General features: G+C 65.3%; 43 protein-coding genes and 3 tRNA genes (2 of these 46 running past the window's edge). 19 read left to right on the plus strand and 27 right to left on the minus strand.

The genetic code is table 11. From position 1 onward, the window contains the following. Positions 1–724, minus strand: the 5' portion of a protein-coding gene (locus tag FRC96_RS08770; RefSeq protein ID WP_146974122.1) for a metallophosphoesterase family protein. The gene continues 434 nt to the left of window position 1, outside the view; the window shows 724 of its 1158 coding nt (coding positions 1–724); the start codon lies at positions 722–724; the stop codon falls past the left edge of the window. Positions 725–832: 108 nt separating this feature from the next. Here FRC96_RS08770 and FRC96_RS08775 point away from each other — a divergent pair, with 108 nt between their 5' ends. Together FRC96_RS08775 and FRC96_RS08780 are read left to right on the plus strand one after the other, a co-directional pair. Continuing rightward, positions 833–1618, plus strand: coding sequence for an alpha/beta fold hydrolase (locus FRC96_RS08775; RefSeq protein ID WP_230470068.1), 786 nt, complete (start codon positions 833–835; stop codon positions 1616–1618). 100 nt (positions 1619–1718) lie between these two features. After that, a complete protein-coding gene (locus tag FRC96_RS08780; RefSeq protein ID WP_230470041.1) occupies positions 1719–3158 on the plus strand; it encodes a redoxin domain-containing protein in 1440 nt (479 codons plus the stop codon). Between the two features lie 9 nt (positions 3159–3167). On the opposite strand, the gene FRC96_RS08785 is transcribed toward FRC96_RS08780, so the two are convergent. From FRC96_RS08785 to FRC96_RS08825, 9 genes are all read right to left on the minus strand, one after another. Next, positions 3168–6140, minus strand: coding sequence for an FAD-binding and (Fe-S)-binding domain-containing protein (locus FRC96_RS08785; protein ID WP_146974125.1), 2973 nt, complete (start codon positions 6138–6140; stop codon positions 3168–3170). Between the two features lie 118 nt (positions 6141–6258). After that, positions 6259–6702 (minus strand): 50S ribosomal protein L9, encoded by a 444-nt coding sequence (rplI, locus tag FRC96_RS08790; protein WP_146974126.1) that lies wholly within the window; start codon positions 6700–6702, stop codon positions 6259–6261. A 9-nt stretch (positions 6703–6711) separates the two neighbouring features. Beyond that, a complete protein-coding gene (rpsF, locus tag FRC96_RS08795) occupies positions 6712–7113 on the minus strand; it encodes a 30S ribosomal protein S6 (RefSeq protein ID WP_115603231.1) in 402 nt (133 codons plus the stop codon). A gap of 101 nt (positions 7114–7214) precedes the next feature. Next, positions 7215–7424 carry a hypothetical protein gene (locus FRC96_RS08800; protein ID WP_146974127.1) on the minus strand — a complete coding sequence of 70 codons (210 nt, stop codon included), beginning with the start codon at positions 7422–7424 and terminating at the stop codon, positions 7215–7217. A gap of 114 nt (positions 7425–7538) precedes the next feature. Continuing rightward, entirely contained in the window at positions 7539–8105 is a 567-nt protein-coding gene (gene pth, locus FRC96_RS08805; RefSeq protein WP_146974222.1) for an aminoacyl-tRNA hydrolase, read from the minus strand. 132 nt (positions 8106–8237) lie between these two features. Further along, positions 8238–8861 (minus strand): 50S ribosomal protein L25, encoded by a 624-nt coding sequence (locus FRC96_RS08810; RefSeq protein ID WP_146974128.1) that lies wholly within the window; start codon positions 8859–8861, stop codon positions 8238–8240. Between the two features lie 216 nt (positions 8862–9077). Further along, positions 9078–9149: transfer RNA gene (locus tag FRC96_RS08815), tRNA-Gln, on the minus strand. Between the two features lie 487 nt (positions 9150–9636). Next, positions 9637–12432, minus strand: coding sequence for a DUF4397 domain-containing protein (locus FRC96_RS08820; protein WP_146974129.1), 2796 nt, complete (start codon positions 12430–12432; stop codon positions 9637–9639). 288 nt (positions 12433–12720) lie between these two features. Further along, positions 12721–13800 (minus strand): glutathione S-transferase family protein, encoded by a 1080-nt coding sequence (locus FRC96_RS08825; protein WP_230470043.1) that lies wholly within the window; start codon positions 13798–13800, stop codon positions 12721–12723. Between the two features lie 93 nt (positions 13801–13893). On the opposite strand from FRC96_RS08825, the gene FRC96_RS08830 reads away from it, so the two are divergent. Beyond that, complete coding sequence (locus FRC96_RS08830; RefSeq protein ID WP_146974131.1) at positions 13894–15303, plus strand: HD domain-containing protein; 1410 nt, start codon at positions 13894–13896, stop codon at positions 15301–15303. A gap of 299 nt (positions 15304–15602) precedes the next feature. On the opposite strand, the gene FRC96_RS21970 is transcribed toward FRC96_RS08830, so the two are convergent. Then, positions 15603–15758, minus strand: coding sequence for a hypothetical protein (locus FRC96_RS21970; RefSeq protein WP_230470044.1), 156 nt, complete (start codon positions 15756–15758; stop codon positions 15603–15605). 184 nt (positions 15759–15942) lie between these two features. Next, on the minus strand, positions 15943–16512 hold the full coding sequence (locus tag FRC96_RS08835; protein ID WP_146974132.1) for a hypothetical protein: 570 nt from the start codon (positions 16510–16512) through the stop codon (positions 15943–15945). Between the two features lie 213 nt (positions 16513–16725). On the opposite strand from FRC96_RS08835, the gene FRC96_RS08840 reads away from it, so the two are divergent. After that, a tRNA-Leu gene (locus FRC96_RS08840) sits at positions 16726–16809 on the plus strand. A 190-nt stretch (positions 16810–16999) separates the two neighbouring features. Here FRC96_RS08840 and FRC96_RS08845 read toward each other — a convergent pair. Beyond that, positions 17000–18118, minus strand: a complete 1119-nt coding sequence (locus FRC96_RS08845; RefSeq protein ID WP_146974133.1) for a hypothetical protein — start codon at positions 18116–18118, stop codon at positions 17000–17002. A 328-nt stretch (positions 18119–18446) separates the two neighbouring features. On the opposite strand from FRC96_RS08845, the gene FRC96_RS08850 reads away from it, so the two are divergent. Further along, positions 18447–19010 (plus strand): hypothetical protein, encoded by a 564-nt coding sequence (locus FRC96_RS08850; RefSeq protein WP_146974134.1) that lies wholly within the window; start codon positions 18447–18449, stop codon positions 19008–19010. A gap of 55 nt (positions 19011–19065) precedes the next feature. Continuing rightward, entirely contained in the window at positions 19066–19926 is an 861-nt protein-coding gene (locus FRC96_RS08855; RefSeq protein ID WP_146974135.1) for an SIR2 family NAD-dependent protein deacylase, read from the plus strand. Here the strand turns inward: FRC96_RS08855 and FRC96_RS08860 are convergent. Next, a complete protein-coding gene (locus tag FRC96_RS08860) occupies positions 19913–21703 on the minus strand; it encodes a hypothetical protein (RefSeq protein WP_146974136.1) in 1791 nt (596 codons plus the stop codon). The two genes, FRC96_RS08855 and FRC96_RS08860, sit on opposite strands and share 14 nt — an antisense overlap. A gap of 161 nt (positions 21704–21864) precedes the next feature. Between FRC96_RS08860 and FRC96_RS08865 the strand changes: the two genes are divergently transcribed. After that, positions 21865–23487, plus strand: coding sequence for a hypothetical protein (locus FRC96_RS08865; protein ID WP_146974137.1), 1623 nt, complete (start codon positions 21865–21867; stop codon positions 23485–23487). On the opposite strand, the gene FRC96_RS21975 is transcribed toward FRC96_RS08865, so the two are convergent. Next, positions 23484–23930 carry a hypothetical protein gene (locus FRC96_RS21975; protein WP_230470045.1) on the minus strand — a complete coding sequence of 149 codons (447 nt, stop codon included), beginning with the start codon at positions 23928–23930 and terminating at the stop codon, positions 23484–23486. The two genes, FRC96_RS08865 and FRC96_RS21975, sit on opposite strands and share 4 nt — an antisense overlap. A gap of 98 nt (positions 23931–24028) precedes the next feature. Here FRC96_RS21975 and FRC96_RS08875 point away from each other — a divergent pair, with 98 nt between their 5' ends. Together FRC96_RS08875 and FRC96_RS08880 are read left to right on the plus strand one after the other, a co-directional pair. Continuing rightward, entirely contained in the window at positions 24029–24835 is an 807-nt protein-coding gene (locus FRC96_RS08875) for a tetratricopeptide repeat protein (RefSeq protein ID WP_230470046.1), read from the plus strand. Positions 24836–25410: 575 nt separating this feature from the next. Beyond that, positions 25411–25632 carry a cold-shock protein gene (locus FRC96_RS08880; protein ID WP_115603245.1) on the plus strand — a complete coding sequence of 74 codons (222 nt, stop codon included), beginning with the start codon at positions 25411–25413 and terminating at the stop codon, positions 25630–25632. 215 nt (positions 25633–25847) lie between these two features. Here the strand turns inward: FRC96_RS08880 and FRC96_RS08885 are convergent, their stop codons facing one another. The 3 genes from FRC96_RS08885 to FRC96_RS08895 form a co-directional block, all read right to left on the minus strand. Further along, entirely contained in the window at positions 25848–26630 is a 783-nt protein-coding gene (locus FRC96_RS08885) for an FHA domain-containing protein (RefSeq protein ID WP_146974140.1), read from the minus strand. A 102-nt stretch (positions 26631–26732) separates the two neighbouring features. Then, the gene (locus FRC96_RS08890) at positions 26733–30704 is read right to left on the minus strand and encodes a tetratricopeptide repeat protein (RefSeq protein ID WP_230470047.1); all 3972 of its coding nucleotides are present in this window, start codon (positions 30702–30704) and stop codon (positions 26733–26735) included. 80 nt (positions 30705–30784) lie between these two features. Beyond that, positions 30785–31345 carry a hypothetical protein gene (locus tag FRC96_RS08895; protein WP_146974142.1) on the minus strand — a complete coding sequence of 187 codons (561 nt, stop codon included), beginning with the start codon at positions 31343–31345 and terminating at the stop codon, positions 30785–30787. A 203-nt stretch (positions 31346–31548) separates the two neighbouring features. Here FRC96_RS08895 and FRC96_RS08900 point away from each other — a divergent pair, with 203 nt between their 5' ends. Both FRC96_RS08900 and FRC96_RS08905 read left to right on the plus strand, forming a co-directional pair. Continuing rightward, positions 31549–33471 carry a hypothetical protein gene (locus tag FRC96_RS08900; protein WP_146974143.1) on the plus strand — a complete coding sequence of 641 codons (1923 nt, stop codon included), beginning with the start codon at positions 31549–31551 and terminating at the stop codon, positions 33469–33471. A 7-nt stretch (positions 33472–33478) separates the two neighbouring features. Beyond that, positions 33479–35449 carry a hypothetical protein gene (locus tag FRC96_RS08905; protein ID WP_146974144.1) on the plus strand — a complete coding sequence of 657 codons (1971 nt, stop codon included), beginning with the start codon at positions 33479–33481 and terminating at the stop codon, positions 35447–35449. 31 nt (positions 35450–35480) lie between these two features. Here FRC96_RS08905 and FRC96_RS08910 read toward each other — a convergent pair whose 3' ends face one another. After that, positions 35481–36347 (minus strand): hypothetical protein, encoded by an 867-nt coding sequence (locus FRC96_RS08910; protein ID WP_146974145.1) that lies wholly within the window; start codon positions 36345–36347, stop codon positions 35481–35483. Positions 36348–36452: 105 nt separating this feature from the next. Between FRC96_RS08910 and FRC96_RS08915 the strand changes: the two genes are divergently transcribed. Continuing rightward, positions 36453–36526 (plus strand) — tRNA-Leu (locus FRC96_RS08915). Positions 36527–36782: 256 nt separating this feature from the next. Beyond that, positions 36783–39017: a hypothetical protein gene (locus tag FRC96_RS08920; protein ID WP_146974146.1), complete on the plus strand. Its 2235-nt coding sequence runs from the start codon at positions 36783–36785 to the stop codon at positions 39015–39017. A 4-nt stretch (positions 39018–39021) separates the two neighbouring features. Here FRC96_RS08920 and FRC96_RS08925 read toward each other — a convergent pair whose 3' ends face one another. Next, the gene (locus FRC96_RS08925; protein ID WP_146974147.1) at positions 39022–39570 is read right to left on the minus strand and encodes a hypothetical protein; all 549 of its coding nucleotides are present in this window, start codon (positions 39568–39570) and stop codon (positions 39022–39024) included. Positions 39571–39746: 176 nt separating this feature from the next. Here FRC96_RS08925 and FRC96_RS08930 point away from each other — a divergent pair, with 176 nt between their 5' ends. Together FRC96_RS08930 and FRC96_RS08935 are read left to right on the plus strand one after the other, a co-directional pair. Beyond that, positions 39747–40586, plus strand: a complete 840-nt coding sequence (locus tag FRC96_RS08930) for a tryptophan-rich sensory protein (protein ID WP_230470048.1) — start codon at positions 39747–39749, stop codon at positions 40584–40586. Between the two features lie 7 nt (positions 40587–40593). Continuing rightward, positions 40594–41493 (plus strand): histone deacetylase family protein, encoded by a 900-nt coding sequence (locus FRC96_RS08935; RefSeq protein ID WP_146974149.1) that lies wholly within the window; start codon positions 40594–40596, stop codon positions 41491–41493. A 3-nt stretch (positions 41494–41496) separates the two neighbouring features. Here the strand turns inward: FRC96_RS08935 and FRC96_RS08940 are convergent, their stop codons facing one another. The 3 genes from FRC96_RS08940 to FRC96_RS08950 all read right to left on the minus strand — a co-directional run bounded on the left by FRC96_RS08940 (position 41497) and on the right by FRC96_RS08950 (position 46082). Beyond that, positions 41497–42165, minus strand: a complete 669-nt coding sequence (locus tag FRC96_RS08940) for an HD domain-containing protein (protein ID WP_230470049.1) — start codon at positions 42163–42165, stop codon at positions 41497–41499. A 175-nt stretch (positions 42166–42340) separates the two neighbouring features. Continuing rightward, on the minus strand, positions 42341–43591 hold the full coding sequence (locus FRC96_RS08945; RefSeq protein ID WP_146974151.1) for a DUF1501 domain-containing protein: 1251 nt from the start codon (positions 43589–43591) through the stop codon (positions 42341–42343). A 10-nt stretch (positions 43592–43601) separates the two neighbouring features. After that, the gene (locus FRC96_RS08950; RefSeq protein WP_230470050.1) at positions 43602–46082 is read right to left on the minus strand and encodes a hypothetical protein; all 2481 of its coding nucleotides are present in this window, start codon (positions 46080–46082) and stop codon (positions 43602–43604) included. Between the two features lie 190 nt (positions 46083–46272). Between FRC96_RS08950 and FRC96_RS08960 the strand changes: the two genes are divergently transcribed. After that, the gene (locus FRC96_RS08960) at positions 46273–48129 is read left to right on the plus strand and encodes an ABC transporter ATP-binding protein (protein WP_146974153.1); all 1857 of its coding nucleotides are present in this window, start codon (positions 46273–46275) and stop codon (positions 48127–48129) included. Between the two features lie 83 nt (positions 48130–48212). On the opposite strand, the gene FRC96_RS08965 is transcribed toward FRC96_RS08960, so the two are convergent. The 4 genes from FRC96_RS08965 to FRC96_RS08980 all read right to left on the minus strand — a co-directional run bounded on the left by FRC96_RS08965 (position 48213) and on the right by FRC96_RS08980 (position 52279). Next, a complete protein-coding gene (locus FRC96_RS08965) occupies positions 48213–49007 on the minus strand; it encodes a CAP domain-containing protein (RefSeq protein ID WP_146974154.1) in 795 nt (264 codons plus the stop codon). Between the two features lie 83 nt (positions 49008–49090). Next, complete coding sequence (locus FRC96_RS08970) at positions 49091–49759, minus strand: L-threonylcarbamoyladenylate synthase (RefSeq protein ID WP_146974155.1); 669 nt, start codon at positions 49757–49759, stop codon at positions 49091–49093. A 148-nt stretch (positions 49760–49907) separates the two neighbouring features. Next, positions 49908–51374 carry a M20 family peptidase gene (locus tag FRC96_RS08975; RefSeq protein WP_230470051.1) on the minus strand — a complete coding sequence of 489 codons (1467 nt, stop codon included), beginning with the start codon at positions 51372–51374 and terminating at the stop codon, positions 49908–49910. A 113-nt stretch (positions 51375–51487) separates the two neighbouring features. Further along, positions 51488–52279 carry an exodeoxyribonuclease III gene (locus FRC96_RS08980; protein WP_146974157.1) on the minus strand — a complete coding sequence of 264 codons (792 nt, stop codon included), beginning with the start codon at positions 52277–52279 and terminating at the stop codon, positions 51488–51490. A 327-nt stretch (positions 52280–52606) separates the two neighbouring features. Here FRC96_RS08980 and FRC96_RS08985 point away from each other — a divergent pair, with 327 nt between their 5' ends. From FRC96_RS08985 to FRC96_RS08995, 3 genes are all read left to right on the plus strand, one after another. Further along, positions 52607–56779, plus strand: a complete 4173-nt coding sequence (locus FRC96_RS08985; protein WP_146974158.1) for a serine/threonine-protein kinase — start codon at positions 52607–52609, stop codon at positions 56777–56779. Positions 56780–56813: 34 nt separating this feature from the next. After that, the gene (locus FRC96_RS08990) at positions 56814–57101 is read left to right on the plus strand and encodes a 4a-hydroxytetrahydrobiopterin dehydratase (protein WP_146974159.1); all 288 of its coding nucleotides are present in this window, start codon (positions 56814–56816) and stop codon (positions 57099–57101) included. Positions 57102–57466: 365 nt separating this feature from the next. Further along, positions 57467–57671, plus strand: the 5' end (the start) of a protein-coding gene (locus FRC96_RS08995; protein ID WP_146974160.1) for a tetratricopeptide repeat protein. It continues 797 nt past the right edge of the window; only the first 205 of its 1002 coding nucleotides appear in the window; the start codon lies at positions 57467–57469; its stop codon lies off the right edge, out of view.

Here is a 57671-nt window from a genome sequence, read left to right on the forward strand (position 1 = left end):
ACACGATCTTCGTGGGCAGCTCCGAGTGCGCCTTAAGTACCGCCTCCAACCACAGGCGCTGCGCCTCATCGATCGGTCCGACCGTCGTCGCATCCAGCGCCACAAAAAGCGCCGGCCCCACCTTAAACGCGTAATAGAAAGGAAAGCCGCTCGTCTCGACCATCTCCACCGCCGGGGCGCGATCCTGCCACTCGCGGGCAAAATGCACGCGCTCCTCCCAGAACGCCGGCGAACCGGAGGCGTCGTGGTTGCCTGGCGAGATGGCAAAGGGGATGCCCGCGCGGGCAAGCGGGCGCGTCACGACCTCGTGAAAGGACGCCCACATCGCCCGGTGGTCGAGCCCTCCTCGCTGCCCGGCGACCATATCCCCCGGGCTGATCACCACATCGGGGCGTACGTCTTCGCTGAGCCAGGCCACCGCCCGATGCACCTCATCGCCGTACTCCGTCGAGCCGTAGGCGCCGTTAAAGTCCGAGAGCACCGCCACCGTCCACGCCCGGTCCTCACCGGGTGATGCGTCTTCAGGCGATGCCTCAACCTCTCGGGTATCCTGCACACCCTGCCCACCGGAGACCCCGTGCTTAGCCTCATCGGCCGCCGTGTCTGGCGCGGCGTCGGCACCTGCGGCCTCGTCGGCGGGACGCACCGGCGTGCCGCCCATCGCGGGCATCGCCAGCAAGATCCCTCCCAGGGTGGCCGCGGCTAGAATGAGCTCTCTGCGCATGATATCGCTTGGTCAAAAGGACGTCCCGACTTCCGGCGCGATTGTTGAGGCCCTCCTCCCCCCTGTCAAAATTTCTCCCCCTTGAGCACGAGGTCCCCCTTGAGCACGATGACGCTCTCCGACGGCACGACACTTCATTACGAAACCCACGACACGCACAGCCAGGGGCCCTGGCTTGTGCTGCTCAACGGGATGACGCAGTCCACCCAGCACTGGGGCAGCCAGGCCCGCGCGCTGCGCGAGCACTTCCGCGTGCTCCTCTACGACGCCCGCGGCCAGGGAGGGAGCGACCTCCCCGACGCTCCCCCCACGCTCGCCCAACACGCCGCCGACCTCGCCGAACTCTTCGATCACCTGGGCATCGAGCGCGCTCATCTGGCCGGTTTCAGCCACGGGGCCCGCGTCGCGCTTGGCTTCGCCAACGACTTCCCCGAGCGCCTCGACCGCCTGGTCCTCTGCAGCGCCACCGCCCGCCCCACCGCTCTGGCCGAGACGATCGTGCGCGCCTGGCACCAGGTGCTCGTCACCGGCGGCCTTGAGGCGATGGCCTGGGCCTCTCTGCCCACGATCCTCGGCGACGACTTCCTGGCCTCCCACCAGACGTTTCTCGACAACGTCATCAAGGCCTCCGTGCAGCGCAACTCACAGGAGGGCGTGCGCCTCTTACTCGAAGGGCTGATGGCCTTCCCCCCGGTCGCCGATCTGGCCGGCAACCTTAACGTGGAGACCCTGGTGATCTCCGCCGATCAGGACCTTTTGGTGAGCACCGAGGGCGCAAAAGCGCTGGCCGACCTGCTGGGTGGGACGCACATTGTAGTGGAGCGCTGCGGCCACACCGTGCCCATCGAGCGCCCGGACGCCTTCCGCGATGCCCTGCTTGAGTTCCTCAACTAATTCAAGCACATGCAACCTCCCACCAGGGGAGCATTGAGGCACATCTGGAGCGGTGTTCATGCCCGGGCGCGATCCCTTTTCGCCCGTCAGGAGCCCCGCGATGCGTCTGACCCCCTGCACCCACGGCATTCGCCCGCCGGAGTTCCCCGAGCTGCCCTGGATCAACGTGGATCAGCCCCTGCGTCTCGACGATCTTCTGGGACAGGTGGTGATGCTGGGGTTCTGGAGCTCCACCTGCATCCGCTGCCAGGAGGGCCTGCCGGCGATGCATCGCGCCCTGCAACGCTTTGAGGGGCGCCCCCTGCAGATCATCGCCGTGCACAGCCCGCGCTTTGCGGGCGAACACGACCTGGACTACCTGCAAAGCGCGGTGGAGCGCATCGGCGTCCCCTTCGCGGTGGCCGTCGACAACGACCACCGTCTGGCGCGAACCTTCAGCGTGCGCGAGCTCCCCACCTTCGCGCTCATCGATCCCCGGGGCTATGTCTGCCGGGTGGTGCGAGGGGTCCCCGACCCCCTACACCTCATCGACGCGCTGGAGGGCCTACTCGGGCTGACCGACGCGCCGGATCACCCTCACCCAACCCTCCCCTCGTCCACTCGACCTCCAGATCGCCTGAGCTACCCGGCGGGACTCAGCGCGACACAAGACCGCCTGGCCATCGCCGACACCGGCCACCACCGCATCGTGCTCACACGTCACGACGGCGAGCTGCTAGAGACGTTTGGGGGCCCGGAGCCTGGCTTCGAAGACGGCCCGGCCGAGAAGGCCCGCTTCTTCCGGCCGCGCGGGCTGGCGTTTGTCGATGACCACCTGCTGGTAGCCGATACCGCCAACCACGCCATCCGTAGCATCGATATGGCCCGCGGACAGGTCGACACCCTGGCGCTCTTACCTCCCGACGATCAGGGCCAGGTTCACGCGCCCCGGGCGCTGGCCCGACACGGCTCCTGGCTTTATATCGCCTGCGCCGGCACCCACACGATCCTGCGCATGAATCTCGACGACCACACCATCGAGGCATTCGCCGGCACGGGTCACGAGGACAGCATCGACGGCCACCGCCGCTCGGCCGCCTTCGCCCAGCCCACGGGTCTGGTGATGCATGACGATCAGCTGCTCATCATCGACAGCACCTCCTCGACGCTTCGCTGCCTCAACCTGCGCTCCAACCGCGTCGCAACCCTGGTGGGCAAGAGCCTCTTTGAGCACGGCATGGTCGATGGCCCACCGCGCAACGCCCTGATGCAACACCCCCGGGGCGTCACCGTACACCGGGGGCGCATCTACATCGCCGACGCCCTGAACTGCGCGCTGCGCTGCTTCGATCTCGAGCACGAGCGTCTGCAAACCCTCGACACCCCGGAACTACGCTTTCCCACCGCTCTCACAAGCTCGGGCGACTCGCTCTTTGTCTGCGACACCCACGCCCACACCATCTGGGAGCACAACACCGAGGCCGGCACCTGGGAGCGCGTAACGCTCACCAGGCCCTCCGAGGGCGACGAAGCCACACACACCCCAACGCCCCCTGCGTGATCGCCCTGCTTAGCCCTGGCGAGCCTTAAGGCGCATTTTCAAGGCCAGCGCCGGATGCATCGCCTCGCGCGAGGCCCCATCTTTGATCTGGTGGCGGCACGAGGTGCCCGGCGCGATCAGCACCTGCCCCTCCTCCATCGCGCGGGCTCGCGGCAAAAGCACGAGCTCGCCGACCTTCATCGACACCTCATAATGCTCGGCCTCATAGCCAAAGGATCCGGCCATCCCGCAGCAGCCCGTCTTGAGCGTCTCTACCTCAAAGCCGGCCAGCCCCAGGGCCACCTCGGTGGCGGTGGTGCCGCAGATGGCCTTCTGGTGGCAATGCCCGTGCAACAGCGCCGGCTGCGCCCTCTCGGTCTCAAAAAGCCCCTCGGGCCAGCGCCCCGCCTCCACCTCCTGCACGATAAACTCTTCCAGCAGCAGGGAGCGCCCGGCCAGATCCTCGGCCACCGGGCGCAGCGCCTCATCGACCAGCTCGCCAAGCTCATCGCGGAAGGTCAACAGGGCGCTGGGCTCAAGGCCCACCACCCTCCGGTCCGGGTGAGCTTCGAGGTCGTCCTGCACCTGACGAAGTCCGCGCTCCATCAGCTCCCGCGCCGCGCGCACCATGCCTTTGGAGAGGTAGGTGCGCCCGTCATCACGCATGCCAAAGCGCTGCACGCGGTAGCCGGCTGCCTCCAACACCTCCACGGCTGCAAGCCCCAGCTCGGGCTCGGTGTAGTCGGTGAAGGGATCGACGTAGAGCCAGACCTCTCTGGATGTGGCGCCCTCCCCGGCAGGCGGCGCAGCCAGCGCGCCGGAGCGGCGGGCGTTTTTAAGGGCACGGTCGAAGCTCCTGGGCGCCATCAAAGGCAGCTGGCGCTCGGGGGCGAGCTTGAAGAAGGTGTTAAAGAACCAGCGCGTCAGCGCAAAGGTCAGCGTGAAGTTCGCCAACCAGGGGAACCACGAACCCAGGCGGCTGAGCTTGCCATAATGCCCGAAGAGCAGCGCGCGCGCCGGGGTCCCCTGACGATCGTAGCGCTGCTGTAAGAACTCCGCCTTCATACGCGCCATATCGACGTTGGCCGGGCATTCGCTCTTGCACCCTTTGCAGGAGAGGCAGAGATCGAGCGCCTCGGAGAGCGCTTCACTCTCAAAGGCCGCCTCGGGCTCCGCACCGGTCAAAAGCGTGCGAAAAACGTTGGCGCGCCCCCGCGTTGTGTCTTTCTCATCGCCGGTGGCCATATAACTCGGGCACATCGTGCCACCGGCGGCTGCGCTCTTGCGGCAGACGCCGGCGCCGTTGCAGAGCTCGGTGGCCCGCACGAGCCCCCGCTCCGCCTCCCACTTAAAGTAGGTGCGCAGCTCGGGGGTGGGCTTGCCGGGCACAAAGCGAAAATCAGCATCGATCGGTCGGGGATCGACGATATTTCGGGGATTAAAGATCCCCCGGGGATCAAACGCGTCTTTAACCTGGCGATGCAGGGCCATGATCTCCGGCCCGTAAAAACGCTCCAGAAGTGGCGAGCGCACCCGCCCATCGCCATGCTCACCACTGATGGCGCCGCGGTAGCGGCGCACCAGGTCGGCCACATCGGTGGCGATGCCCTTAAAACGCTCCACATCTTCCGGGTCTTTGAGGTTGAGCTCCGGCCGCAGGTGCAGCTCCCCCACCGAGGCGTGCGCGTAATACACACAGGCGGTGTTGTAGGCGTCCATGATCGCCGCGAAGTCGCGCACGTAATCCGGCAGCACATCGACGGCCACCGCGGTATCTTCCACCACCGTCACCGGTTTGACGTCGCCCTCTATGCCCATGAGCAGGCCGAGCCCGGCCTTTCGAAGTTCCCAGACCGCCTTATCCTGCGGCGCCCTCAAGATCGGGTAGGCGTAGCCCATGCCCAGCTCTTTGAGCTCGGCAATGAGCGTCTGACAGGCCTCCTCGAGCGCGTCGTGGCTCTCGCGGAAGAACTCCACCACCAGCACCGCGTCCGGATCGCCCTCGACCCAGAAACGATTGCGGGCCTGCTCGATGTTCTGGCGGGTCTGCTCCAGCACGCGCCGGTCAATCAGCTCGACGGCCGCCGGGTTATGCCGCACCGCCGCGACCGTCGCGCGCAGCGAAGCCTCCAGCGAGTCGAAGTGCACGCAGACCACGCATTTCTCGCGCGGCTTCTCCACCAGGTTGAGTTTGGCCTCGGTCATCAGCCCCAGCGTCCCCTCGGTCCCGCACAGGAAACGCGCCAGCGAGAAGGGCTCACCGCCCTCCTCATAAGGCGCTCGCCAGAGGATATCATCGAGCGGAAAGCCCGTGTTGCGCCGCACCACATCGCGGCGCGGGTAGCGCTCCTCAATGAGCTCGCCATGCTCGCGCATGATGCGATCGAGGGTGCGCAACGACTCTCCGAGCCGGTCCGGGCGCTGCATCCGGTCCTTTAACTCAGCCTCACTCCAGAGCCCCACCCGCTCAAAGCTCGCGTCGGAGAGGACCACCCCCAACTCCAGCACATGCGCCATCGTGTTGCCGTAGAGGATGGAGTGACTGCCGCAGGAGTTGTTGCCAATCATCCCGCCGATCATGCAGCGGTTTGACGTCGAGGTGTCCGGCCCAAAGAAGAGCCCGTGCGGCGCGAGAAAACGGTTGAGCTCGTCGAGCACCACCCCGGGCTGCACCCGCACCCAGCGCTCCTCGACGTTGAGCTCCAGGATCTGGTTCATATGGCGGCCCACATCGACCACCAGCCCCTCTCCCACGCATTGGCCGGCCAGGCTCGTGCCAGCAGCTCGGGGCACAAGCCCAAGCCCCAGCGCGTCGGCGGTGCGCACAATCGCCTGCACGTCTTCGACCGTGCGCGGGAAGACCACCCCCACCGGCTCGGCCTGATACACCGAGGCGTCCTGCGCATAGAGCGAGCGGTGCAGATCATCGAGGCGCAGCTCCCCCTCAAGCTCCCCGGCCAACGCCTCCAGCGCCTGCGGCGCGCGGCTAACATCGATCGCCATGTCTCTCCTGATGCGCCGGGTTCAAACCGAGACGGCGCCTTCTCGCCAGAACAAAAAAAGAGCCCACGATGCGCTCATCGTGGGCTCTTTATCGCTTATGCCCGCAGGCAAAGCCAACTTACATCGCCACAACCCACAGGATGATGTGAGCGTAGACGCCGCTGGCAAGCTTCACCGGCACCTTGTAGATGCCGAGCTCGTCGAGGCCGCGGCCGACTTCGATAAAGCGGTGCTCCACCTCGAAGCCTTCCTGCTTGAGCACGTCGGCGATCTCACGCGGGGTCACCGAGCCGTAGAGGGTGTCGCCTTCGGACACGCGCTTGGCAATGGTGATACGCACGCCGTCGAGCTTGGACTGAACGCCCAGAGCCTCTTCGCGCTCGCGCTCCTTGCGGAGCTCGATCTGACGCTTTTTGTGCTCCAGCGCCTTCTTTTCGGTGGCGCTGGCCGGCAGCGCCAGACCTTTGGGGATAAGGAAGTTCCGGCCGTAGCCCGGAGCAACCTTCACGATCTCGCCCATCTCGCCGAGATTGGGCACATCTTCGGTCAGAATGACTTCCATCACAGCCTCCTATTCGTCGTCGTCCTGAGCCGGGATGACCTCTTCGACCTCTTCCTCTTCGGGGCGCGCCAGGCGCTCCTCAGCGATGAGATCGTCTTCCAGCTTGACGGTCAAAAACTTCAACACCGAGTCGATCAGCTGCAGGTTGCGCTCGATCTCCGCAACCGTGTTTCCGCCGACCAGGTAGCGGTAGTACTGGTAGTTGCCGCGCTCAAAACGACGGGATTCCGACTTGTCGTGAATCTCGTAGGCGAGCTTGCGCTGGCCCCAGTCGTCGAACTTAAGCAGGTGACCGCCTTCGTTCTCGATGATCCCTTCAACGCGCTCACGAAGCCGGGCGAACTCCTCTTCGCCGGCGTCGGGACGCACGATGTAGATCGTCTCGTATTCGCGTAGTCTCTCTACAGCCATGAAATAACCTCTCGGGTAAAGCCCCGCCTTAACATGCAGCGGAGCGAGGTTCGTGCCGGCCTCACATGAAGGCGCGGCGCAATCCTGTTGAACACCATCGTTCAGGCGGCTTCGGCCTCACCATCATCATCGGTGTGGTGCGCGAGCCGCGCGTCTACTTCTGCTTCCCCGTCGTCGTCGGTGTGATGGGCGATCTCATCGCCGCCTTCGTCATCGCCGGTGTGGTGGGCCATCGCCGGAGCGGAGGCACCCCACACCATCAGGCTGAGAAGGGCCGCAAAGGCGCGGCGGAACTTGAACAACATCGTCATCATCACACTCCAGTGTGGTGTCTTAAGGCGAATCATCGCCAGACACCCATCAAGGGGGGGGAACCCATACACCTGCTCGGGCAGATTTTCCAGCGAAAAATACCTGAAGCCGCCTTAACGCCCGTGAAATCGGTTCTGAGCCGCGGCCACACCTTCTTTAAGCACGACCTCCACCGCATCGCAGGCGTCGTCGAGCAGGCGATCGACGGCCACGGTCTCATCGGGGCGAAAACGCCCCAGCACGTGGTTCGTCACATCGCCGTGCTCGGGCCGACCAATGCCTAAGCGCAGTCGAATAAACTCCCGGGTGCCGGTCTTGGCGACAATGTCTCGCAGGCCGTTGTGGCCGCCGTGGCCGCCGCCCTCTTTGATCTTCATCTGCCCCAGCTCCACGTCGAGCTCATCGTGGAGCACGATCAGGCGATCGGGGGTCACGTTAAAGAAGTTCAACGCCGGGGCTACCGACTTGCCCGAGAGGTTCATAAAGGTCAGCGGCTTCAAGAGCGCCACGTCGTGGCCACCGATGATGCCCGTGGTGTAGACCCCGTGAAACTTCGACTGAGTGACGGTCATCTGATAGCGCTGCGCCAGCGCATCCACCGCCGCAAAGCCGATGTTATGGCGCGTCCCCTCGTACTTCGGCCCCGGGTTACCCAGGCCCACGATCAGCGTTCGACTCACCCCATCCTCCTTCGGAGCCAGAAGCCGGCGAATCCACTCGAACACCTGAGAACTCCTGCTCAAAAACTCAAAAGACCGAGAGCAGCAAAGGCTCTCGGTCTTTCAAAGGTCGTACACAACCTGCGCTTAAGCTCAGCCGGCCTTCTTGGCCTTCTTCGCCTTGGCGTCTTCTTCTTTGGTGACCTTCTTGCGCGGCATCTGGATACGCAGCAGGGCGTAGTCCATCTTGTACGCCGGCTCAACCCCTTCGGGGTAGGTCAGCTCGCTGGCCATGATGGCGCCGTCGGGAGCAAGCTCGGTGACATCCACGACGATCTCCTCGGGGATATCGTCGGGGCGCGCGGCGACCTTGACCACCGGCTGGATGACGCGAAGGCGACCACCCATGCGAACGCCTTTGGCGCGACCGGTCGGCTCGATCGGCACGCTGACCTGAACCGGGGTGTCCATGTCGACGACGACCAGGTCGGCGTGAATGACGACGCGACGGATCGGATCGAACTGGTAGTCGCGAAGCATCACGTTCTCAACGGTGGTGCCGTTGTCGAGCGCGACGTTGAACACCGAGTTGATCTGACGCTTGGTGTCCATGATTTTATCGAACTCCGCCGGGTCCATCGCCAGCGAGATGTTCTCGGTGTTCGTCCCGTAGCAAATGGCCGGGATCAAGCCTTGCGCGCGCAGCTTGCGCGCGACGCCCTTCCCGGACTCGGCGCGAACCGTCGCGTTCAGGGTAGGTTTATTCTTCGAAGCCATGACATCCTCCAATGGTCCCCTGGACGTGCTGGCTTATCATGCTTACCAGCGCGAGGGCGCGATTGATGCGTAGTCGGCCTGTGATGCCGCCCGCGTTCCGAAAAAAACGCGCCGACCTCTCATTCGTACTCGCCAGAGAGGCCCAGCGCGATTGTCGTTCTCGTCAGCTCATCGTCGTTGCGCGCTTTCAAAGCGTCGCGTCGAGCTGGCTTGAAGCTGGGGTGCTAGGATTCGAACCTAGGAATGCCTGGACCAAAACCAGGTGCCTTACCACTTGGCTACACCCCAGTGCGTTGGCTACGTTCGCCGCCGCTACCGCTGTCGGGAATGTTCCTCCGACCCGGTGGGCAGCTTAATTAACACCGCCCCCCTACCCTGTCAACAGGTTCTATCAAAAATCCTGCACGCGATCACAAACCTCATCTCAGGGCCAGTTCTCGCCACCTTTCGCCTGCCCGAGGTGCTCCATTGAGGCGCCGTTCTGAGCAGCGAAGCCCCCGCGCAGCCCCCTCTTCTGGATCGCGCCTGGCACGCCTGGGAATCCGTGCCCCTCACCCTCTCGGACGCTTCAACCCGACACATCCCGACGCGGCCCGGGCCGCGGTCCGAGCCCTGAGCTGACCGACGTTCATCCGGTCTGCGACCTCGCCATATCCTGGCGAGCTCGAGCACAGGGCCGACGACCTCGCCGAACACAAAAAAAACCGCGGGCCGAAGCCCGCGGTTCTAAGTTCAAACCGGTTGAGAACCGGGCATCACAGCCCGGCCCTTCCGATCAGCGGCAGATGCCGTAGAGACCGAAGAGCGGTCCATCATCGGACCAGGCCTCACAGACGGTGCCGTCGGTGCAACCGCCACCGCCGAAGAAGTCGCAGAGCTGCACGCAGATGGCCTGAGGCTCGGCGCAGGCGTTGATCGCTTCTTCGATGCAGAAGGAGTTCTCGCCGCACATCTTACCGGTGTCCTCGAGGGCGCAGGGCTCTAGCGAGCGGATCGGAGACGCGGTGCGCTCCACGCAGTGACCCAGGGTCGTGCTGGCGCCATCGGGGGTGATCGGCGAGCAGGCGAAGCCGTCGGGGCAGCCACTATCACCTTTGAAGGGCTCACAGACCTGGGTGCAGGTACCGCCGGGGGCACCCAGCGACTCAGGCGCGGTGAAGGGGCTCTGCAGGAAGCCGCCCAGGGTGTTGGCCTGGCGGGCGCAAACAAGGCCCGGCTGGCAGTTCTGGGTCTCGGGGCTACCGCAGCTCGCACCTTCGCCGAGGGAGCCGGAGGGCTGGCAGAAGGTCTGACCTTCGGGGCCGAAGCAGCCCTGCTGGTCGGCCGGGCAGTTCGGGTCGGTGCTGTCCGGGCCCGGGTTGCAGGGCAGACGGCACTTGCCGAAGTTGTCCACACCCTGCGTTGCCACACAGATCTCACCGCCGCCGCAGCCGAGCGCGTCGTTGGTCTGCTCGTCGGGCTGGCAGTAAGAGCGGCAGACGCCATCACCGGTGCCGGTGATGTCGCAGTGCGCGCCGTCGACGCAATCGCTGTCGGCGGAGCAGGTGTCTCCGAGCTCCACGCCGCCGGAAGCGAAGCAGACGCCCGAGCCGTCACCGAAGTCATCGCAGCGATTACCTTCGCCGCTGCAACCGCCGATGCCCCACTCGTCGGAGTTGGCGCAGGTCTCCAGGCAGAAGCCGAGGCCGATCTGCGCCGCACCCTGCGAGAGGTTGAGGCAGGTGCCGCCGAGCACACGACCGACCGGCGCCGAGTCGTACGGGGCGCTGATCAGGGTCGGGGCGTTTTCATCGATGATGAACTCGGTGCTGATCGCACCGCCGGTGGCGGTGAAGCTCAGCGTCGCCAGAGCTTCGGCGGCCTCAAAGGCGCCCTGTTCAAAGACGTAGACATCGTAGTCGCCTTCGGCCAGCTCGATGTACGCGCCGGTGTCGCCGAAGACCGCGCCTTCGAGGGCGTAGGTGCGGTTGGCCGCCTCACTGACGTCATCGCCAGCCGGGGTGAACACCACATCGACCGGGGTCGGCAGCGCCACACCGTGGGTCAGACGCACGCGGGCCTGGTCGGCCGCCACCGTCTCATCACGGGCCAGTTCGGAGACCAGCACCGAGAGTCCGTTCGCCGCGGTCGAGTCCGCCACCGCGCTCACCAGCAACGCCGCGCCGCTGGAGAGGTTGAGCGTCTCGTCGAACAACACCACGGGGCTGGCACCGGCCGAGCTCACCGTGATCTGGCGGTCACCCGAGGGAAGCGAGATGAAGGTGTCTTCGCCCGCGATGCTACCAAAGGCGAGCCCTTCGATGGTGGTCTCTCCATCCACGGCGATGTCGACGGCGGGGAGACCGGCGCCGAAGTGCGCGATCTGAAGGTAAGCGCTGGTATCGGCCGAGGGGCAGGTCGCGTCGCGCTGAGCGGTGGTGCGAAGGGTCGGATCACACATCGGCAGGCACTTGCGCACGCCCTGCTCGATCTGAATGCAGCCCGAGCTATCGGGGCACTGATCGCTGCTGGTGCAGCTGGCGTAGAGCGCGAGGCTGTTGTCGCTCTCGCGGCCGCAGATGCCGTCGACACCGTCGACCGGAGCGCAGGCGAGGTCTTCGCCACACTGGTTGCCTTCGTGGGAGAAGGGATCGCAGCGATCGCCGCAGAAGCCGCCGCCCATCAGTGCGCCGCTGGTCTCACCGATGCAGGCCTGGTCGCCGCCGCACTGCCCGTCTTCGGAGCAGGGGCGCGCGCAGAAGCCGTCCACCACGGGATTGCCCGAGTTGGGATCGGCCAGCGCGTCGATGTCGGTCACACAGACCAGCCCCTGCGAGCAGTCGCTGGCGTCGGAGCACGCATCATTCTCTTCGCCATCACCGGCCGGAAGGCAGGTGCGCACGCCGTTCTGCATGCCGCAGTTCACGCCGTCGGCGAAGCGGGTGGGGTCGGCAGCAACGATGTCGGCGCAGTCTTCCTCAGCGGTGGCGAGACCCGCGCACTGCGAGGGACGGCAAACCGGGCGGTTCTGCAGGGTGAGGTTGGCCTCACAGGCCTGCCCACCACCACAATCGAACGCCGAGGTCGCCTGACCGTTGGAACCGCAGACGCGGTACTCGTTGCAGGTCTCGTAGCAGGTCGGACCGTCGCCGAGGTCTTCACACGCGAAGCCCGAGCGGGTCGGCTCACCAGGCACGCACTCTTCGCCAACGTTGCGGCACTGGCGCGGGGTGGTGGTGCAGATGCCTTCGTCGCAGAGGTAGCTGCCGGGGCAGTCGCTGCTGCGCGAGCACTGGCGGGCCACACAGGCGCCGGCGTCATCACACGCCTGGCTGGGAGCACAGTCGGTGCTTACATCACAGGTGGTGTTGTTGACGCACTGACCGGAGACACACTGCAGATAGGTCTCACCGCAATCCAGATCGTCGTAGCAGTCCAGGACCTGCGGAACGCACTCGCCGTCGAAGCAGGCCAGACCGGCGCCGCATTCATCGTTGCTCACGCAGACGTCGTCTCCTCCACACGCTGAAACCATCAGCGCGATGAGGACGACGCCGAGCAACGCCCAAAGTTGTGTTACCGACTTACTCATAGAACCTCCATGCGATGCCCGGCGATGGGCAAAATTTGACTCGTTGCAAGACTGGGCACCTTAGTGGAGCCGCAGATCAGGTGTCAATCACCTCGGCGGCATGCATACAAGAGGCATGCCATCAGCGCGGGCAACCGATGTCCTGTGACGTGCTTCGCGTGTACTGCCGGGGCCTTAGCACCACCGGCAAAAAGACGTGACCTTATCGGATGAATCGCCTTCAGGGTCAACCGATCGTTTTTGCACGGCGCGGCGTCGGGAATATAGCGCCGGCGATCGCTACGCCTTCTAGCGCAGGCCAAGCCCGGGGTAGGCCGCCAGCAGATCGGCCGCCTCCGGTCGGCTGGCAAGCGCTTCGACGCGCCCGATGAGGGCTCGCTCAAGCACCGCACCCTCGGCGCCGAAAAGTTCGTTGCGCGTGTTGTAGGCGTCTTCCATCTCTTGCAACCACCCCTGAAGCTGCCCGTTGAGGTAACGCGAGGGCGCAAACTCGAAGCTCGCCCCATCCAGAAGCCTCGCTGCTGTGGTTGCCGGTCGCTTCTTCCTGTGAAGCGCCTCCAGGTTGGCCACCATCACCTCCCAGTAGGTTCCCAGCGCCTCGGCCATCAGCGCCTCCAGGGCTTCGAGCGACGCATCGGTGGCCTGCCCCTCGACCACCTCGCCATCGGGCATGGCGTTGAATCGCTGCAGGTAGGCGCGAAGCCGGGTGTAATCCGACGACGTCAGCTTCCGCGCGCCGGTCGGGTCACTGGCGTACTGCCCGAGCGGTCCGAAGATGCCAAAATCCGCCAGCGACGCCCGATCCCCGAAGAGGTAGAGGCGCCCGTCGTCGAGCGCCCGCTCCACCGCCCCGAGCGTGCGCTGCGCGCTGGCCATCAGCGTTGTGCGGTTGGTCTCACTCACCCCCCACCCCTCCATGCGTCCCACCACCGCGGCGCGCGCCGCGCTCCCCACAAGCCCGCCCACACCGGGCAGGCCAGCGCTGAGCTCCCGCCCGATGATGCGCTCGACGTGGCGGCAGTCTTCGGTGTTCAACCACCGCGAGAGGGCCATCCAGCGCACCATCCACTCGTCGCTGAAGTCTTCCAGCAGGAAACTCAGCGTGTCGACGCCCTCGGGCATCCACAGCCGGCGGCGATGCTCGGGAAGACGCATCAGATAGCGCGCGATCGCCGTGGAGTCGCTCAACGCCCAGTCGTCGCGCCGCAGCATCGGGACCATCGTGCGCCCGGAGAGCCTGCGGATCACCGCATAGCGGTTCATCGCATTCTGGAGGGTCAGGCGATGCTCCACGCCCAGGTAGGCCATCATCGCGGCGATCTTCATCGAATAGGGGCTGGCGCGGCTGATGAATAACTCATAGGACATAAACGATCCTCTCGGGGAACCCGTCGTTCTCTGTGACTCCCTCCCCCATAGCGCCAGTTCGCCGGGCTGGCCAGCTTGACCGGACCTCTGCTCATGCCCCACCCCTCTTCGTTTAGCAGCCTGCCCGAGCTGCGAGCTGACGCCTTCGCCACCACGGTTCGCGTGCCCGAATTGCGCAACATCGCGCTGACGTCGCGGGTCGAGGCGATCCTCGATCACCCCGCGTTTCAGCGACTTCGGCGCGTCCGCATGCTCGGCCCCACGCATCTTGTGTACCCGGGCGCCATGCACACGCGCTTTGAGCATTCGCTGGGGGTCTTCGGGTGCACGCGCTGGTTTTTGCAATCGCTGGGGCGACTTCCCCAGCTGGCCAGCTCCCTGAGTGAGGAGGATCTGCTCAGCGTCCTCGCTGCGGGCCTCTTGCACGACATCGGCCACTACCCCTTCGCACACAGCCTGGAGGCGCTGCACCTCAAAGGAGAAGACACACCCCGCCATGAAGAGGTCGGTGGCCGCATCATCATGGGGGAGTTTGAGGCGCTGCGTGGAACGCGCACCATCGCCGAGATTCTGCGACGCGACTGGGGCGTCGACCCCGAGCGGGTCATCGCTCTGTGCACCGGAGATCTTGGCGAGACGCCCTCGCAGGTGGACCGACTCCTGCACTCGATCATCAGCGGCACGATCGACGCCGACAAGATGGACTACCTGGAGCGTGACTCCCACCATATTGGCGTGCCCTACGGGCGCACCTACGATCGGGAGCGCCTGCTGGCCAACCTCACCTTAAACGCCCGCGAAGACGGGCTGGCGATCGCCGCCAAAGGCAAAGTGCCCGCCGAGATGTTCGTGTTCAGCCGCTACACCATGTTCAGCGAGGTGTACTGGCACCATACCGTGCGGGCGGCCAGCGCCATGGTGGAGAACGCGATCGCCGCCTTCCACAGCCGCGCGCAGCTCGACCCGGAGGATTTTCTGGGCACGCTGCTCCGCTGCGATGATGAGCAGCTTCTGGAGTGGATCTTCGACCAGTCGCCCGACCCCAGCGCGCCGCGCTTTCTGCTGGGAGGGCTGCAGACCACCCGGCGGCGGCTCTACAAGCGCGTCGCCACCTTTAGCCGCATCTATGCGGAGCGCGATAAACAACGCGCCTATGAGACGATCTATGCCATGGAGCGCGCGCAGCTCTTCGATCTGACGGCGCGCCTGAGCGCGCGACTGGGCTCGGCGCTGAACATGCCCCTGCACCCGGCGGCGCTGATCATTGACATCCCTCCGCGCGATAAAGATCGCATCGACACCATTGAGGTGGTCTACCCGGAGGTGCGCGGGCGTCGCCATTACCCCCTGCATGAGCTCTCGCAGGTGGTGGCTGGCATCCAGGACGACTTCATCGCCGTCGTCAAAAAGATCCGTATCTTCGCCGAACCCACACTCGCCGCGCGTCTGCGCGAGCTCAAAGGCCTCGATGATCTGCTCCTGGCCGAGATCCTCAAGCGTTGAGGGCGCGCGTGGCGCCCGCCCGGTCCGCCCGGCAAACCGGCTTAAGACAGAGAACGCCCGGGGGAGTGCTCCCCCGGGCGTTCGGCCTTCGGTGGGATCGTTGATGATCCCGCGTACTGATATCGTCGCATCATGGCGCGATGTTGCGACCACGACCAACGTGTTGCAGGCAGCGACCCGATAGGTCGCGACGATGGCGACTCCGCTGGCCCCCCCTGCTCAGGCGTCATCCCCGGTGACAGGGACTGCCCGAGCGCGCCGCGGCGCAATGCCCGATCTTTTCGTGATCTCTACAGTGTTTAAGGGGTTGAGGAACCCGGCAGGTCACCTGCTGTGGGCTCGGCGTCGGCCAGCCTGAAGGTCTCGCGTCGCTGGCGGATCATTGCCACACCGGCACCCACGAGCAACAGCACGGGAACGCCGATAAAGAATGCCATGACAATCCACTCAATCATGTCGTCCTCCTGATCGATTCGGGGTCGACTCCAGACGCCTCAACACGAGGAAGGTGTCAGGGCGCGCGCCGACATCGGGCCGACGCTCTCGCGACGAATGGAAGCGGGGGGCCTCGTATCGCCACAAGCGAAATGTAAACGCCGATCGCCCCCCATCAAGTCTGTCGTCAGGAAGGCAGCGCGTTCAGCGCTCGAAGATAAGGAGATCGAGGATGGTGCGAAGTTCGGCATCGTCCTGGCGAGCGTCCAGGAGCCCGGCGATGCGTGCGGCGAGCTCCGCACGGACCTCACCGGGGAGGGGGCGCTCGCGCAGCGAGCGGTAAACCTGAGCGCCCAGCGCGTCGACCGGTGTGGAGGCGGATGCTTTTTGGGATGACGGAGCGAAGGTCGAAGCGTCGGTTTGCGACTTTGAAGGCGCCGTCGAGCCTATGTTCCCCGCATCGTTCGCCGCCAACATCTCGAAGCGCGTATCGGTCGCCGGGGCGTCGGGCTCACGCCAGAGCGCACGCAGACGCTCCAGCGGATCGCCCTGCCCGCTTGTCCAGGGCTCGGGCTCGGGGAGCTCACGCGCGCTGGCGAGCAGCTCCTGAAGGCTATCGACAGGAGGCTCCTCGCGTTTGGCGTCACCGCGCTGTATCAACGCCTGAAGCCGGGCGATGGGATCGCTCTCCGGGACCTCTTCCCAGCGAAGAGTGGGGCGCTGCCCCCCAACTTCCATCGCCCGCTCAAGCCTCGCCAGGGGATCTGTGGCCATCATCCTCGCTCCTCGCACACATACCGAATCGTCGTCGTGATCAGCCCCCTCCATAACGGGCGCTGCGACGCGCTGACTCTATGCCCGGGGCCTCCATTTATCAAAGTGACACCACGGGTGATTTTTTTTGCATTTTTAGCGTTGACACAACCGAGCACCGGCTATAGAAACCTTCTCACGTTGGACGTCGCAACAACGACCGACAACAGCCACGCGGAAGTGGCGGAATTGGTAGACGCGCTGGCTTCAGGTGCCAGTGGTGGCAACACCGTGGAGGTTCGAGTCCTCTCTTCCGCATCTCAAAAAGCCGCACCCCATTCGGGGTGCGGCTTTTTACGTTTGTGCGACTGGCGAACGGAGCTTTCTCCGCTCAGGCCGACTGCGCACGATACCCTGTAAACAAAAAAACGCCCCGATCCGAAGATCGGGGCGTTTTCAACGTTCAGCTCAGAAACGACGCCGGGCGTCGCTTCGTATCCAAACGACCTTACTCGGCCACATCCGCTTCCACACCGGCGATGACGGCGGGCACAGCTTCAAAGGTCATACCAGCCGAGATGGCGTCGGGTTCACCGTCGCCGTCGACATCGTGGATCACGATGGCGGGAGCCAGCGCGGTGACCGCGCTGCAGTTCTCGGCGATATCGGCGCAGATGGACTCATCGTCGACGCAACCGGCAAGCTCGGCTTCGGTGTACTCGACACAGGCCGTCTCGGCTTCCATGTCGATGAGCGCCTCGGGGTTACCCAGGCAGTCGCAGGTAGCGGTGACGTTGTTGATGGTGGTGACCAGCTCGTCGAAGAGCACCAGACCACCGAGGCGGCCGTTCTCCAGGGTCACACCGGTCTCCAGCGCGCTCTCTTCGGTCACGACGTCAGCCGAGACCACCGCGTTACGCAGCGCGAGAGAAAGCTCCAGGCCGAAGAGCTCAAGCACGATCACCACGGTACCCGGCCCGGCTTCCACCACCGAGACGCCGCCGTCATCGACGATGGTCGCGTTGGGAAGCACCGCCTGAGGAGCGACACCGCTATCGAAGCTCGCCGGGTCGATGAGCTCACCGTCGACGGTGGACTCGGCGCCGAGCAGGAAGTTGATGTCGAACGCCTGGCCGACTTCAAGCGCTTCGAGACCGTCGTGCTCAAGGATGAGGCTCAGCGAGCCGTCGGCGATCCCGTCGGCAAGGGCGCCGTTGGCCATGCTGGCAGCCAGCGAGAGGCTGTTGTCTTCAAAGCCGTCGCCGTCGAGGTCGAAGCAGCAGTCGGCGCCGGCGATGGCGAGCGCGCTGATCTTGGAGGCGGTACCAAACTCGAAGGTCTCCGGATCTTCGTCACAACGATCGGAGGCGCCTTCCTCACCGCAACGCGCCGGCGGGGGCACGAGGTCGATGATGTCGCCCGGCTCGGGCTCAACGTCGGCGTCGTCGCCGGCGTCTTCTTCGCCGCCGTCGTTCTCGTCGCCGCCGCTGTCTTCTTCATCGCCGGCGTCTTCTTCGACGTCGGTCTCACCGGGCTCGTCTCCCCCACACGCGGTCAGGGTGGTGGTCGCCATACCGGCGCTCATAAGAAGGACCATCAAAAGTTTCAGGGTGTCGTTCAGCTTCATCTACTGCCTCCGGGGGGTGTCCTCACATCGGATCTCTTCACACGAGATCGCGGCTGCGCGGTGTTGCCATCGGCTGGACTCAGGGCCAGCCTCTCAATTGATGCGAAACATCGGGGCGGACGCTAACAAAAGAGGTGATCGAGGGTCAAGTTTCTCCTTTGCATGTCTTGACACTGCGATCGCGGTGCTAAGGCCCCTGCGGAGCATCGAGCCCAAAGGGCGATCTTCGCGGGGTGGACAGGACTTGATGGCGCGCTACAATCACGGGCCGCACGGATGTTGGAAGAGCCCGCTGTGCCAACCCCTATCTGATCACGCGAGTAGACTAGTGCCACGACGCCTCCTTTTTTGCCTGACGCTGACTTCGGTCGCGCTCGCCAGCACGCTGAGCTTTGCCCAGACGCCGCTCTCCGAGGGGGAGTCGTATGCGCCACAGATGGCGCCGATGGGCGAGCTGCTCGTGACCACGCAGTTCTCACGCTCGCCATTGAACTTCCCCTGGGAGCGTGTCTCCGCCCGGGAGGTCGGTCGCGACGGACGCATCGACTTTGAGCACGTCTACGACATCCCGTTTAGCGAGGTGCGTACCTTTGTGGAGAGCGCCTACCTGCAGCGCACCGAGTTTGTGGAGGTGGACCCGGACGCGGTGCCGCATACCGAGGTCAAGCAGCTTCGCGTCATCGGCATGGAGCTTGGTCAGAGCTACGCTCGACTTAACCTGGGCCATCCCGATGTGGCCCCGCAGTTCTCGGTGGAGATGGAGGCCGACGGGCGCCGCACCCGGGTGCTGATTCGCAACAGCACGTCCAACCCCTTCTACAGCGGCTTTACGCCGGCGCGGGCGCCTTTTGAGCCGGCCGGCGCAGCGCCCATTAACTTCCGCTGGAACTAAGGGAGAGGCACCGGCCGCGCTGCGGCCGGGCCTTCTCCTACGAGCGAGCTCCGAGTTGTTAAAGTCCATCGCCCGCGCCGTGGTGCGCAAGGTCATTGACCGCGCCGCCGATCTTGTGCCGCCCATGCTTGACCCCCGCCTGAGGAGCCAGCGCATGAACCTGCCCGCCATCGATCGCGCCGCGCACGTTCTTAAAGGCAAACCCCGCGTGCTGGTGTGCGTGGGAAGCGGCCTCTCCGCGGAGAGTGGCGTTCCGACCTTCCGCGGGCCGGGCGGCATCTACAGCGACGAGGAGATCGCGCACCTGACCCACGTCGACACCTTTGAGACGGACCGAGAGCACATGCTCCGCTGGTATCAGGAGCGGCGCGAGCAGCTGCACAGCATCCACCCCAATCCGGGGCATCACGCGCTGATCGGGCTCTCCCAGACTGGCGAGTACACCGTCTCCACCCAGAACGTCGATCACCTGCTGGAGGCCGCCAGTGATGCCGCGGGCTTTCGCCCGCGCATCTACCATCTGCACGGCTCACTGCTGAGCGTGCGCTGCCACCAATGCGACTACGAGGTTGAGGATCTTCACCTCGACCTTAGCAAGCAACCCGGCTGCCCGAAGTGCGGCGGTCCGCTCCGCCCCGGCGTGGTGTGGTTTGGGGAGACGCTCCCAGAAGACGCGCTGGAGAAGAGCATGGAGGTGGCCCGCAACGCCGACGTCTGCCTGATCCTGGGCACCAGCGGGCTGGTCTACCCGGCGGCCGCCCTCCCCGAGACGGCGCGGCGCCACGGCGCCACCCTCATCGAGGTCAACCCCCACCTGAGCGCCCTCTCCGACATCAGCGACGTCGTCATCCGCGGCAAAACCGGCGAGGTGCTGCCGGTGTTGCTGCGCCGGGTGCAGGATCTCAACCAGGATTGAGCGCGTGCCACTGCGGCCCGCCCAGCGCGGCAAAACCAAAGGCCAGCTCCGCGGCCACGAGCTCCCAGAAGAGCTGGCCCCCCAGACCGGACCACCACACCCAGTCGGTGGAGCGCTCCACCTCGACGGTGAGCACGCCCAGCGCGCGATCGGCGTAGAGCACCGGGAAGGCCAGCGTGGCGTAGGCGCTGCTGCGCGCCGGCTTGTAGTAGTCGCTGAGCCGGCTCCAGCGTGAGCAATCGTCAACGCTCGACCACTGCGGGCTGCGCGCATCGAGCAGCGCCCCGCTCTCCTCATCGATAAAGAGCTCATTTTTGAAGCGAAGGTTATCACCGCTGCCATGTCCTCCGGCCAGCGTGATGGCCCGGCCCAGGCGCACTGCCAGCGCGGAGATCCCCGAGTCTGCCCGCTGCTCCACGGCCACATCGACCGGGATATCCAGCTGGTCAAAACGCGTCCAGCCGTGGGGATGCGCGTAGCGCAGCCAGCGCTCCCCCTGCTGGTCGACGATGTAGGCGATGGCCACCGAGGGTACCTCCACCTGCTCGGCGATCAACGCGGTGACCTTTGCGATGTAGGCGTTGACGACGGCCTCGCCGGTCTCACCGGAGCGAATCGCATCCTCGGCAATATGGCGTATTTGCTGGACGATCCGAAGTTTGCTGGCGGCGAGCACATAAATCGAGGAGTGACGAAGGACGCGGGCCAGCTGAGCGGCGATCTCGGTGATCAGGGCCAGGGCGTGGGGCGCCGGCGCCTGCGGCTGCGCAAAATAGAAGGCCACAAACCCCAGCAGCTCCGGTGCGCCCTGGGTGTGGCTGATCATCGGCACCATCCAGCAGGCCCGCGCCACCGGTCGATCCACCAGAGTATGCCACTCCCCGATCGCCATCTGCGGCGCCTCGCGGCTCAACCAGGGTGGGGACGCCTCGCCGGCGGACGCTCCGTCGGCGGGGCGTTCAAAGACATGGCAGCAGGTCTGAGGCGCGGCGAGTTGCCTGGCGAGCGCCTCGGTGAGCACGGTGGGTTGAGAGCGCTCATCGACATCAAGCACCATGCCGACCAGGCGTCGCGCGCTCTCGCGACACGACTCGCCCTGCTCTGCCGGTGCCTCGTCCTCATCTCCGGCGGGCGCGCCGTCGAAAAAGAGGCGCTCGGCCAGCACATCGACCGTAGCGGCGGGTTGCTCCAGCTGCCCGAGCTCCAGCGGTTGCCTGCTGAGCAAAATCGAGGCGGAGTGATCGCATCCCAGCCACTCCGAGAAGCTGCTCATCAGCTGGTAGAGCTGCGCCTTGACCGCCAGATCACTTCGCTCCTCAAAGAAGAGCCGCACGCCGTTTCGACGACACGATCGCAGCGCCTCACCCACGAGATGCGGAAGTTGCTCGAAGCCCACCTCCGGCACGATCCGGTCGGCGCGCACCATCACAAACCCCAGAACGACAGGCTCGCCGCCCTCCGGGCTCTCGGTAATCGGGACCAGCCGATGCTCGGCCGACTTCCACACCATCCGAGGGCTCCCGTAGCGCCAGGTCTGCAAGAGTTCATGGAAGTCCCAGGTACCGTCCTCAGCCGGCTCACACTGATCTTCGCGCACCACATACGCGCCCAGCCCCACCGTGGAGTGCTCAAAGCCCGGACAGACCAGCACCTCGTCGATCTTGAAGTAACGCAGCCAGACCGAGAGCATCGTCTTCAGGTGAAACGCGATGACCTCTCGGGTCTGCTCCGAGATCTCAAATCGCCCGGTGGCGCAGATAGCGTCATCTTGAGTCATCGAGACATCCTGAAAAACGGTAGGAATGGCCAGCAGGCTGCGGCTGCTCTAAGGTCGACGCGTTGATTGCGCCCGGTAGCACAAGGCCAGAGACGGAGAGCCCCCACGTGAAGCAAGGACTTAAAAAGGTAGCACGCGTCGCGCCACTGGCACGAGCGCTTTTGGCTGCGACGATCGCCGGTGCGTTGCTGCTGAGCGCGCCGCCCGAGGTTCACGCGCAGTCGGTGAGCACCCGGGTGTGGGTGCTACCCACCGGAGGCACGCAGGCGCTGTGGAGCTACCAGGTGCAAGCGTCTCCCCAGAGCGCCCAGATCACACGCCGCGCCGACATCCCTGTGCGCCTGCAGGACGGAAGCCTGGCCAGCTACACCGCCGCGTTGAAGATGCCCGGCGGCCACCTGCTCCTGGGCGATGGCGCGGGCCGCGGCGCGGTGCGCTTTGATGGGCGCGGCGACGAGGTGGAGTCGCTGAGCGCGCCCGGCCAGTGGATCAGCTCACCGGGGCTGGCTGTCGTCTCGCTCCTCGACGAGAACACCCCCGGCGAGCTTTTGATGGGCGACAACTCGGTGGGTCGCGCGCATGTCTATGACACCGTGGAGCGGCGCTACATCTGGTCGACAACCCTGGGGCTCTCCAACGCCTCAGCCCGGGTGGCGGCCACGTCGGTGCTTCCCGGGGAGCGCTTCGCGCTGGCTGTAAACTGGCCGGCCGCCGAGCTCGCGGGCCTGCTGATCTTCGATCGCGATAATCGCAATGAGCCGGCGCTCGCGCTGCTCTCGGCCGACCATCCCGATTGGCCGGATGCCCGCGTCGTTCCTGAACTTTCGACCCTTCGCGACATGATGGCCCTGCCCTCCGGGGAGCTTGTTGTGGCGACCTCCAGCGCGCTGCTGCGCCTGAGTGACGATGGCGAGGTGATGTGGCAGGCGCCCCTGGCCGAGGCCGGGGTTGGCGGGGAGTTCCTGGCGCTGAGCTGGCTCTCGGAGCGCTTCGCCATCGCCTCGACGCACCAACCCGGCCTGTGGACCTCGCCGCATCCCAACCACCGGCTTCTCGTGTACGACACGCAGGGAGGCTCATCGCCTCTGACGCAGAGCACGCCCCTCGACGGCGCGCCCCTGGCGATTGAGCTGGCCGCGGGCCACGGCGCCACGCGCACCTTCGGGTTTGAGGCCGCCCGCGGCGAAGCCACGCTCAGCGACCTGAGCACGCTCGTCGTGTACGACGATCTGATGTTGGCCGACGAGGCGGTCGCCCCCGGCGCTCCGCTGGGGCTCAGCCTGGGCGTTCGCAACGAGGCTCTAGGAGCGACCTTTGTGCGCTCGTTTGAGCTGCTTGCAGCGCCCGGATCCTGCGACGCCACGCAGGCGTGGAGCGCGGCGCGCTGGCAGCAGGAGGTCCGCCTGTGGATGTACCTGGAGCCGACGCTGCAACCGCAGCAGGAGCTTATGCTCAGCGGGGAGGCCAACACCGCGCCGCTCTTCATCGGCCCCTGGTGTGCGCAGGTGGTCGCCGAAGATCGTCGCGGAGAGGGGCGTTTGATGGGAAGCGCGGCGCCCTATTCGATCACCGCGGGAGAGGGCGCCGACACGGTCGAAGTTGAGTCGCTGGGCCGCTTTGAGCCCGGTCAGTCCGACGCGGATCCCGACCCGGAGGAGCCCTCCCTGACACCGGACGCCGAGGTGGGGGGTTGCAGCACAGGTGGACATGCGCCCACCCACCTCGGGGGGCTCGCGATGGCCGCGCTCGCGCTTGTCGGCCGGCGAGTCCGGCGCGCGACTTAACGCCGGCGATGAAAGCGACGCTCGGCCTCGCGGGCCACAGCGAGCTCCCAGCGCTGTGCCTCCTCGGCGTGCTGCTCGCGGGCTTCGGGCTCCCAGCGTTGGGCGCCCTCCTCATCGTCGATGCGCCTCTGGTATTCGGCCACCACCCGCACCCCCACCCCTCTCCCCACCGGAACCACGCGCGCCACCAGACGACGGCGGCGCGCCTCAGTGAGGGTCTCATAGTGGCTGACCACCAGGAGTTGCTCCTGAGAGCTCACGTCGACCCCGGGGCTGTTGGCCTCAACGCTCTCATGGAGCGCCTCATAGAGGACTTCGGCGGCTGAGCGTGTCGATGCGGACTGAGCGCCCTCCTCGGAGGCAGCCGGAGCGCCGGCGCAGGCTCCCCCCAGCGCCAGACATAGCGCGGCGACGGCCAGGGGCCATCTTGCCCCCCGATTCAATAGGCGATACCGTCGTCGGCGTTGACGACCTGCCGGTGTCGCCCCGCGTTTCGGGGGCGACGATGTATTCTGAACCCGTTTTTTCTGGAGTCTCATTGATGCCTTCTCAACCTTTGCGCGCTCTGCTGATCGCCGGTGCGCTTTTAACATGCGCGCCGGCCTGCTCTTCGTCCAACGCCACCAAAAGCGACGAGCTTCCCACCGAGGAGCGCGTCGAGGCGCCCTCGATCTCGGTCCAGGAGCTGGTACTTCGGGGCAATGAGGCGCTTGATGCCCGCGCCTGGGACGACGCCATCGCCGCCTACGATGAGGCGCTGGCCGTCGACCAGCAGCGCTGGGACGTGCATATGAACCGGGCCATCGCGCTGACCTTTGCGTTGCGCTACGACGACGCCATCGCCGCCATCGGCGACGCGCTGGCCGCCGGCGGCCAGGACGAGCCGCAGGTGTACTTCAATCTGGGCAATATTTACCAGGAGCGCGGCCTCTACCAGAACGCCGTCACCGCCTACCGCGCCTCAATGGCCGCCGACGGCAACCGGCTCGATGTCGACACCCTGCTCAACATCGGGGCGGCCTACATGTTTTTGCGGGCCTACCCCCAGTCGCGCCAGGCGCTGGAGAAGGCTGCCGAGCTCGCGCCCGACGATCCTCGACCGGTGCACAGCCTGGGGATCCTCGCCTTCAGCGAAGAGAAGCCCGACGAAGCCCTCGATTACTACAACGAGGTGCGCGCCCTCGACCCGAGCTACGCACCGGCCTACTTCAACCAGGGGTTCATTCTCGCGACACTTGGCGAGGACGAGGAGGCGGCGCGAGCTTTTGAGCGCTACCTGGAGCTTGCGCCTGAAGGCCCCTACGCCACGCGTGCGCGCAACCAGGCCAACCGACTCCGAGCCCGCTGAGCGACGACGCAGACGCACGCAGCGTGCGCTCTACGATGGCCCCCGAAGCCCCCGATGCCCTCAGCGGCGTCGGGGGCTTTTTGTAGTCGCCCTCCCCGAGGTACGCGCTCGACCAGGTTCGTCACGCGCCCGATCCGCTCGCGCCCGACAACCCACATCGCGCTTTGACACACGCCCCTGTGTGGCCTTCGCCAACCGCCGATCGTGGGAGAAACCGAGCGCTACGAGCCCCTGTGATTGCGCAGGTCAGCCAGGAGCCGAGTGCTTTCAATGAGAGTGGAAAAGTACACGAACTCCACCCCCACTGGAATAGTAAACATGATTTACCCGCACTGTAATTCTACACAAATTGCACTCATCCTATAATTTTAACCTCAATAAATAACATCAAAACACGCTTGACCACATACAAAGCGTTAACACTATACTCTTCGTATCGTGATGCTGTGGGCGTGGACATCTAAGGACGGATGAACATTACCCATCGCGGGCCGTGGCAGCGGCCGAAGTCGCTCACCAGGGAGGTGGAGCGAAGCGTCATAACGTACATCTTTGTTGTTTGAGGGAGGATGAGTATGGCAACGGGTTCTGTGAAATGGTTCAACAACGCCAAAGGTTTCGGATTCATCACTCAGGGAGGAGAAGACGACATCTTCGTCCACTACAGCCAGATTGAGGGCGAGGGCTTTAAGACCTTGAAACAGGGCGAGGTCGTGGAGTTTGAACTTCGGCGTGGACCCAAGGGCTTGCACGCAGCGCGGGTGCTGCGCAGCCACGAGCATGACTACTCGATGTGAGCAGAGCTGAAGGCTGACGCGAGGTCAGCCTGAGAGCAGATACAGGGAGCGGGCGGCCCGGCAGGCCGCCCGCTCCCTTTTTTTGCGTCGGGGACGCCCAACCCCATCCTTTAAAGGTGCGCGCCGCACACCCCGCGGCAACAAAAAAGCCCCTCCCGGCGTGTCGGGAGGGGCTTTGACGTCCCCATCGAGGCGCCGCTGCGCGGCTCGATGGCTCAGGCGTTGATCTCCACCCGCATCAGCTCGCTGCCCAGGAACACATAGTCCCCGTGGGCCATCTCCACCTCCCCGCTGACCGGGGCGTACGTCCCGTTCTTCGAGTCGAGATCCTCAAGCCAGACCTGCCCCTCGCGCCAGACGAGGCGAGCGTGGCTTTTGGAGATATGCCGGTCGTCGGGGAAGATCACGTCGGTGCCTTCGCGCCCCACCGTCAGCGTATTCTCCGCGTTGCAGTAGGCCGCCCCGGGCCGCCCCCCATCGAGCACATGCACGATGCGGAAGGTATAGGGGCGAGGCGGGCTGACGTACATCAGAGTGTCTTCGCGCATCGGGTACTCGCTCTTAAGATCGAGAAGCTCGACGCGAAAGCGTTGCTGACCCACCAGAAACTCCTCGCCATCTGCCAGCGCCCGGGGCTCCCGAATTCGCTTGAAGGTGCCATTGAGGCTCTTCTCATCGCGCAGGTAGAGCGTGTTGGCTTTGTAGAAGAAGCTGGCGTGCTTCTCCGAGAGGAAGGGGTCGTCAGGAAAGAGGATCACCCCGTTGGAGCGCCCGGCCACGTGGGAGGTGGAGTTGAGGTGGTAGCTCAAGCCCTCCAGCCCCTGGCCGCTGATCAAAATGATTTTGGCCCGCCCCGGGGCCTGCATCGCCCCGAAGAAGAGCGTCTCATTGGCCTGCTCGCGACCGTCTTCATTGTAGCTGGCGCCACAGCGACCGCAGTAGAAGTGCTCTTCGGGGACAACAGCTTTGCAGTTGGCGCATAAACGGGCGCTGGACATGCTCAAAACCTCCACAGGCGCCGCGCTCCCCACGCTGGAGTTCACGGCTTGTCGACTTCATCGAATCAGCGGGTCGAAGCGTAAGAGGTGGGGGCCAAAGGATCAAGAGCCACGGGGACGATCCGGGCCGTCGGTGGAGCGCTCCAGGGCGTAGCGGGCCTCGCGCAGGGCGCGACGCACCGCCGGCGTGGCGTCGGCTTCAAGCTCACGCATGCTCTGCAGCGCCTCAACGGCTCCCAACGCGGCCAGCGCGTGGGCGGCCGCGATGACCTCCCCGGGGGCTTCGGCGCTCAGGTGGGAGCGCACCTGGTCCTTCAGCTCGGAGGACTCCGGAGCGTGGCGTGCCACGACCTGAAGCGCGTGCAGGCGGAGCTCGGGGTCAGGGCTCTGAAGCTGGGCGTTGAGCCAGCGCGCGACGCGCGCATCGGCCCTCGTCAGCTCCCCGGAAGGGTTCCCCGTTCCCAGCATCGCGAGCAGTGCCTGAGAGTCGGTCAACACATCGGCTTCAGCGGCCTGGACCAACGCCTCCGGAGTCGTTGTGCCAGCATAGGCCTGCCACAGCAGCGCAGCCGCAGTGCCTTCGGGCAGCGCGCCACCGTCAGGCAGCTCGGCGGCTAGCGCGCGCATCGGCTCGAAGTTCCCCAGCCCGGCGGCCCGCTCCTGCGCGACATCGTTGAGCAACGCATCCGCCAGCTTTTGCCAGCGGGCCACGTCGCGACCGACTACCCGAAGCAACCCGCCACCGAGCACGTCCGGTGGGCTCACCACGGCTGGCCCCGCGTCGAATGAGGCCTGCGTCACCAGAAGATCCTGGATGCGCCAGGCGTTGCGACGCCAGTCAAACGCCTGCGACTCGTCTTGCCAGATGCGCGCGCTCTGCGTCGCGTCGTCCCCTGCCTGCAACGCCACACGCAGCCCTTGCTCGGCGGCCGTCACAGCTCGCCCTTCGGCTTCGAGGTAGGTGGTCCAGAGCGCCTCGATCGCGTCCGGGGAGGCGATTGCGCCCAGGACCTGCCCGGCCTGCACGCTGTGCGCACTGGAGGGGTCACGCAACAAGGCGATCAGCGAATCCGGCGTCGTGCCTTCGAAGGCGCGCGCGGCCGCCGCCATCACATGGCGCGAGCTCCGCGTGGTACCGGTCGTCCGCAACGCCTCCAACCTCTCGGTGAGCACACGTCGCGACTCCGCGCCTCCCAGTCGCGCCAGCGAGGCCAGGGCCAGCAGCTGATCATCGCTCTGCCCACTGCCCTGACCCACAACCTCGCGCAGGGTCTCGATGGCAGCGCGCTGCGAAGGCATAAAACCGAGCGCCCACAGCGCGCTCTGACGCACCGTCGGCTCGGTGTCGGCGGCCGCCTCAAGCAGCGGATCGATCAGCCGTGGGTCGCTCAATCGCGCAGCCGCAACGATCGCGCTCACGCGCGTCGCTTCAGCGCGATCTCCGATCATGCGAGCGAGCATCGGAACGGCCAGGTCGACCTCCATCTCCGCGATCAAGCGCAAGGCGCGGGCACGCTGCCCCACATCATCGCGTTGCACCATATCGAGCAGCAGGGAGGCCGCTCGCCCCCCCAGGTCCCGAAGCTCCCCGGTGGCGCGGGCGCGCGTCTCCTCATCGCCATGGTGCGCCGCCACAAGCATCGGGCTGCTCAGGCGGCTGTAAAGCAACAAGAGCAGTCGGCCGTGGGCATCGCGCACCGGCAGTCGAAACGCCAGCGGGTACCACCGGGCCTCCAGCGCTTCGAGACGCCCGGTGCGTGCCGCGCGGCGCAGCAGCTCCTCACCGGCCTCCATGATCATGGCGTCTTCGGTGGCGTCGCGCACCACCTCCCAGAGGACGTCGTCGCCTTCGGCGTCGCGCTCCAGCGCGATCAACGCTCGCCCCAGCGCCAGCTTCAGATCGAAGGCCTGGGGATCGATCTCGGTGGCCGCGCGATAATGGCGCACGGCCTCTTCGAGCTCACCGGCCTCTTCGTAAATGCCGGCGACGCGAGCCTGAGCACGCGCATCATCGGGGTTCACCTCCAGCGAGCGCACCGCGAAGTCGACAGCCTGCGCCTCCGACGACGACTCCAGCGCGTACTCCGACATCCTGGCGAGCAAGTCCGCCGCGAGCTCCGGGCGAAGCTCAGCCAGGCGCTCCAGCGCGTCGATGGCCCGGGCGTACTCCCCGGCCTGAACATGCGCTCGCTCCAGGAGCGTCAGCGCACTGACCATCTCGGGCGCGTCCGGTGCGAGCGAGGCGATCACCTCCTCGATCACCTGCGCGCCCTCATCGAACTCCCTCAATCGCAGGTGCGCCTCCGCCAGAAAAAAGCCCGCCTGCACGTCGGCGTCGGTCTTCAACGCCGCGGCCCAGGTCTGCATCTGCGCGCGCAGAGTCTGCTGGCGACGATAGAGTTCCACGATGCGCGTGCGGGCCTCCTGCTTCCATTGCTCCCGGTCGGCCTGCGCGTACACCTGCGCCCACGCCTCGGCGGCCTCATCCCACCGGCGAGCACGCTCCAGTGCGTTGGCCAGCCCGCGCCGCACAGCGACGTTCTCCGGCGCCGCGTCCAGCGCTCGGAGGTACGCGCCCACGCCGAGGTCGGTGAGGCCGCGATCGACCATGACCTCCCCCATGCGCGCGAGCCCTTCGATGCGTCCGAGCCTCGACTCCGGCAGGCGCTGCCAGGTCTCAATGGCGCGCTGGCGCTCGCCGCGCGCAAAATAGAACTCCGCGAGCGCGAGCAGCACCACCTCATCTTGCGGGTCCAGGCGCTCGACGCGGGCGAAGGTCGCCTCCGCGCGATCTTCCATGTCCCAACGGGCGTAGTGATCGGCGATCTCCAGGAGCACGTAGCTGTCGTCGCTGAAGCGCCGCTCCAACTCCCTCAACACGTCGAGAGCCTCATCGCGCTGGCCCATGCGCATGTGATGACGCGCCAGCTCCAGGCCGAAACCATGACGTTGCGGCGCCGCACGCATCAGATCTCGGTAGGCCGCCGGGAGGTCCTGCTCTCGCCCCATCCGCTCATAGATGCGAATGATCTTTTGGCGCGGCTCTTCCGCGCGTCGGTCGCGAGAGGCCGCGCGACGGTACAGACTCAACGCGTCTTCCAGCTCACCAGTCTCGGCGTAGACATCGGCCACGAGCATCTGCTGATCGTAGCCCCCGCGTGACCAGGCGCGTGCATAGCGCTCCAGAAACGCGCCGAGCTCGCCGGACTGCCGGTAGATATCCACCATGCGCGCGCGCATCTCACCCACCCGCCAGTTGTCTGCGCGCAGCAGACCGATGGCCTGTTGCAGACTCTCCAACGCGCGGTCGTTCTGTCCCATTGAGGCGAAGATCTCGGCGCGCTCTGAGAGGAACTCCGCGCGCCGCGCGGTGTCGCGCCCCACCATGCCCAGGAGCGCATCGTACTGCTCGAGCGCCTCCTCCCACTGGCGGTACTGCAAAAGCAGCGCGGCGAAGTCGCGACGAACGAACTCATCGTTGGGAGAGAGCGCAATGCGGCGCTTGTAGAAGTCGATGCCCCGTTCGAAGTCTCTCTGTGAGAAGGAGAGCTCCGCGAGGTTCTGCAAGATCTCGCCACGCCGGCTGCGGCTCTCCTCCAGCTCCAGCGCCCGCTCAAAGTCCGTGAGGGCCCCGGCGCGCTGCCCCATCATCAGGCGCACCTGACCGCGGCTCAGCCAGGCGTTTGAGCTCTCTGCGCCCAGCTCCACCGCCCGCTCATACACAGCCAGCGCGTCTTCAAAATCCCCGCGAGCGCGCAAAAGATGCCCCAGCACAAGGTGAAGGTTGAGCGACTCGGGCGAGCCCTCCACCCGCTGACGATAATGCTCGATGAGATCATCGAGCCCACTCCCGCGACCCACGTGAAAGAGCAGACTCTGCAGGTGACGCTCCTCGGCGGGGTTGGACTCCACGAGCTCCATATAACGCTCGACGATACGCTGCTGGCGCTCGTCGCCGCTGGTCACCTCAAAGTCCTGCGCGTGCACGGGGGCCGGCGCCGAACCCAGCGCCAGACTCGACGCGACCATCGCCACCGCTGTGGTGGTCTTGCACCAACGCCCAACCTTGCTCATCTGTCTGCTCCCCTTCGATTCCCGCTCGACCATCGTGTCTCCTCGTAGCACCCAACCTCGGCGCGCGGCTTCGCCATTCCTCAGCGCCCCGGCCCTTCTGCGCCGCGCTCCAACTCCACAAAGAAGCGATGCGCCTTGAGATAATCGCTGATCGCCTGCCCCACGACCTCCAGACGATCACTCAGACCATACCCGCGCGCCAACGTCTCCCGTCGCCCTTCCTTAAGCACAACATCGAGACGCGCGTGCCCCCCGAAGCCCCCTCGTACCAGCTCCAGACCTTCGATATCGCGCAGCGGCACCGCGGCCTCCTGGACGCTGGCCATGAGTCGAACCTGCACCTGCAGCTGACGCCCCGGACCATCAAACACCCAGCGCTCGCGACGCAGCGCGCTGACCGAACCCACGATCACCGCGAAAAGGAGCGACATCATCGCAAGCGCCACCCAGTATAGCCCGGGAACCGGCTCCGCCTCCCGGTAACGCCCCAGATAATCCGGGAGAAGGATGAGCGCCAGCGCCCCCATCACCAGCGGAAACGAGAGCGCCGCTCGCCCTACCGCCGCCCTCGCCTGTCCGAGACGACTGCGGCCGACCTCCAGGGCACCCTCCCGCTCGGCGAGCTCAATGATGTCTGCCATCTCTCTCCTGAAACTCTGTGAAATCCGCGCGACCCACGACACGCGACTTAATCATCCCGACAATTCAGTGTATGACGGGCGGGAATGCCGCCGCCTCTCCGGTCGGTTGGCTCGCCGGCCTCCCGGCCCCTGTGCGTCGACGCCTTTCTCTCTCGCGACACCTCGTTATGGTCGTCAGCTTACGTCGAAAACAAGTCAACGTCTTGCCCTATCGGCTCGCGTTATGGAGCCTGGTCGCGCTGATCGCGGCCGTGGTCCTGCTCCAACGCAACCCGGTGGCGGTCGACGCCGAGCTGATCGCCAGCGAGGGTGTGGAGATCACGCGCGAGGCCCGCGCCGATGTGCTGGTGGTACTGGACTACGACGCCATCCGTCAAAGCGGCCCGGCGTTTAGCCAGCGTGACTTCAGCGCGGCCTGGATCAACCTCGTCGAGCAGGAGTTTGGCCCGGTGGCCATCGCCACGCCGCAGACGCTGGCGGCAAGCATGCTCGATGAAGCGCGCGTGATCATCCTGACGTCGAGCGTCTCCAGCGATCTTCCGCCGAGCACACTCGACGCCGTCCGGCGGCGCGCGCGTGAAGGCAACCTCGTGGTCGTCGAGCGGCCCGACGGGCAGCTTCGCGAGATGTTTTCGGCCAACGGTCGCGCCGGCCTGCGTCGCGCCCAACGCATCACGCACGCCGAGGGACTCGACGAGCCTTACCTCACCCAGCTTCGCCAGAGCCCGGTCGTCACCGAGTTTGTCGGCTCCACCTCCCCACGCGAAGGCGCCCAGACCCTGCTCTCAATCGATGGCGCCCCGGTCATCTACGCATTGCCGGTGGGGCGAGGACACGTGGTCACAGTCGACTTCGACTTTGGCGAGCAGCTCGTCGCTCTGCAGCAAGGACGCCCCGACGAGCAGTACCGGGTGCGCCCGGCCAACGCTCAGCGCGCGCCCGGCACCGCCGACCTGGTCGCCGACCCCGCACTCCTCGGCAGCGACGTCCCCTACGCCGATCTTCTGGAGCGCTACATCGCCCACGGGGTGATCACGCGTTTTGCGCCGGTGCCGGCCTTCTGGGCCTTCCCCGGAGACGCGCAGGGTGCGGTGGTCTTTCTTCACGAAGACGCCCGCCTGGGAGACGGCGGCGCCTGGATGCTTGAGTACGAGAACAGCCGACGCGCCAGCAGCACTCTGCTGACCACCGTCGATGCCGGCCTGAGTAAAGTAGGCGCCGAAGCCATCCACGCACGCGGCGGAGAAGTCGGCCTGCTATGGCGCTTCCCTCACCCCGCCACCGCGACCTATGCGCCGGATGGTTTTGGCGCCTTTCAACCCTTTGAGCGTCCTCTCTCCATCGAGGAGCAGCTCGATCAACTTCGTGACGTACTGCCCGTCAACTACGTGCGCACCGCCCGATCCATCGATGGAACGTGGTCTGAGGACTGGAGCGCCCCGCTGGCCGCGCTCGCTGAGTCCAACATCCGCCTCGACACGAGCTACACCGTCCCCGGCCAGAGTGGGTACGCCTTCGGCAGCGGCCTTCCCTTTCTGGCCATGAGTGACGAGGGCGTCCCCCTGGGACTTCGCGAGCTTCCGATCGTTGTTCCCCCCGACCGCCTCGAAGGGCCCGAGTTCGACGCGTTGCTCGAAGCAAGCGCCGCCGGGCACCACCAGGTCGTCAGCGTTCTGAGCGACCCGGCTGCCTTCGCCGACTACCCCAACGTCGACGACTTCGAGGCCTGGCTGGCCAAGTTCGAGTCCGTTGAGACGCACGGACATGTCGTCATGAACGCGCTCCGCCTCGACGCCTTTCAACGCTCGCGACGCGCCGGCTCGATCCGCAGCCGCATCATCGAAGAGACCGAGCTTCCAGCGCACACCCGAGAGTCGGCCGATCGCCCGCGCCACGGCACCATCATGCGCCTGAGCGTCGAAGCCAAAGAGCGCAACATGAGCGTGGTGGTCCCGGCACGCATCGGCGACCACGCGTTTATCGGCGCACGCAGCGGAACGCGCCGGGTTGGCGGAGAGTTGATGTCGAGCGAGGTCGAGACGCTCGAGACCTCGCTTATCGGGCTGGAGCTGCGGCAGGTGCCGCTCTCCCAGGGCTTCAACACCTTTGAGTTCTACTACGACTGACGGGCTTATGGCGCGACAACGCACAATACTGGGAGCGCTGACCTGGGATATCGGCGCGTTGATCGTGCTGGGACTACTGGCGCTGCTCTGGAGCACTCTGCAGGAACCGAGCCTCCAACGGACCACCTCCCTTCAGACCAACGGCTCGCGACCTCCCGACCGCACCGAAGGCGATGTCCTGCTGCTCCTGCCCGCCACCCCTGCCGCACAGGCTGCGGAGCTCCGCGCGTTGGACTGCAGCTACGGATGGTTTAACGCGCTCTGGCACCATTACGGCGCCTTCGCCACCGCCCAGAGTGACAACCTCTCGCCACAGATCCTCGCTGGCCGTAGCGTGGTCATTGTCCCGGAGCGCGTCGCCCTGGATTTACCACGCGCCGCGCTCGGCGCGCTGGAAGACTTCGCCCGACAAGGCGGCCAGCTCGTTGTCGAGTTGCCCCGCGAAGGCTGGGAGACCATCACCGGCGTTGCGACCACCGGAAAAGTCGGTCAGGCCCGACGCGTCACCTCGGTGGACGGGCTCGGCGCCCACGGCCCCATCCGAGAGCATCTGGTCGACGTGCCCCTCTCCGGCCCTCTCTTGCCCTCCGCGCCGATGCTGCCACGACCGGCCGGCCCGGTCATCCTTGAGGTCGAAGAGCAGCCCGGACTGCTTGTGCAAGCGCTGGGCGAGGGGCAGGTCTTCACCCTTCTCTTCGACTACGCCTGCTCGCTGACGGCGTTGCACCAGGGCAAACCCACGCGTCAGATGGACTTCGGCCCTCCAGGCAGCCCGCGCTGGCAGCCCACCGAGGGTCGCGTGGCGCATGAGCGCCTGCTCAGCTCGCATGTGCCCTACGCTGACCTTTTAAAGCGCGCGCTCTTCGATCGTTTCTCGGAGCATCGGCCGATGCCTCGCCTGTGGCCCTTCCCCGGGAAGCATATGGGCGCGGTGGCCAACGCCCACCCCAGCGCCGAGTCGCCGCGGGCGGCTCTGGGCTATGCGGACTGGGCCCGAAAAAATGAAGGCACCGCAACCATCTTTGCTGCCGCCGACCGATTCACAGCCTCCCAGGCCGCGCTGGCCGATCAGGTAGGCGCCGAAGTGGGCCTGCTGTGGGTGCTGGGTCAGGAGCGCGCCCCGCTCACCGAGAGCCGCGGCGTGGGCGCCCTGCAACCCTGGGCACGCGAGCTCCCTCTGGCGGAGCAGCGCGCGCGGCTGCAGGCCAACCTCGGTGACCAGCGCCCGGTGCGACTGATGCGTACCGAGGCGTCACTCTGGGAGAACGACTGGGACTCCACCTTCCGGCGTATCTCGGCGGCGGGGCTTCGCGTCGACACCAGCTTCGGCCCCACCAGCGCCGAGCATTTTGGTTACCTCTTTGGCAGCGCGATGCCCTACTACCCGATCGACACCCGGGGGCTGCCCCTGCCGGTGCTCGAAGCCCCCTTCGTCCTCAGCGGGGCGAACATCGATCCGGCACGCCTGCAGCGGATGTTGGTCAACAGCGAGACCTACTTTCACCAACCCCTGACCGTCAGCGTGCCGGCCGACGCGATGGCCCGCGAGCCCGCCGCCGGCATCCTCCTGGGCTTTCGTCAACTTCACGACCTGGCTCGCGATCACCAGCACTGGGTCACCTCCGTGGGCGACCTCATCGACTTTCTGATCGCCCGGCGCCAGTCCGTGCTGACCAGCCAGTGGTCCAGCGCCGAGCAGCGCCTGACGATCTCCGTCAACGTGCTCGGCGCGCGGCTACGCAGCGCCCCCGAAGGCGCCATCGCCAGCGTGGCCTTCCCGCGCGAGTTTGAAGGACGCCCGATCCGTCGCGTTCTCGTGGATGATCAAGAGGTCGCCTCCAGCCGGCTTGCCAGCAGCGGCCCCGGCGACGAACGCATCCTGGCGATGACGCCGGGTCGCCACGTCATCACCGTGTACTACGAAGCCCCGGCGCCCTCGCCTGCAGACGCCGACCCGGCGGCCACCTCCAGCGAATGACGCATTCTTACAACGCGTCCAGCGCGATGCCTCAGCGATCCTCCTTGAGCGCCCCGGGTAGCGGCCCCTCTCCATCGCCGCCTTCGTTGCGCTCCCCCGCCACCGGCTCGCTTTCGGACACCGCGCTTTTTCGAATACGCCAGGCCTGGTCGCGCTGCTCCGCGGTGATGTAGACCGCCCCCCACCACAGCCAGGCCAGGTAGCCCAGCACGGTGTTGAGCACCCACCCCACCAGCAATCCGCCGGCCACCCCGGCCGAGCCCTGGATCACCGCCGCGCTCGCCCCGAGCGAGCAGCCCATAACCCCGGCAAAGACCGCCGCGACCGCAAAGCCGGTGAGTAAGAGCACCACGTGCCGCCTCGCCATCGTCGCCGAACGCGTGATCGCGTCGAGCACACCCGACTGCCCCACCGCCACCAGGTAGGGAGCAAAGGCCAGAAAGTAGATCGCGACAAGGCCGGGAAGTACGCAGAGCACGAGCCCGATTGAGACGATCGCGCCGACCAGGATGTTGACCAGCAAAGTCGGCCCCAATCGCGAGAGCATCCCACGCGCGACCTCCCGCAACGACATCACGGAAGAGGGCCCCAGCATCGCCAGATCGCGCAGCGCCCTGAACAGCAAAACCCGCAGGGTAAGCACCACCGCGATCTCCAGCGCGCTGATGCTCTGCAGCACCACCGCCTGAGCCCCCCCGGCCGGTAAGGGCTCGCTTCCCGACTGACCCCAGATCAACGCGGCGCTCACCGCCACGAAGATGAAGTCCACCGCCGCGATCGCCAGCCAGGGCACCAGCACCGTGCCCCAACCCAGCCGCACAAGCCGGGAGAAGTTCTCCCCCAGCTCATCAATGCCCTTGGGCGGCCGGGCCACCATCGTCTCGGATTGTTCCGTCATCTTCGACCCCCTTCTCCCCGGTGAGGCGGCCCGCCTTGCGCCGCTCCGGGCTCAATGCTACATCCTGCCTCGATTGCAACAGCGCCCCTCTCTCGGCCTGTCGCCGCCCCCGTAGCCCAACCGGTAGAGGCAGCGGACTTAAAATCCGTCCAGTCCGGGTTCGAATCCCGGTGGGGGCATCTACCTTCAACCTTTCAAAGCTAAGCGCAGCCGCCCGGCCCCAAACCGACAGCGTGCTCGCCGCGCGTCACTCTGCGCCACGCATCGACATCCATCGCCAGTCGCCTCGCGCGGCTCGCCGGGGTGCGGCACCACGTCGAGGTGGCGATTCGCGAGATGGTGATCAGGATCGTTTCCCCGCTCTGGGATTGCCCTCCGCGTCGTGGTGGGCCCGCGGCAAGTGCGATTGGAGATGTCTGGCGTTGAGGTCGCTGTATGCAAACATTTCAGTGGAAGTTCTTTCGAAGTGGTGGTGTCGATCAGGTTCACCTGACCCGGGGCGAAGAGCTCGTTCGCCTGGGGGAGCTCGACCAGAAGTTATGGGTCGCCCTGGCCTGCCCGACGCAGGGTGTAGAGTTCGATGCCCGCACCCTGGAGTTTCTCGACGCCGATCACGACCGCCGAGTCCGCGCCTCCGAATTGATCGCCGCAGCCCGCTGGGTCGGACAGGTCCTCAGCGATGTCGAAGAGCTCGCCCGACGCAGCGATGTCCTCCCTCTTAGCGCGATCGCAACCTCCAACGACGAGGGCGCGCTGCTCGAGAAGACCGCGCGCGAGCTGCTCGAGAGCCTGGGCAAGCACGACGCCACCGCAATCTCCCTCCAGGACACCGTCGACGCGATCGCGCACTTCGATCAACAGGCGGCCAACGGTGACGGCGTCGTCCCCCCGAGCGCGTCCTCCGACCCCGACGTCCAGGCGCTCATCGCCGACATCGTGCGGTGCACCCCGGACGCACCGGTCGACCGCAGCAACGAGCCCGGTGTCGATCGCGAAAGCGTTGCGACCTTCTTTACAAGCCTCACCGAGCGCCTGCGCTGGATCGATGAGGGGCGCTCCGAAGACGTCCTCTCGCTCGGCGACGCCACCCCCGGGGCCTACCGCGCCCTCGAGGCCGTGCGCGAGAAGATCGACGACTACTTCGCCCGCGCGCGCCTTGCCGCATACGACGAGCGCGCCGCAGCGGTCGTCAACCGCACCCAGGACGCGTATCTGGAGGCCACCCGGGAAGCCCTGACCGCCGGAGCCGAAGCGTTGAGCGACTTCCCCCTGGCGCGCGTCGAGCCCGGCCGTCCTCTCCCCCTGGTCGAGGGCATCAACCCTGCGTGGACCGACGCCCTGCACACCTTCCGAAGGCTGGCTGTCGAGCCGCTCTTCGGCGACATTGACACCTTGAGCGACACCGAGTGGTCCGAGCTCAAAGCCAGACTCACCCCGATGCGCAACTGGATGTCCGCCGAGCCCGCGACGCATCTCGGCCCCCTGAGTGAGCAACGCCTGCGTGAGATCAGCGAGGGTGAGGGCCGCACACAACTTGACGCCTTGCTCACCGCTGACGAGGCCCGCGCCCCCCAGGCCAACGCCATCGCCCGCGTCGAGAAGCTGATCCGCTTCAACGCCAACCTCCTGGATCTCGCCAACAACTTCGTAGCCTTCCAGACCTTCTACCGACGTCAGGGTCCGGCGATCTTTCAAGTCGGCACCCTCTATATCGACCGGCGAGCCTGCGATCTCTGCGTGCACGTCTCCAACGCCGATCGCCATATCAAGCTGGCCGGCCACTCCAACGCCTACCTGCTCTATTGTGACCTGAGAAACGCGCGCGGTGAGACGATGTCGATCGCCGCCGCGATCACCGACGGAGACGTCGACAACCTGATGGTCGGCCGAAATGGCGTCTTCTACGATCGCGATGGCAACGACTGGGACGCCACGGTGACCCGCATCGTCGACAACCCCATCAGCATTCGGCAGGCCTTCTGGAGTCCTTATAAAAAGGCGCTGCGCTTACTCGAAAGTCAGCTCACCAAACGCGCCCAGGCCGCCGAGGCAAAGAGCACCAAAAAGCTCGAAGCAGGCGTGGCGAGCGCGGATGCGGCGACCTCGCAGCCCTCGTCTGCGCCGACCGGCACCGGCGCCGCCGCCGGCACCGACCAGCCCTCCCCGCCCAAAATGGATCTCGGCACACTGGCCGCGATCGGCGTCGGGGTCGGCGGGCTCACCGCAGCCTTAAGCCTCTTCCTAGGCGCGTTTCTCGGCCTGGGCGTGTGGATGCCCCTGGGGATCATCGGCCTGATCCTGCTGATCAGCGGCCCCTCGATGTTCATCGCCTGGCTGAAGCTGCGCACCCGCAACCTGGGGCCCCTGCTCGACGCCAACGGCTGGGCCGTCAACGCCATGGCCCGGGTCAATGTCCCGCTGGGTCGCTCGTTGACCGGGGTGGCCACCCTCCCCCGAGGATCCTCCCGGGAGCTACGTGACCCCTTTGCCGAGCCCCGAAGTCGCTGGCCGCGTTACCTGCTCATCGCGACCGCGCTCATCCTGGCCGTCCTGTGGTGGACCGGACGCTTTGACGCCTGGCTCCCCGAATCGGCGCATCGCGAGGTAATCTTCGCGCCCGCCCCCCCTCCCGCACATTCACCGGCAGACAGCGCCTCACCGTCCCCTTGATCGCTCAGTCTGGCACCGTGCTGCGACTCAAAGACACCTGGCCGATCGAGGTGTGATCATCCTGATCACGCACGTCCCCGACATCGGCCAGGTCGGCGTCGCTCATCGGCACCAACCAATACTCGCCGGCTCCGTAGAGGGTCAGCTCGCCGTCGTCCAAATCCGGACCGTAAGCGACCAGGCTCCCCTCCACCGAGCGTGCATCCTCGCCTGCCACACGAAGCTCACCGACGACATCGAACTGACTGGTCGCCATGCAGGCGTCGGCCGACGCGATCAGCGTGCGATTCCCGCAGAGGTGCTGGCGAAGACTGCCCGTCTGCTGCGTGTCCATCGGCGCCGGCTCAAGCACCAGTGTATAGGTCACGTCGTCGTCGCCATAGCTCAGCGCGCCGGACCACTCCCCCACAACAACCGCCGCCATATCGTCCGCTCCGAAACTGTAGCCCTCAACGGGCTCATCCCCACAGCCGAGCGCCAGCGGATTGAGCAAAAAGAAGGCAGCCGTCGCTCCAGCGGCCATCACCGATCGAAGAAGAGCATCATGTCGCATCATCACTCCCTGGGGCAGGCCACACAACCTGTGGCCGATTGGGGTATTCAACATACTCAGGTCGGCGGAAGTCTGCGTCAGACGTGCCCCGCCTCGCAAGTGCGATGCTTTCCCCGCGCCATCTCGTGCTTTTACTTAGGTTGAGAAAACGCCTTCGTTCCCACACGAGATGCCGTATGCGTTCGACCTTGTTGAAACTACTCGCGCTGATCATTCCCCCCCTGGCCATCGGCCTTCCTCAGCTGGCCGCCGCCCCTGACCGCTCGGTCGGAGCCATCTCCGACCGCTTCTTTGAAGAGGTGCTGCTCATCCCCGCGGGCTACGCCTTCGCCGTGTGGGGATTTATCTATACGGGCATCCTCGCGCTGGCGGTCGCACAGATCGTGCCGCGCTTTGCGACGCGTGAGCGCTACGCGGCAGCGCGCCTGCCGCTGATCATCAACATGCTTTTCAACGCCGCCTGGTTGCTCGTGTGGCAGAGCCTGCTCTTTGGCTGGGCGCTCGTGGTGATCGTGGGGCAGCTGACCAGCGCGCTGTGGCTCTACCGCGCGTTCGCCACCCGAGATGGAGTGCCCGCCCCGGAGCTTCGCGAAGGCTGGACTCTGGCGCGCGTGATCCGCTGGCCCCTGGGCACCTACTGCGGCTGGCTGACGCTGGCGACGGTGCTCAACGCCTCCAGCGTGTTGGTGGTGGCCGGATGGGACGCCTGGGGCTTGAGCGCGGCGACCTGGGCGGTCATCATGCTCCTGGCTGCTGCGCTCATCGGTGTGGCATTGCGCGTGGGACTCGACGAGCCCGCGGTAGCGCTGGTCTTTGTCTGGGCGCTCATCGCGGTCGTCCTGGCCGAAGGCCAACCCGCCAGCGTGCAGGGCGTCGCCGGAGGGCTCGCGCTCCTCTTTTTGATCCTGGCGCTGCCGGCAGCGCGAGGTTGGATCGCAGGCAGCGGCCGCTCGGAGCGCCAGCACACCGAGGCCAGCGCCAGCCTCCCCGTCGTCACCGAGGCCGATCCCGTCTGAGTACCCCTTGAAGATCTATTACAACGACCACGTGCAGGTTCCGCTGCCTCCCGGGCACCGCTTCCCCATGGCCAAGTACGGGATGCTCCACCGGGCCCTGCTCGAAGAAGGCGTCGCAGCCCCCCGGCAGCTGGTCGCGTCTCCCGCGCTTGAACGTGCGCAGCTTCTCACCGCCCATGACCCCGACTACGTCGAGGCCTTTCTGGCGGGGACGCTGGCTCGGCGATCGATGCGACGTATTGGTCTGCCCTGGAGCGAGGTGTTTGTGGAGCGCGTTCGCACCTCCATGGGTGGCACCGTCATGGCCGCCCTCAGCGCCCTTGATCTCGGCATCAGCGGCAACCTTGCCGGCGGCACCCACCATGCCCACCGCGATCAGGGCGGTGGGTTTTGTGTGTTTAACGACCTGGCCATCGCCGCCCTCTCACTCATCGGCGCTGGCGACCTACGACGCGTGGCGATCGTCGACCTCGACGTGCACCAGGGCGATGGTAGCGCCACCATCCTCAAAGACACCCCCGAGGTGTTCACACTGAGCCTGCACGGTGAGAAGAACTACCCCTTTCGCAAACCCCCGAGCGACCTTGACGTGGGACTTCCTGATGGCTGCGACGACGCCACCTACCTGAGCGCGTTGGAGCAGGCGCTTGAATCGGTGTGGAAGCACAGGCCGGAGCTCATCCTCTACCAGGCCGGCGTCGATCCCCTGGCAGAAGACAGCCTTGGGCGCATGAACCTCACGCTCCGGGGTCTTGGCGAACGTGATCGCATGGTGCTCTCCCGCGCCCATCATCGAGGCATCCCGGTGGCGATGACTCTGGGCGGTGGCTACGCGCGTCCTATTGAGCCCACGGTCGAGGCCTACCTGCAGACCTACCGAATCGCCGCCGAGATCTTCGGCAGCTGACGCTCAACGCCGGTAAGCACGCCCCAGCTCAGCGCCGAGCGCCGCGAGGAAGTCCTCCATCACCGCCACCCGCTGCTCGGCGACGCGACGCGCGGCGTCGGTATGCAGCATCGCCGGCAGCTTAAAGAGCTTGGCAAAGACATGGTCGAGGGTGAAGACGCCATCATCCGGCTCGCGCTCCGTGCAAAACGGGTCGTCGCCGTGAAACGACGCACGTCCCAGCGCACCGCCGGTCTCCAGCGTGCGCATCAACCCGACCGCGCCGAGCGCGTCGAGACGATCGGCGTCACAGACGATCTTCGCCTCCAGCGACTCCGGCACAAAGCCCGCCGAGTAGGAATGGCGCTGGATCGCTTCAAACACCAGCGCGCGCTGTCCCCGGGTCATCCGCTCTCCGATCCAGCGCACCGCGGCTTCCGCCGAGAGGGTCGACGCATCGCGGCGCTTCGGATGATCTTTCGGCAGGTTCACCAGATCATGCAGCCAGGCAGAGACCTCGATCACCTCGCGGTCCCCGCCCTCAGCGTCCCACAGCATCATCGCGACGCGATGAACCCGCTCAAGGTGCGCCATATCGTGGCCTGCGGTGGCGGCCATCGAGGTGCGCGCGTGCTCTTTTGCAAGCTCGCAAAGGGACAGGGCGTCGGTCGCCGTCTTCAGGGTGTCGGTCATCGTCAACTCCGCGGTCAAAGGGCCTTCACAGGGTCGCTTCTCTTCTGCGATGTTCGGTGGCTCGAGGCAAGCGCCGCTGCTCAAACGGCTCGCCATCACCCACGGCCCCAAAACGCACGAGGCGACCTCCCACAGGGAGGTCGCCTCGATGTTCCTGCCCGATATGACGTCGCCCTTAGCTGAAGATGTCGAGATCCTCTTCCTTCAACGCGAAGCGCTGAGCGACGGGACTGTCGGCGATGCCGGCGTGACGTCGTAACGCGCGGTGAATGTGCTCCGGGCGCAGACGAACCCCCTCATACTCCAGGGCCAGGGTGGTGGGATTGACGTTAAAAGGTCGCTGCTCCTCATCGGTCGCGCCGATCACGCGGTTGCCGCGAATGCCGTTACCGAGCGCCATGATCGACCCGATCGCCCAGTGATCCTTACCCTGGTCGGGGTTGTAGGTTGGGGTGCGACCAAAGTCGGAAGCCATCACGACGACGATCTGATCACGCAGCCCCATCCGCTCCGCTTCTTCGAGCAGGTAGTCCACCGCGTCGAGCACCAGCTGCAGCTTGGGGAGCTGCTCGCTGTCGTTCTGCGCGTGGCTGTCGAACCCGTTGAGCACCAGGTTCACGCTGACCGAGAGCCCGGCCTTAAAGGCGGCGAGCGCCACCAGAGCCTGGGCCTTCATCTCATTATCGCGAGGAAGGTCGGTGGGGAGGTGCTCACGCACCCGGCGCAGCTCCCGCGCGCCCATGCGTGCGGTGAACAACGCGCTGCGCGCGGTCTGCTCGGTCGGCAGGTGGCTCGCGTTCTGCCGGGCCGCGTGACGCGCATCCACGGCCTGCCGGATCATCTCGGCGGCCCGCGGCGCGTGGTAGGGCTTGCTGGCATGACCCTCCTTATGGTCGGGATCGGCCAGCCCCCGCAGGTGGCTGACGTTACTCACGCGTGTCAGCGGCAGGAGCGCACCGGTGGCATCATGTCCCCCGTAGCTCAGATACGAGAGGGGCAAGGTCGGCGCGTGGGCCGCCGCAGCGAGCGCGGCGAAGGTGGGGTACTCCGGATTCTCAAGGCTTCCGGTCCAGGCGTATCGCTCCCCGGCGGCGTGGCTGGTCGTGGCCATATCCACGCCGTTGAGCACGAGCAGCTCGCTGGCGTACTTCTCAAAGAAGTACTGATTGTTCCCCACCGGCGCGTACGTAATGGGGCTGGAGGCGATCGAGCCAATCTCTCCCTGGCCATACGCCTGATTGATGTTGTTCACCCCCTTCGGATCGCAGAGGTAGGTGGTGTCCCAGCCTCCGATGGCGTTGACCATCACGTAGTAGGGGCCCGGGTAGTTCATCTCCTGAGCGCGCGCGCTACGCGTCAGCGCGATCGGAGACACAACGGTCATACCGGCCATGCCGGCAAGTTTGATGAAGTCACGACGGTTCATAAAAACCTCCTCAGAGGTAGAGGAACTCAAACGAGGACACGAGGTAGCTGATCACGCCGGCCCAGGCGCGCACCGCATAGGTGGGATCGCGCTCCAGGGAGTCTCCGCGGCAGTAATCTTCGAGTCGCTCGGGGTAGTCGGAGTCGTCGGCAGCCATACCGGCCTGCCCGTCTTCGATGAGATCGACAAAGAGCTCGAAGGTGCGGTCGATCTCGGCGTGGTTCGCCGGCAAATCTTCACCAAGGATCCGCAGGTGGAGGTGCTGGATGTTCTCGCGAATCCTCGCCTCGGCCTGCGCATTCCCGGGCACATCGTTGAGTTCGACGTACGGGAAGAGCAATCGCTGGTTGGCCGGCTCTTCAAAGTCATAGGGCACGTTCTGGCACGCCAGCTCATTGGCCATGACCATCGAGACCGCCCCCATCACGCCGCTGGGCGTGTCCAGGCGCTCGGTGAGGTTGTCGTAGTTAATGCCTCCGTAGAGGTAGCGGTAAAGGTGGGGCGCAAACGCCTCAAAGGGGCCCCACATCCACTGGCGACCGAAGACCGAAGTGATGCGTCGGGTCATCGCCTCGGGGTGAAGAAGGCGTGGGCCGCCGAATTGTTCCAGCTCCACCAAACGCTCCGGCGTCAATGTCTGCGCGTCGATGTCATCCGCTCGGAAGTAGGGGCTGAAAATCAGCTCCCGGAACGCCACCCGGGCGCTCTCGTTGCTGTTTCGCATCTGGGTGGCGACCCGCTGAATAAACGCATCCTGCACGCGGAAGGCGCGCAGGCGCTCCTCGTAGTTAGGCGCGGTCGGATCCGTGGGCTTGCTGAGCACCGGGCGGCGCAGCACCACCTGATAGAGGTGACTGACCATCGTGTGGAAGAAGCGCGGGTCGTCCGCCACACGCTCTCCCAGCCAGCGCAGCCCCTGCCAGACATCTCCCTCGGGGATCTCCTCGCCGTTGAACCCGGCGGGGAACATCCCGTCGAAGCGATCGTCACGAATCGGCAGGTAATGCCCGTAGTTGTTGTACGTTCGGTAAAGCTGGGCGACCGGGTCCATCGGCACGTGACACACCGCGCAATCGGCCGCGTTCCGCGTGGGGTTTTCAATATCGGCCACCGCCGTGGGGTCCGACGCCTCGGTGGTCAGGTTGTTGATATCCACCCCTAAGAAGAGCAGATAGAAGAAGGACGAGCGTCGCCGGTTGAGGTTGGTATTCGTCGAGGGGTAACGCCCGGTCATCATATACGAGGTCAGGGCGCCGGCGTGTGGATACTCCCCTTGCATGCCCGAGACCGGAGAGAGCTGCGCCGGCTTGAACTCGAGCTTGTTCGTCGGATCATCAAAGCTGACCTGATCCTCAACCCCGTAGGACTTCGCCGAATAGGGGTTCACCATCAAGTAGTCGGCGGTGACAAACTCACTGATCGGAAGATCGTTTTTCACGATATGCGAGAAGAGCGCCAGCGGCTCACGTCCCAACCCATGCCGTCCCAGAAGGGCCAGCTCGTTGCGATCCTCCACACTCAAACCCATCTCCGCCCACCAGCGTCGATCGGGGTAGTGGTTGGAGTTGAGCACGTTATCGGGCGGGTTGCCGGTGATGAAGTAGTCGGTCAGGAAGATGTCGGCGAGCCCTTCTTCGAGGCGATCATAGAAGGCCTGCTCGTCGTAGAGGGTGTTGAGCACCTGCTCAATGCCTTCCTCCCCTTCGGCCTGAACCAACGCGATCTCCGAGGCAGTAGGCACGCGGCTGACCAGGGTCATGGTCATGCGACTAAGCCAGTCGAGATCATTCATGTAGGTGACGCCCTCAACGAAGCCTTCTTCGTCGAGGTCAACCCCGCCCGGGCAGGGGTCGGGGCTGTCGAGACGAGTGGAGAATTCGCGCAGGTTCTCGGCCTGCCAGCTGTCGGGGGGGAAGACTTCGCCGCCCCCGTGGATCACCTGGCCGGTCGCCTTCAAGAGCAGCAGGGGCTGATCATCGAACTCTTCGAGCCGCTCGCGCGCAAAGCCTGAGAGCTCATCGTAGTTTCGCGAGAGGTAGTCCTCGGCGTAGAGGCGCTGGTTGGCGAGCTCGAAGTCGCTGTTGACCGCCCCGAACCCGTTCTCACCGTGGCAGGACTGGCACTGACGCTCGATCACCTCGGTAAACACCTCGCGTTCAAAGAACTGCGCGTGGGAGCGACACGGCTCTTCCCCATCCGGCGTGTTCCCCGGATGCGGATCAACCGGATCCGACGGATCCGACGGGTCCGAGGGATCGGATGGATCCGAAGGATCGAAGGGGTTTCCAGGCTGACCGGGCTCAAAGGGGTTGGAAGGGTCTTGCGGCACGTACCCATCGTCAGGCCCATCCACCGCTCCATCGCCGGGCGCAGGCACCTTTTCGGGGTGCCCCTCCACATTGAGTTGGCCCTCGCACGCGCTCAGCGCCAGGGTAGCGATCAACAGGGTCAACAGCGTCAACCCCCTTACTTTGTCGTGTCTGATGTCCATGGTACTCCTCGTCGGCTGGACTCGCCAGGACGTCGCACTGCGACGGTGTTGCCAGCAATTCCCCCAAACGAGCCAGAAGGGATCGCTTGAGGATTGGGCAAGCTAACACAGCCCAAAAAAGCAAAAAACCAACAAAAACAAGCACTTACAACGCTTCACACATCGTTTCATCACGTCGTAGGCCCCCTCTATGTCATCCTCCACGAACCCCGCAGCGTCGCGGCCCTCCGCCCTCCCCTCCTCTCCCGATGGCAACGAGGTTGACGCCCCGGAGAGCGCGACGATCACCTGGCGACGACTCTTCGGACTGGCCCGACCGCACTGGCGGCCGCTCGCACTGGCGACATTCGCGCTGGTGATCGGCTCGGGCATCACCCTGGCCTACCCCCAGGTCGGACGAGTGGTTGTCGACGAGGTGCTCTCCGAGGGCGCGAGCTACGATCTGAGCATGGTAGGCGCGGCGCTCCTGGGGCTCTTTCTGATCCAGGCAGTCTTTTTCAGCCTGCGCTACTACCTCTTCACCGTCGTAGGCGACCGCGTCGTGGCCGACCTGCGAACATCGCTCTACGAGGCGATCATCGGCCGAGAAATGGCCTTCTTCGACCGCACGCGCACCGGCGAACTCACCAGCCGCCTGGCGAGCGATACTCAGCTCTTACAGAGTGTGGTGACGACCAACTTATCGATGGCCCTGCGCTACGGCGTTCAGGCCCTGGGCGGGTTGGTGCTGCTCTTCGTCACGAACGTGCGCCTCTCGCTCGTGATGATTGTGGTCTTACCGGTCGTCGTGGGCGCGGCGATGGTCTACGGGCGACGGGTGCGACGGCTCTCACGCGAGGTTCAGGACGCGATCGCCGATTCGACCTCGCTTGCGGAAGAGAGCATCGCCGGCGTGCGGACCGTCCGCAGCTTCGGGAGAGAGGCGACCGAGCGCGCACGCTACAGCGAGGCGATTGAGCGCAGCTTTGACCTCGCAAAGAGCCGCGCGGTCCTCGGCGGTATCTTCGGCGGCGGAGTTACCTTCCTCGCCTACGCCACCATCGCCGTCATCGTCTGGGTCGGCGGCCACCTCGTCCTCTCCAACGCGATGAGCGCCGGCGAACTCACGGCGTACATTCTCTACGTCCTCTTTGTCGCCGTCTCCCTCGGCGTGCTCAGCGGACTGTGGACCGACTTTGCCCGAGCGCTGGGTGCCGGTGAACGGGTCTTCGGGCTCCTGGACGGCGCGGGGCGCGACCCTCGCCCCGGCCCATCAACGGATGCCGACGCCAGTGCCTCCATCACGCGCGGGCACGTCCAGTTCCGCCACGTCTCCTTCACCTACCCCACTCGCCCCGACTCCCCCGTTCTGAATGACGTCAGCTTTGAGGTGCGGCCCGGGCAAAAGCTCGCGATTGTCGGCGCCTCGGGTGCCGGGAAAAGCACCATCGCCAACCTTCTCTCCGGCTTCTATCAGCCCGACGATGGAGAGGTTTGCGTCGACGGTGTCACCCTTCATGACTTTCACGAAGATGCGCTTCGCGCCGGCGTCGGGATGGTGGCGCAGGAGCCGGTGCTCTTCTCGGGAACCGTGCGCGAAAACGTCCGCTACGGACGCCCCGACGCCGATGAACACGCAGTACGCAATGCCCTCCAGGCAGCCAACGCCCTCGACTTCGTCGAGGGCTTCCCCGATGGCCTGGACACGGTCGTCGGGGAGCGCGGGGTCCGTCTTAGCGGCGGCCAGAAGCAACGCGTGGCGATCGCGCGCGCGCTCCTCAAAGATCCGCGCGTTCTCATCCTCGATGAAGCCACCAGCGCCCTCGACGTGGAGAGTGAATCGCTGGTTCAGGAGGCCCTCGACCGCCTGATGGAAGGACGCACCACGCTGATCATCGCCCACCGCCTCTCCACCGTGGCGCGCGCCGACCAGATGATCGTGCTCGACCGGGGCAACCTGGTTGAGGCCGGCTCCCCCGCCGAGCTGGTCGAGCACGGCGGCATCTACGCGCGTATGGTGCAGATGCAGGCCATCGAAGACTCGGCCTCCAGCACCACCAGCTGGTAGCCCCCAACATGCCCCATCAAAACCAAAGCCCCGGCGCACACGCCGGGGCTTTGGTTTAACTTCGCTGCGACCTTCGTGCTCGCTCAGCGCCGCCCGAACTTCTGCGTCCAGTAGATCCCGTAGTCGTTGTCCAGACTGCTGTCGCGGAAAACTCCCACGCCCAGCTCATTGAAATCCGGGTTCATGATGTTGGAACAGTGACCATCGCTGTCCATCCACCCCGCCATGACCTCCTCGGCGCTGGACTGACCGGCCGCAATATTCTCCCCCTGGGGGGTAGCCCCGGTGTAGCCCGCCTCCTCAATACGATCGAAGGGCGTCTCCCCGGTGAAGGGGTTGACGTGCTCAAAATAGTTGCGCTCGGCCATATCTTTGCTGTGCAACCGAGCCGCACAGCGAAGCACACCCTCTCCGATGACCGGAGGCGCGGGCTCGAAGACGCCCTCGGTGCCACAGTCAGCCCCTTCAGCACGACGAAGGTTTACGATGTGGACCACCTGCTCTTCCATCTCAGCGAGCTCTTCATCCCAGTCGGGCAACGACGAGCAATCGGCAACGGGAGCCTTCTCGGGAAGACACGCCTCAATCGCTTCCATCGAGCACGAGGCTTGCGCCGCGCAGAACGCCTCTCCCTGAAAGTAGTCTTGCTCCACACAGGCCGTCACGCAGGCGTTTTGCCCCATGCGCGCGCCGTCGGTGTAGGTGAGGTTCATGTCGCAGGTCTCGTAGATGTTGCCACAGGCCATCTCGCAGAGCTCCTGCGGGTCCTCCGGGATGTACAGCGGCTCTGCGTCGGGCTCACCGCAGCCCACACCGATAGCGAGGGCAGCCATCGCGACAAGTGCCGTGGGCTGCCAGAAGTTCAGGATGTTGCGCATGGTACGACTCCAGATTGTGCATTGAGAAAAGCGTCCGGCCTGCGAGCGGGGGCAGGCCGGCGAAACTTTCTCATAAGGGGGTGTTACTCGTCCAGATCCTCATCGAGGGCTTCGATCACCTCCTCGATTCGGGCACGCGGCACAGCCCCCTGGCGAATGATCACAACCTCCTCGTCGGTGATATCAACCACCGTCGAGCCCGGCGCCTGGGGCAGGTCCCCCGCATCCACAAAGAGATCCACTCGCCCCACAAAGTTCTTACGCACCTGCGCCGGCGAACTCTCGCCGGACTTGTTGCCGCGGTTCGCACTCGAAACGAGCACAGGGCTCGCAAAGCGCTCGACGATCTGGCGCACGAGGTTCGACTCCGGCACCCGCACGCCGATCTTGCCGTTGGCTTTGGTCAGCTGTTTGACCACGCCGCGCGGAAGCTCATCACTGGCCTCAAAGAGCAGCGTGAGCCCCCCGGGCCAGATCGCCTTCATCAACGCGCTGGCTGCCGGGTCCACATCTCGGGCGACTTCATGAAGGCGACTGATCGTGTCGATGAACACCAGGCAGGGAGCCTTATGAACGCGTCGCTTCGACTGGAAGACGCGCATCACAGCGTCCTCATTCTTGAGGTCAGCAAGAATGCGATACGTGCCCTTACAAGGAAGACAGGCAAGCCCCCCCTGCTCCAGGACACGAACCGACTCATTGATGGCCTCAGCGGTCACGGCGGCGTCGGACTCCAGCTTGATGATGTGCATAGACAAAAGCCTCCAGGCAAAGGAACAAAGGAGCCCGGCGGAATCGCCGGCTCCCGGTGATCAGCGGCCAGAAATCGCCGCCCTTGCATCATACCACGACGCGATAACGTGCCCACCGACCTTTTTTCGTCCCCCCGCCAGCCTGGGTTCACCACTTTCGCAGCAGCTGGATATAGAAACGGACCAAATCGAGGTAGGCCTCCGTGGAGATGCGCTCGTCGGTCCCGTGAATGCGCTCCAGGTCGCGCGCGCTCAGCGCGACCGCCTGAAAGCGGAAGACGTTTGGCGTCAGCCCGGTGAAGTGACGCGCATCGGCCGCGGCGATCAGCATGTTGGGGGCAACCGGGATCGGGCCGAAGACCTCGTGAATCGCGTCGCGGAGCGCCACATATCCCGGACTCTCCATCGACGCGATGGGGCCCGGCTCGGCCCGCATCTCGCTGACCGGGGTGACGGTAATGGCCGGGTCGTCGACCACCTTCTTCACATGCGCAATCACCGACGCGATCGAGTCCCGGGGGTGAATGCGAATGTTGAGTGTCGCCGTCGCCTGCTGAGGCAACACATTCTCGCGCGGGCTGGCCCGCAACATCGTCGGCGCCATCGTGGTGCGCAACGCCGCGTGGGTCGAAGGACTCTTCGTCATCTGCGAGATCACCAGGGGTTCGGTCAGCCAGAGGTTCCCAAACACAAACCGCATCCCGAAGCCCATATGGGGGGCAGCCTCGTCAAACATCATGCGTGTGGGGCCATCGATCGCCGCTCGCATCGGACTCTCATAGAGACGCGTTAGCGCCCGCGACAGCTTCACGGCGGCCAACTCCTGCGGCGGCATCGAGGCGTGCCCGCCATCGGAAGACGCCGTCACCTCCAGGGTGACGTAGCCCTTCTCCGTAGTCCCCACCAGCGCAATGGGCCCCTCGATGCCGGGGACGATGCCATCGGCAATGATGAGCCCTTCATCGTAGACAGCCGCCAGCTCCACCCCCTCGGACCTGAAGCGCTCGGCAACCTCCCTGGCGCCGCGCATCCCCCCAACCTCTTCGTCGTGCCCGAAGATAAGATAGAGCGTGTGTTGGGGGAGCTCGCCACTCTCCAGCCGATGCTCCAACGCCTCCAACAACGCCATCAGATTATGCTTGTTATCGAGCGCCCCGCGTCCCCACACGTAGCCGTCCTCAACCCTCCCGGCAAACGGAGGGTGCGTCCACGCATCCTCGGTGCCCTCCTCCACCGGCACAACGTCCTGGTGGGCCAGAAACGCAACCCCGGGAAGATCAGGCTCCGCGCCTCGGATCGTAAACAGAAGCGTGGCCTCGTTGATCACCTCCTTCTCCGCCTGCGCATGCACCCGAGGAAACCACGTCTCAAGCTGCGCGTGAAGCTCACGGAATCCGTCCAACTCCGGGTCACTCCCGGTCGGCGATTGCGTGGGAAGCGTCAACGCATGCGCGAAGCGCGAGATCAGAGCGGATTCATCGGAGAGAGACGGACGATCAAGCTCAGCGGGCTCAGTCGACGCATTGAGCGACGCGGCGCGTACGATCGCCACAACCACAACCACCAGAAACACCGCGCCGAAGACCATCGCCACGCGGATCCATAAAGTCTTCATCATGTCTCCAGTGCCTCGTCATCAACCCGTCCTCTCCGAGACGTCCCCCCCACCAAACCCTTCGTTCACCGGTGGCACGGCGTCAGGTGATCCCCTCATAGATACCGCGGCGATCAGCCCTCAAGAATCGCCCCGTCCAGCGTAACACTGATCGGGCAGTGATCCGATCCCATGACCTGGTCGTGAATACGCGCGTCAACCACGAACTCCATCGCCCCCGGCGACGCATAGATGTAGTCGATACGCCAGCCCACGTTGCGGGCTCGCACGTCGCCGCGTTGACTCCACCATGTGTAGCGCTCCTCGACATCGCCATGGACCGCACGGAAGGTGTCCACCCACCCGGCATCAAGCCAGCGGTCGAGCTCCTCCCGCTCTTCCGGCCGGAAACCGCTGGTCGCCTCATTCGACTTGGGACGCGCCAGATCAATGGCGCGATGCGCCGTGTTAAAGTCCCCCATCACCAGAATTCGCTCTCCGCTCGCCAGCCCCTCGGCAAGCATCTCCCGCAGATGGGCGTAGAAGTCGAGCTTATAAGGGATGCGACTCAAGTCCCTGTTTCTTCCGCTACCGTTCGGGAAATACACATTGAGCACCTTCAACGCGCCGAGCTGCGCGATCTGCACCCTCCCCTCCACGTCGAAGGCCTCCACCTCCACCGAGTTCTCAACCGCGTCAAAAGGCATGCGACTGTAGATGCCTACCCCGCTGTATCCCTTACGCTCGGCGGGATTGAAATACGTGTGCCAGCCCTCAGGCTCCCGCGATGCGCGCGTCAGCTGCTCCGGCAGCGCACGAACCTCCTGCAGGCCCACCACGTCGGCCTCACTCCCGTCAAGCCAGTCCAAAAAACCTTTGCGCACACACGCACGCAAACCGTTGACGTTCCAGCTGTAAATCTTCAAATGCCTACTCCTTCAAAAGTACAGATACATAACGACGCGCCTAAGCCCAGGCGTCGGACACCCCACCCATCCAAATTTCTGCGCCCTGATGTAGCGACGCTCCCCTCACATCGTCAAACGCCCGGGGCCGCGGTTGCGCCTGCGACGCGCGGCGTGCTAGACCTGAAGGCGTAGAAGATGGCGGTTTTGCCCCCGTCGATGAGGACTACGAAAGGGGGCGATAAAGCGCAGCCGGCGTCGCATCAAGCGCGGCACGGAGCCGCGGCAACGCACTCGTGCCGCATCTGAGTCGGGCAGCGCCGAGATACAGCGCTCCGGAGTAGATCTATGACAGCAATCGACGCCACTCTTCCTGAGGCGGGGGACCTGATCGGGGGCCGCTTCCGCATCCTGGAAGTGCTGGGGACCGGGGGATTCGGCACCGTCTACCGAGCCGTTCAGGAAAACATCGGGCGAGATGTCGCCCTGAAGTTTCTGACGCCAGTGGTCGCCAAAGATCCCATCAATGTGGAACGCTTTCGGCGCGAAGCCTTCCACGTCAGTCAGCTCCGACACCCCAACACCATCACCCTCTACGATTACGGCCAGACCGAAGATGGCCTGGCCTACATGGTCATGGAGTTCCTTGAGGGGGACGCCCTCGGCGACATCATCCAATCCCAGGGTGGCCTGGGCTGGGCGCGCGCCGCCCACGTCTACATCCAGGTGCTCAAGAGCCTCTCCGAGGCGCATCGCCGCGGGCTGGTGCACCGCGACCTCAAACCCGAAAACATCTTCCTCTGCGAGATGTTCGGGGAGCGCGACTACGTCAAAGTTCTCGACTTTGGCGTCGCTAAGATGACGCTGGCCGACTCCGAAGACGAAGGAGACAGCGAAGAAGCCCTCACTCGCGCGGGCCGCATCTTTGGCACTCCCCTTTACATGGCCCCCGAGCAAGCCTGCGCCGAGCCCATCACGCCGGCCACCGATGTCTACGCACTGGGGTTACTCCTCTATGAGATGGTCACCGGCTTGCCGCCCGTCACCGGCCGCAACCGCATGGACGTCATCCACAAGCAAATCCGTGATCTCGTCCCGGAACTCTCCCCGGAGATGGAAGCCACCCCGATGGGCTTCTTGATCCGAAAAGCCTGCGAAAAAGACCCCGCGGCTCGATACCCCGACGCCGCTGCGCTGCTCGACGGCTTCCTCGACGCCATGCAAGCCATGGGAATCAAGCCCACGCCCCAGGGTGGCGCAAGCCGCCCCGAGGTCTCCGCCTCCCACATCGTGCCCCAGGAGGTGCAGCGCGCATTCCGGCACACCAGCACCACCGAAGAATCCAGCGCCGCCGTCGATGATACCGTCCTGACCACCCTGCCTGACTCCTCGTCCAACGAAGCCGGTGAGGAGATCGACGCGACACACCTGATCGAGCTGCCCGAAGCCCGCCCGCAGCCTCCCCCCCTGCCCCGCGGCGCCCCTCGCGTCGAGATCAAGCGCATCGCTCGCCAGGAGACGTCCCCCACCGAAGCCGCTCGCCCCAGCTTCCCCTTCCAGGCCAGAGCGCACTCACGTCCACGCTTCGATCTTCCTTTGATTGGCCGTGATCGCGAGTTCGATCAGCTCGTCGGTCTGGTGCGCAGCGTTCAACAGCTCGGTTCCGGGCAGGTAGTCCTGCTGGAGGGCGAAGGCGGGGTGGGCAAAACTCACCTCGTTCATGCCGTCATGAGCGCCCTGAGCGATGAGGCTGTAGATTACTCCACCGCTGCCTTCCGCCGCCGCTCCCTCCCCATGGAAGGCCTGCGCGAAGTGCTCGCCGGACTCTGGGGCGTCTCGCATAGCGAACGCATGCAGGTCGACACCACCGTGCGCCAGGACCTGCGCCAACTCGGCGGGTTCTCCGACACCGAGATCAGCGCGATTGTCGACTTTCTCAGGCCGCGGGTCATGGAAGCCAGCGACCTCGCCCAGGCCGAGTCCGGAGTGCTCTTCGCACGACTCGAACGCCTCATGCTTCGCCTGGCCGAGCGCCGCCCCCTGGTGCTGGCCCTCGAAGATGTCCAGTATGCCGACAGCGGCAGCCTGGCGTTTCTCGAGTATTTTGCGGTCACCATGCGCACCCAGGCCTGCCCGGTGGTCGTCATTCTGACGATGCGCCCCGAAGAGCGGGCGCTTAACCCGGATCTCGAAGATCACCTGCGCACCATCGGGGCCAATGTCGGCGTGAGCTTCTCGCGCCAGAGGCTTAGACGCCTCTCCGGCAAGGCGCTCTCGGTCTTCCTCGACTCGATCCTCCCCCTGGAGTCGCGACTCAAGGAGCGCGTTGGCTGGCTAAGCCAGGGCGTCCCCCTGCACGCGATTCAGATCATTCGCTACCTGCAAAATGAGAATAACCTGGCGAGACAGGGCTCCCGTTGGAGCCTCAAGAGCGGCAACCCCAGAAAGATCGAGCTTCCCCCCGACCTGATGGAGTTGATGGCCCTTCGTGTCGAACAAGCCATCCACAAACATCGTGACAAACCGGAGCTTCGCCGCGTCCTGGAGTGGCTCAGCGTCCTTGGTATGCGGGTCCCGGTGGATCTGCTCAAAGCCGCCCTCGAACGCTTCGAGTCGATGGAGCTTAAGGACCTCGATCGCGAGCTCGGTGCGCTCAGTGAAGAGGCCATCGCCCGCCAGAGCCTGCATCAAAACCTGATCTGCGTGGAGTTTGAAAACAGCTTACTGCGTGAAGCCCTCCTCAAAGAGCTCCGGGAGCAGTGGTCCACACGCGGGATGCATGAAGAGGCTGCCCGGCTTAAGCAAACCTTCTACGCCGAGCGTCAGCTCGAAGTTCCCCTTGTCGAAATCGCTGACCACTGGCGTCAGGCCGGGGAGTTGGAGCGCTACCGAGACACCCTCAGCGCCGCTGCGAAGCGCTCCATGAACCGCTTCGACCAACGCGGCGCGAGAGATCGCTACCGTGAGCTGCTCGGTCTCCTGGAAAGCCGCGGTGAACGCGGTGACCTCTGGACCGAGGCCAACCTCGCCATGGCCGAGCTGGCCCGACGTTTCGGTGAATTCGGGCTCGCCGAAGACCATTACCGCCGGGTGGTGGACACCGACAGCGCTCGCGGCTCGGAACGCAGCCGATCCCTTCGGGGCTTCGCACACCTGCTCACCATTCAGTCGCGCTTCGATGAAGCGACCCACCTCTACAGCCAGGCGCTCGACTACAGCCAGCAGATCCAGGACGTCGCCGGCGTCGCCAAGGCCCTCATCGGGCTCTCTCGCGTTCACCTTACCCAGGCCGACGCGCTCGCAGGGCAACAGGTCCGCGACCGCCTCGAAGTCATGCTCAATACCCTCGATGATGCCGAGGTCGGCGGAAAAGTCCTGCTGCACCTGGCCGAAGCCGCTCAGCGTCGCGGCGATCACGACAAGCGCTACGAGTACCTCAAGAGGGCACGAGCCTCCTTTGAGACCTCGCAGGATCGCCAAGGCCTGAGCGACGCGTTGATCGCCCTGGGCGGAGCCTTGATGGCCCCCTCTCTCAACGCTCCCGACCGCTTCGAGAAAGCCGAGCAAACCCTGCGTGAGGCGCTCGAACTCAAACGCACCATCGGCGACCGCCACGGACTCGCTGAGGCCTTTCGCCAACTCGGCCAGCTCAAGCTGGAGACCGAAGACTTCGCCCAGGCCGAGAGCCTCCTCCAACAAGGCCTCAATATTCACCAGGCCCTGGGCACGCCTTTCAATATCGGTGCCTCCCATAACGCCATGGGCATCCTCATGGTGATGACCCGCCGCTATGAGCAGGCCGAACGCCACTTCGATGCCGCCGCCGAAGTCTTCGGTCGCATGGGAGACCAGGTCGCAATCTCCCAACCCCTCCTGAACAAAGGCATCGTCCTCATCAACCAACGACGCTTCGCTGAAGCTCAGACCATCCTCCGCGAGGCTCGCCGACTCAAAGAAAGCCTCGGCACCAGCTGGGGCCTCTTCGACCTGCGAAACAACCTCGCCCTGGTCGATATGTGGCACGGCGAACTCGCCAGCGCGGAAGCCACACTGCGGGAAACACTGCGACACGTCGACGCTCAGGGGACCGCCGAAGATCGCGCCAAGGCACGCAGCCTGATGGGGCTTCTGCAATGCTTCCTGAGCCGTCTGCAAATGGCCGCCCTCGAATTGGGCCGCGCCCGCGCCGACGCCGAAGACCTCGGAATGCCTCGCGTTGAGGTCTTCTGCCAGGCCAACGCCGCATTCTACGCACTCCTGACCGAATCTCACAGCGCCTACGAATCACTCATCGCCGAAGTCGACGGTCACGAGATACTCGCCGAACTCGACCGCGAGATCTGGCTCGATGTCCTCGGACAACTCGCCACGCACAGCGCCGAACAATCCCCCTCCCGACAGGCCGCCCGTCAACTGCGTGCGGTCGCCACCATCTGGCAACGCTTCGGACGCGCCGAACACACCCGCAAGCTCCTTACCCTCGCGGAAAAACTCGACGCGGAGTTCGCACCTCGCCACTGATCGATGCCCCATATTACCCCCCAACGGAGTGATTATGTCCGCTGCCCTCCTCGACGACTCCACCATCCAGTCACGACTCCAAAAGCTCTCCGGCTGGCAACGCGAAGGCGATGCCATCAAGCGTGAGCTTCACTTCGACAGCTTCATGGACGCGATCGCCTTCATCAACCGCATCGCCCCCCTGGCCGATGACGCCGACCACCACCCCGAAATCTTCAACGTCTACGACCGCGTCGAACTCACCCTCACCACCCACGACGCCGGCGGTCTCACCACCAAAGATTTCGACCTCGCCGAAGCCATCGACGCCGTCGTCGACTGATTCATACGCCCCCGCTCCGCTCCCCACCTCCCCGGGAGCGGCGCTCCGACGCTCCACGCCTCCCCTCCCTCCTCTCCCGCGTGTGGTGAACGCTTCAAGCCGTCAGATCTCTCACCCGCCGAGATTGTGAACAGATCGAGCCCCTCGAATCTCTCACCTGCCGAGGTTGTGAACAGATCGAGCCCCTCGAATCTCTCACCTGCCGAGGTTGTGAACAGATCGAGCCCCTCGAATCTCTCACCTGCCGAGGTTGTGAACAGATCGAGCCCCTNTACGAGTACCTCAAGAGGGCACGAGCCTCCTTTGAGACCTCGCAGGATCGCCAAGGCCTGAGCGACGCGTTGATCGCCCTGGGCGGAGCCTTGATGGCCCCCTCTCTCAACGCTCCCGACCGCTTCGAGAAAGCCGAGCAAACCCTGCGTGAGGCGCTCGAACTCAAACGCACCATCGGCGACCGCCACGGACTCGCTGAGGCCTTTCGCCAACTCGGCCAGCTCAAGCTGGAGACCGAAGACTTCGCCCAGGCCGAGAGCCTCCTCCAACAAGGCCTCAATATTCACCAGGCCCTGG

The sequence above is a fragment of the Lujinxingia vulgaris genome, assembly GCF_007997005.1.
Classification (GTDB): Bacteria; Myxococcota_A; Bradymonadia; order Bradymonadales; family Bradymonadaceae; genus Lujinxingia.

Bases quoted from the DNA above. Each gene is read 5' to 3' on its own strand.
- FRC96_RS08945 (WP_146974151.1), bottom strand. From the start codon at position 43,591: ATGAACCGTCGTGACTTCATCAAACTTGCCGGCATGGCCGGTATGACC.
- FRC96_RS08780 (WP_230470041.1), top strand. From the start codon at position 1,719: ATGCGTCTGACCCCCTGCACCCACGGCATTCGCCCGCCGGAGTTCCCC.
- FRC96_RS08875 (WP_230470046.1), top strand. From the start codon at position 24,029: ATGCCTTCTCAACCTTTGCGCGCTCTGCTGATCGCCGGTGCGCTTTTA.
- FRC96_RS08785 (WP_146974125.1), bottom strand. From the start codon at position 6,140: ATGGCGATCGATGTTAGCCGCGCGCCGCAGGCGCTGGAGGCGTTGGCC.
- FRC96_RS08810 (WP_146974128.1), bottom strand. From the start codon at position 8,861: ATGGCTTCGAAGAATAAACCTACCCTGAACGCGACGGTTCGCGCCGAG.
- FRC96_RS08930 (WP_230470048.1), top strand. From the start codon at position 39,747: ATGCGTTCGACCTTGTTGAAACTACTCGCGCTGATCATTCCCCCCCTG.
- FRC96_RS08985 (WP_146974158.1), top strand. From the start codon at position 52,607: ATGACAGCAATCGACGCCACTCTTCCTGAGGCGGGGGACCTGATCGGG.
- FRC96_RS08925 (WP_146974147.1), bottom strand. From the start codon at position 39,570: ATGCGACATGATGCTCTTCTTCGATCGGTGATGGCCGCTGGAGCGACG.
- FRC96_RS08970 (WP_146974155.1), bottom strand. From the start codon at position 49,759: ATGCACATCATCAAGCTGGAGTCCGACGCCGCCGTGACCGCTGAGGCC.
- FRC96_RS08835 (WP_146974132.1), bottom strand. From the start codon at position 16,512: ATGGCCACAGATCCCCTGGCGAGGCTTGAGCGGGCGATGGAAGTTGGG.
- FRC96_RS08880 (WP_115603245.1), top strand. From the start codon at position 25,411: ATGGCAACGGGTTCTGTGAAATGGTTCAACAACGCCAAAGGTTTCGGA.
- FRC96_RS08920 (WP_146974146.1), top strand. From the start codon at position 36,783: ATGCAAACATTTCAGTGGAAGTTCTTTCGAAGTGGTGGTGTCGATCAG.
- FRC96_RS08990 (WP_146974159.1), top strand. From the start codon at position 56,814: ATGTCCGCTGCCCTCCTCGACGACTCCACCATCCAGTCACGACTCCAA.
- FRC96_RS08975 (WP_230470051.1), bottom strand. From the start codon at position 51,374: ATGAAGACTTTATGGATCCGCGTGGCGATGGTCTTCGGCGCGGTGTTT.
- FRC96_RS08825 (WP_230470043.1), bottom strand. From the start codon at position 13,800: ATGTCCTATGAGTTATTCATCAGCCGCGCCAGCCCCTATTCGATGAAG.
- FRC96_RS08950 (WP_230470050.1), bottom strand. From the start codon at position 46,082: ATGGACATCAGACACGACAAAGTAAGGGGGTTGACGCTGTTGACCCTG.
- FRC96_RS21970 (WP_230470044.1), bottom strand. From the start codon at position 15,758: ATGATTGAGTGGATTGTCATGGCATTCTTTATCGGCGTTCCCGTGCTG.
- rpsF (WP_115603231.1), bottom strand. From the start codon at position 7,113: ATGGCTGTAGAGAGACTACGCGAATACGAGACGATCTACATCGTGCGT.
- FRC96_RS08895 (WP_146974142.1), bottom strand. From the start codon at position 31,345: ATGGCAGACATCATTGAGCTCGCCGAGCGGGAGGGTGCCCTGGAGGTC.
- FRC96_RS08820 (WP_146974129.1), bottom strand. From the start codon at position 12,432: ATGAGTAAGTCGGTAACACAACTTTGGGCGTTGCTCGGCGTCGTCCTC.
- FRC96_RS08965 (WP_146974154.1), bottom strand. From the start codon at position 49,007: ATGCGCAACATCCTGAACTTCTGGCAGCCCACGGCACTTGTCGCGATG.
- FRC96_RS08885 (WP_146974140.1), bottom strand. From the start codon at position 26,630: ATGTCCAGCGCCCGTTTATGCGCCAACTGCAAAGCTGTTGTCCCCGAA.
- FRC96_RS08845 (WP_146974133.1), bottom strand. From the start codon at position 18,118: ATGAAGCTGAACGACACCCTGAAACTTTTGATGGTCCTTCTTATGAGC.
- FRC96_RS08890 (WP_230470047.1), bottom strand. From the start codon at position 30,704: ATGAGCAAGGTTGGGCGTTGGTGCAAGACCACCACAGCGGTGGCGATG.
- FRC96_RS08960 (WP_146974153.1), top strand. From the start codon at position 46,273: ATGTCATCCTCCACGAACCCCGCAGCGTCGCGGCCCTCCGCCCTCCCC.
- FRC96_RS08910 (WP_146974145.1), bottom strand. From the start codon at position 36,347: ATGACGGAACAATCCGAGACGATGGTGGCCCGGCCGCCCAAGGGCATT.
- FRC96_RS08905 (WP_146974144.1), top strand. From the start codon at position 33,479: ATGGCGCGACAACGCACAATACTGGGAGCGCTGACCTGGGATATCGGC.
- FRC96_RS08830 (WP_146974131.1), top strand. From the start codon at position 13,894: ATGCCCCACCCCTCTTCGTTTAGCAGCCTGCCCGAGCTGCGAGCTGAC.
- FRC96_RS08860 (WP_146974136.1), bottom strand. From the start codon at position 21,703: ATGACTCAAGATGACGCTATCTGCGCCACCGGGCGATTTGAGATCTCG.
- FRC96_RS08775 (WP_230470068.1), top strand. From the start codon at position 833: ATGACGCTCTCCGACGGCACGACACTTCATTACGAAACCCACGACACG.
- FRC96_RS08800 (WP_146974127.1), bottom strand. From the start codon at position 7,424: ATGACGATGTTGTTCAAGTTCCGCCGCGCCTTTGCGGCCCTTCTCAGC.
- FRC96_RS08940 (WP_230470049.1), bottom strand. From the start codon at position 42,165: ATGACCGACACCCTGAAGACGGCGACCGACGCCCTGTCCCTTTGCGAG.
- rplI (WP_146974126.1), bottom strand. From the start codon at position 6,702: ATGGAAGTCATTCTGACCGAAGATGTGCCCAATCTCGGCGAGATGGGC.